Origin of the sequence: Kribbella sp. NPDC058693, assembly GCF_042715335.1 — a bacterium.
In the GTDB taxonomy this organism is placed as follows: domain Bacteria; phylum Actinomycetota; class Actinomycetes; order Propionibacteriales; family Kribbellaceae; genus Kribbella; species Kribbella jiaozuonensis.
On record NZ_JBHXSQ010000004.1, the window covers coordinates 252,411 to 307,720 of the forward strand.

At 68.0% G+C, this 55,310-nt stretch carries 57 protein-coding genes and 1 pseudogene (2 of these 58 cut by a window edge); 24 read left to right on the forward strand and 34 right to left on the reverse strand.

Annotated features, from left to right (window positions below; genetic code table 11):
* Positions 1-598: the 3' portion of a hypothetical protein gene (locus tag ACFWUU_RS27435; RefSeq protein WP_380179517.1), read on the forward strand. 149 nt of this gene lie to the left of the window's left edge; 598 of the gene's 747 nt are visible here — the last part of the coding sequence; its start codon lies beyond the left edge, outside the window; it ends in the stop codon at positions 596-598.
* A gap of 2 nt (positions 599-600) precedes the next feature.
* Here ACFWUU_RS27435 and ACFWUU_RS27440 read toward each other — a convergent pair whose 3' ends face one another.
* The 10 genes from ACFWUU_RS27440 to ACFWUU_RS27485 are packed head-to-tail and all read right to left on the reverse strand — an operon-like array spanning position 601 to position 10,586.
* Positions 601-942, reverse strand: a complete 342-nt coding sequence (locus ACFWUU_RS27440) for a YrdB family protein (protein WP_380179519.1) — start codon at positions 940-942, stop codon at positions 601-603.
* A gap of 1 nt (position 943) precedes the next feature.
* Positions 944-1,321 (reverse strand): DUF4913 domain-containing protein, encoded by a 378-nt coding sequence (locus ACFWUU_RS27445; protein ID WP_130443131.1) that lies wholly within the window; start codon positions 1,319-1,321, stop codon positions 944-946.
* Entirely contained in the window at positions 1,311-3,155 is a 1,845-nt protein-coding gene (locus ACFWUU_RS27450) for a type IV secretory system conjugative DNA transfer family protein (protein WP_380179521.1), read from the reverse strand. The genes ACFWUU_RS27445 and ACFWUU_RS27450 overlap by 11 nt, the downstream gene beginning before the upstream one ends.
* Positions 3,155-4,768, reverse strand: coding sequence for an ATP/GTP-binding protein (locus tag ACFWUU_RS27455; protein ID WP_233714850.1), 1,614 nt, complete (start codon positions 4,766-4,768; stop codon positions 3,155-3,157). The genes ACFWUU_RS27450 and ACFWUU_RS27455 overlap by 1 nt, the downstream gene beginning before the upstream one ends.
* A gap of 34 nt (positions 4,769-4,802) precedes the next feature.
* Complete coding sequence (locus tag ACFWUU_RS27460) at positions 4,803-6,311, reverse strand: SCO6880 family protein (RefSeq protein WP_170989832.1); 1,509 nt, start codon at positions 6,309-6,311, stop codon at positions 4,803-4,805.
* A complete protein-coding gene (locus tag ACFWUU_RS27465) occupies positions 6,298-7,890 on the reverse strand; it encodes a hypothetical protein (RefSeq protein ID WP_137255993.1) in 1,593 nt (530 codons plus the stop codon). Before ACFWUU_RS27465 ends, ACFWUU_RS27460 begins: the two co-directional genes overlap by 14 nt.
* Position 7,891: 1 nt before the next feature.
* Positions 7,892-8,791 carry a hypothetical protein gene (locus ACFWUU_RS27470; protein ID WP_137255992.1) on the reverse strand — a complete coding sequence of 300 codons (900 nt, stop codon included), beginning with the start codon at positions 8,789-8,791 and terminating at the stop codon, positions 7,892-7,894.
* On the reverse strand, positions 8,788-9,639 hold the full coding sequence (locus ACFWUU_RS27475) for a hypothetical protein (RefSeq protein ID WP_137255991.1): 852 nt from the start codon (positions 9,637-9,639) through the stop codon (positions 8,788-8,790). Before ACFWUU_RS27475 ends, ACFWUU_RS27470 begins: the two co-directional genes overlap by 4 nt.
* A gap of 38 nt (positions 9,640-9,677) precedes the next feature.
* Positions 9,678-9,953 carry a conjugal transfer protein TrbC gene (locus ACFWUU_RS27480; protein WP_134106534.1) on the reverse strand — a complete coding sequence of 92 codons (276 nt, stop codon included), beginning with the start codon at positions 9,951-9,953 and terminating at the stop codon, positions 9,678-9,680.
* Positions 9,954-9,968: 15 nt separating this feature from the next.
* The gene (locus tag ACFWUU_RS27485; protein WP_137255990.1) at positions 9,969-10,586 is read right to left on the reverse strand and encodes a DUF6668 family protein; all 618 of its coding nucleotides are present in this window, start codon (positions 10,584-10,586) and stop codon (positions 9,969-9,971) included.
* Positions 10,587-10,834: 248 nt separating this feature from the next.
* On the opposite strand from ACFWUU_RS27485, the gene ACFWUU_RS27490 reads away from it, so the two are divergent.
* Both ACFWUU_RS27490 and ACFWUU_RS27495 read left to right on the forward strand, forming a co-directional pair.
* Positions 10,835-12,262, forward strand: a complete 1,428-nt coding sequence (locus tag ACFWUU_RS27490; protein WP_380179524.1) for a hypothetical protein — start codon at positions 10,835-10,837, stop codon at positions 12,260-12,262.
* Entirely contained in the window at positions 12,259-12,522 is a 264-nt protein-coding gene (locus ACFWUU_RS27495) for a hypothetical protein (protein ID WP_380179526.1), read from the forward strand. The genes ACFWUU_RS27490 and ACFWUU_RS27495 overlap by 4 nt, the downstream gene beginning before the upstream one ends.
* 73 nt (positions 12,523-12,595) lie before the next feature.
* On the opposite strand, the gene rplI is transcribed toward ACFWUU_RS27495, so the two are convergent.
* From rplI to ACFWUU_RS27520, 5 genes are all read right to left on the reverse strand, one after another.
* Positions 12,596-13,042, reverse strand: coding sequence for a 50S ribosomal protein L9 (rplI, locus tag ACFWUU_RS27500; protein ID WP_137255987.1), 447 nt, complete (start codon positions 13,040-13,042; stop codon positions 12,596-12,598).
* Between the two features lie 14 nt (positions 13,043-13,056).
* Entirely contained in the window at positions 13,057-13,290 is a 234-nt protein-coding gene (gene rpsR / locus ACFWUU_RS27505) for a 30S ribosomal protein S18 (protein ID WP_012924539.1), read from the reverse strand.
* Positions 13,291-13,362: 72 nt separating this feature from the next.
* The gene (locus tag ACFWUU_RS27510) at positions 13,363-13,956 is read right to left on the reverse strand and encodes a single-stranded DNA-binding protein (protein WP_137255986.1); all 594 of its coding nucleotides are present in this window, start codon (positions 13,954-13,956) and stop codon (positions 13,363-13,365) included.
* A gap of 103 nt (positions 13,957-14,059) precedes the next feature.
* The gene (rpsF, locus tag ACFWUU_RS27515; RefSeq protein ID WP_130386399.1) at positions 14,060-14,350 is read right to left on the reverse strand and encodes a 30S ribosomal protein S6; all 291 of its coding nucleotides are present in this window, start codon (positions 14,348-14,350) and stop codon (positions 14,060-14,062) included.
* A 197-nt stretch (positions 14,351-14,547) separates the two neighbouring features.
* Entirely contained in the window at positions 14,548-15,666 is a 1,119-nt protein-coding gene (locus ACFWUU_RS27520; protein ID WP_380179528.1) for an MFS transporter, read from the reverse strand.
* A 94-nt stretch (positions 15,667-15,760) separates the two neighbouring features.
* Here ACFWUU_RS27520 and ACFWUU_RS27525 point away from each other — a divergent pair, with 94 nt between their 5' ends.
* Together ACFWUU_RS27525 and ACFWUU_RS27530 are read left to right on the forward strand one after the other, a co-directional pair.
* A complete protein-coding gene (locus tag ACFWUU_RS27525) occupies positions 15,761-16,261 on the forward strand; it encodes an Lrp/AsnC family transcriptional regulator (RefSeq protein WP_380179530.1) in 501 nt (166 codons plus the stop codon).
* 30 nt (positions 16,262-16,291) lie between these two features.
* Entirely contained in the window at positions 16,292-17,095 is an 804-nt protein-coding gene (locus tag ACFWUU_RS27530) for a deoxyribonuclease IV (RefSeq protein ID WP_137255983.1), read from the forward strand.
* Here ACFWUU_RS27530 and ACFWUU_RS27535 read toward each other — a convergent pair.
* Positions 17,088-17,588 (reverse strand): hypothetical protein, encoded by a 501-nt coding sequence (locus tag ACFWUU_RS27535; RefSeq protein ID WP_380179532.1) that lies wholly within the window; start codon positions 17,586-17,588, stop codon positions 17,088-17,090. The genes ACFWUU_RS27530 and ACFWUU_RS27535 overlap by 8 nt on opposite strands.
* 28 nt (positions 17,589-17,616) lie before the next feature.
* Between ACFWUU_RS27535 and ACFWUU_RS27540 the strand changes: the two genes are divergently transcribed.
* Complete coding sequence (locus ACFWUU_RS27540; RefSeq protein ID WP_380179534.1) at positions 17,617-18,150, forward strand: NUDIX domain-containing protein; 534 nt, start codon at positions 17,617-17,619, stop codon at positions 18,148-18,150.
* Here the strand turns inward: ACFWUU_RS27540 and ACFWUU_RS27545 are convergent.
* The 3 genes from ACFWUU_RS27545 to ACFWUU_RS27555 are packed head-to-tail and all read right to left on the reverse strand — an operon-like array spanning position 18,119 to position 20,641.
* The gene (locus ACFWUU_RS27545; protein ID WP_380179536.1) at positions 18,119-19,327 is read right to left on the reverse strand and encodes an MFS transporter; all 1,209 of its coding nucleotides are present in this window, start codon (positions 19,325-19,327) and stop codon (positions 18,119-18,121) included. The two genes, ACFWUU_RS27540 and ACFWUU_RS27545, sit on opposite strands and share 32 nt — an antisense overlap.
* Positions 19,328-19,358: 31 nt before the next feature.
* Positions 19,359-20,078 (reverse strand): SDR family NAD(P)-dependent oxidoreductase, encoded by a 720-nt coding sequence (locus ACFWUU_RS27550; RefSeq protein WP_380179538.1) that lies wholly within the window; start codon positions 20,076-20,078, stop codon positions 19,359-19,361.
* Positions 20,075-20,641, reverse strand: coding sequence for a TetR/AcrR family transcriptional regulator (locus tag ACFWUU_RS27555; protein ID WP_137255978.1), 567 nt, complete (start codon positions 20,639-20,641; stop codon positions 20,075-20,077). Before ACFWUU_RS27555 ends, ACFWUU_RS27550 begins: the two co-directional genes overlap by 4 nt.
* Before the next feature lie 119 nt (positions 20,642-20,760).
* Here ACFWUU_RS27555 and ACFWUU_RS27560 point away from each other — a divergent pair, with 119 nt between their 5' ends.
* The 5 genes from ACFWUU_RS27560 to ACFWUU_RS27580 are packed head-to-tail and all read left to right on the forward strand — an operon-like array spanning position 20,761 to position 25,025.
* Entirely contained in the window at positions 20,761-21,681 is a 921-nt protein-coding gene (locus ACFWUU_RS27560) for an SDR family NAD(P)-dependent oxidoreductase (protein ID WP_380179540.1), read from the forward strand.
* A 54-nt stretch (positions 21,682-21,735) separates the two neighbouring features.
* The gene (locus tag ACFWUU_RS27565; protein ID WP_380179542.1) at positions 21,736-22,866 is read left to right on the forward strand and encodes a lipid II:glycine glycyltransferase FemX; all 1,131 of its coding nucleotides are present in this window, start codon (positions 21,736-21,738) and stop codon (positions 22,864-22,866) included.
* A gap of 4 nt (positions 22,867-22,870) precedes the next feature.
* Complete coding sequence (locus tag ACFWUU_RS27570; protein WP_380179544.1) at positions 22,871-23,872, forward strand: alanine racemase; 1,002 nt, start codon at positions 22,871-22,873, stop codon at positions 23,870-23,872.
* A gap of 42 nt (positions 23,873-23,914) precedes the next feature.
* Positions 23,915-24,637, forward strand: a complete 723-nt coding sequence (locus tag ACFWUU_RS27575) for a methyltransferase domain-containing protein (RefSeq protein ID WP_380179546.1) — start codon at positions 23,915-23,917, stop codon at positions 24,635-24,637.
* A 10-nt stretch (positions 24,638-24,647) separates the two neighbouring features.
* Positions 24,648-25,025 carry a VOC family protein gene (locus ACFWUU_RS27580; RefSeq protein WP_380179548.1) on the forward strand — a complete coding sequence of 126 codons (378 nt, stop codon included), beginning with the start codon at positions 24,648-24,650 and terminating at the stop codon, positions 25,023-25,025.
* On the opposite strand, the gene ACFWUU_RS27585 is transcribed toward ACFWUU_RS27580, so the two are convergent.
* Positions 25,015-26,169, reverse strand: a complete 1,155-nt coding sequence (locus tag ACFWUU_RS27585; RefSeq protein ID WP_137255973.1) for an NAD-dependent epimerase/dehydratase family protein — start codon at positions 26,167-26,169, stop codon at positions 25,015-25,017. The two genes, ACFWUU_RS27580 and ACFWUU_RS27585, sit on opposite strands and share 11 nt — an antisense overlap.
* A 156-nt stretch (positions 26,170-26,325) precedes the next feature.
* Here ACFWUU_RS27585 and ACFWUU_RS27590 point away from each other — a divergent pair, with 156 nt between their 5' ends.
* A complete protein-coding gene (locus ACFWUU_RS27590) occupies positions 26,326-26,793 on the forward strand; it encodes a GtrA family protein (protein ID WP_380179550.1) in 468 nt (155 codons plus the stop codon).
* On the opposite strand, the gene ACFWUU_RS27595 is transcribed toward ACFWUU_RS27590, so the two are convergent.
* Complete coding sequence (locus tag ACFWUU_RS27595) at positions 26,699-28,897, reverse strand: glycosyltransferase (RefSeq protein WP_380179552.1); 2,199 nt, start codon at positions 28,895-28,897, stop codon at positions 26,699-26,701. The two genes, ACFWUU_RS27590 and ACFWUU_RS27595, sit on opposite strands and share 95 nt — an antisense overlap.
* A complete protein-coding gene (locus ACFWUU_RS27600) occupies positions 28,894-29,793 on the reverse strand; it encodes an NAD(P)-dependent oxidoreductase (RefSeq protein ID WP_137255971.1) in 900 nt (299 codons plus the stop codon). The genes ACFWUU_RS27595 and ACFWUU_RS27600 overlap by 4 nt, the downstream gene beginning before the upstream one ends.
* 259 nt (positions 29,794-30,052) lie before the next feature.
* On the opposite strand from ACFWUU_RS27600, the gene ACFWUU_RS27605 reads away from it, so the two are divergent.
* Positions 30,053-34,000 carry a GH92 family glycosyl hydrolase gene (locus ACFWUU_RS27605; RefSeq protein ID WP_380179554.1) on the forward strand — a complete coding sequence of 1,316 codons (3,948 nt, stop codon included), beginning with the start codon at positions 30,053-30,055 and terminating at the stop codon, positions 33,998-34,000.
* Between the two features lie 19 nt (positions 34,001-34,019).
* On the opposite strand, the gene ACFWUU_RS27610 is transcribed toward ACFWUU_RS27605, so the two are convergent.
* From ACFWUU_RS27610 to ACFWUU_RS27640, 7 genes and pseudogenes are all read right to left on the reverse strand, one after another.
* Positions 34,020-34,802, reverse strand: a complete 783-nt coding sequence (locus ACFWUU_RS27610; protein WP_380181807.1) for a hypothetical protein — start codon at positions 34,800-34,802, stop codon at positions 34,020-34,022.
* A complete protein-coding gene (locus ACFWUU_RS27615) occupies positions 34,799-34,999 on the reverse strand; it encodes a sigma factor-like helix-turn-helix DNA-binding protein (protein ID WP_380181766.1) in 201 nt (66 codons plus the stop codon). Before ACFWUU_RS27615 ends, ACFWUU_RS27610 begins: the two co-directional genes overlap by 4 nt.
* Positions 35,000-35,129: 130 nt before the next feature.
* Positions 35,130-35,255: pseudogene (locus tag ACFWUU_RS27620) on the reverse strand (sigma factor); the annotation flags it as partial.
* Between the two features lie 299 nt (positions 35,256-35,554).
* Positions 35,555-35,869, reverse strand: a complete 315-nt coding sequence (locus ACFWUU_RS27625; protein WP_137255967.1) for a hypothetical protein — start codon at positions 35,867-35,869, stop codon at positions 35,555-35,557.
* A gap of 56 nt (positions 35,870-35,925) precedes the next feature.
* Positions 35,926-37,119, reverse strand: a complete 1,194-nt coding sequence (locus ACFWUU_RS27630; RefSeq protein WP_380179556.1) for a mannosyltransferase family protein — start codon at positions 37,117-37,119, stop codon at positions 35,926-35,928.
* Positions 37,120-37,232: 113 nt separating this feature from the next.
* Positions 37,233-39,479, reverse strand: a complete 2,247-nt coding sequence (locus ACFWUU_RS27635; RefSeq protein ID WP_137255966.1) for a transglycosylase domain-containing protein — start codon at positions 39,477-39,479, stop codon at positions 37,233-37,235.
* A 190-nt stretch (positions 39,480-39,669) separates the two neighbouring features.
* The gene (locus ACFWUU_RS27640; protein ID WP_380179558.1) at positions 39,670-41,157 is read right to left on the reverse strand and encodes a short-chain fatty acid transporter; all 1,488 of its coding nucleotides are present in this window, start codon (positions 41,155-41,157) and stop codon (positions 39,670-39,672) included.
* A gap of 202 nt (positions 41,158-41,359) precedes the next feature.
* Between ACFWUU_RS27640 and ACFWUU_RS27645 the strand changes: the two genes are divergently transcribed.
* From ACFWUU_RS27645 to ACFWUU_RS27685, 9 genes are all read left to right on the forward strand, one after another.
* A complete protein-coding gene (locus tag ACFWUU_RS27645; protein WP_134106506.1) occupies positions 41,360-41,944 on the forward strand; it encodes a PadR family transcriptional regulator in 585 nt (194 codons plus the stop codon).
* Positions 41,941-43,020 carry an inositol-3-phosphate synthase gene (locus tag ACFWUU_RS27650; RefSeq protein WP_137255964.1) on the forward strand — a complete coding sequence of 360 codons (1,080 nt, stop codon included), beginning with the start codon at positions 41,941-41,943 and terminating at the stop codon, positions 43,018-43,020. The genes ACFWUU_RS27645 and ACFWUU_RS27650 overlap by 4 nt, the downstream gene beginning before the upstream one ends.
* A 70-nt stretch (positions 43,021-43,090) precedes the next feature.
* Entirely contained in the window at positions 43,091-43,633 is a 543-nt protein-coding gene (locus ACFWUU_RS27655) for a GNAT family N-acetyltransferase (protein WP_380179560.1), read from the forward strand.
* Positions 43,630-44,460, forward strand: a complete 831-nt coding sequence (locus ACFWUU_RS27660) for a DUF72 domain-containing protein (RefSeq protein WP_380179562.1) — start codon at positions 43,630-43,632, stop codon at positions 44,458-44,460. The genes ACFWUU_RS27655 and ACFWUU_RS27660 overlap by 4 nt, the downstream gene beginning before the upstream one ends.
* A gap of 86 nt (positions 44,461-44,546) precedes the next feature.
* On the forward strand, positions 44,547-44,732 hold the full coding sequence (locus ACFWUU_RS27665) for a hypothetical protein (protein WP_380179564.1): 186 nt from the start codon (positions 44,547-44,549) through the stop codon (positions 44,730-44,732).
* Entirely contained in the window at positions 44,729-45,895 is a 1,167-nt protein-coding gene (locus tag ACFWUU_RS27670; protein ID WP_380179566.1) for a hypothetical protein, read from the forward strand. Before ACFWUU_RS27665 ends, ACFWUU_RS27670 begins: the two co-directional genes overlap by 4 nt.
* 74 nt (positions 45,896-45,969) lie before the next feature.
* Positions 45,970-46,419 carry a hypothetical protein gene (locus tag ACFWUU_RS27675; protein ID WP_380179568.1) on the forward strand — a complete coding sequence of 150 codons (450 nt, stop codon included), beginning with the start codon at positions 45,970-45,972 and terminating at the stop codon, positions 46,417-46,419.
* 14 nt (positions 46,420-46,433) lie between these two features.
* Positions 46,434-47,432: a hypothetical protein gene (locus ACFWUU_RS27680; protein ID WP_380179570.1), complete on the forward strand. Its 999-nt coding sequence runs from the start codon at positions 46,434-46,436 to the stop codon at positions 47,430-47,432.
* A gap of 257 nt (positions 47,433-47,689) precedes the next feature.
* A complete protein-coding gene (locus ACFWUU_RS27685) occupies positions 47,690-48,877 on the forward strand; it encodes a M20 family metallopeptidase (RefSeq protein ID WP_380179572.1) in 1,188 nt (395 codons plus the stop codon).
* A gap of 50 nt (positions 48,878-48,927) precedes the next feature.
* Here ACFWUU_RS27685 and ACFWUU_RS27690 read toward each other — a convergent pair whose 3' ends face one another.
* Positions 48,928-50,358, reverse strand: a complete 1,431-nt coding sequence (locus ACFWUU_RS27690) for a pre-peptidase C-terminal domain-containing protein (RefSeq protein WP_380179574.1) — start codon at positions 50,356-50,358, stop codon at positions 48,928-48,930.
* Between the two features lie 102 nt (positions 50,359-50,460).
* Complete coding sequence (locus ACFWUU_RS27695; RefSeq protein WP_380179576.1) at positions 50,461-51,906, reverse strand: M12 family metallo-peptidase; 1,446 nt, start codon at positions 51,904-51,906, stop codon at positions 50,461-50,463.
* Positions 51,907-52,044: 138 nt separating this feature from the next.
* Between ACFWUU_RS27695 and ACFWUU_RS27700 the strand changes: the two genes are divergently transcribed.
* Positions 52,045-52,491, forward strand: a complete 447-nt coding sequence (locus tag ACFWUU_RS27700) for a YciI family protein (RefSeq protein ID WP_380179578.1) — start codon at positions 52,045-52,047, stop codon at positions 52,489-52,491.
* On the opposite strand, the gene ACFWUU_RS27705 is transcribed toward ACFWUU_RS27700, so the two are convergent.
* Genes ACFWUU_RS27705 through ACFWUU_RS27715 form a run of 3 tightly spaced genes read right to left on the reverse strand, consistent with a single transcriptional unit; the run spans position 52,473 to position 54,847 of the window.
* Positions 52,473-53,573 (reverse strand): zinc-dependent alcohol dehydrogenase family protein, encoded by a 1,101-nt coding sequence (locus tag ACFWUU_RS27705; RefSeq protein ID WP_380179580.1) that lies wholly within the window; start codon positions 53,571-53,573, stop codon positions 52,473-52,475. The genes ACFWUU_RS27700 and ACFWUU_RS27705 overlap by 19 nt on opposite strands.
* A complete protein-coding gene (locus tag ACFWUU_RS27710) occupies positions 53,570-53,986 on the reverse strand; it encodes an acyl-CoA thioesterase (protein ID WP_380179582.1) in 417 nt (138 codons plus the stop codon). The genes ACFWUU_RS27705 and ACFWUU_RS27710 overlap by 4 nt, the downstream gene beginning before the upstream one ends.
* Before the next feature lie 15 nt (positions 53,987-54,001).
* A complete protein-coding gene (locus tag ACFWUU_RS27715; protein WP_380179584.1) occupies positions 54,002-54,847 on the reverse strand; it encodes an SAM-dependent methyltransferase in 846 nt (281 codons plus the stop codon).
* A gap of 186 nt (positions 54,848-55,033) precedes the next feature.
* Here ACFWUU_RS27715 and ACFWUU_RS27720 point away from each other — a divergent pair, with 186 nt between their 5' ends.
* Positions 55,034-55,310: the 5' portion of a DUF4188 domain-containing protein gene (locus ACFWUU_RS27720; protein ID WP_137255951.1), read on the forward strand. It continues 203 nt past the right edge of the window; 277 of the gene's 480 nt are visible here — the first part of the coding sequence; its start codon is at positions 55,034-55,036; its stop codon lies off the right edge, out of view.

The following is a 55,310-nucleotide window of genomic DNA, read 5'->3' on the forward strand; positions in this document are numbered from 1 at the left end:
GGACGTGGAGCGGCACACGGAGGAGGTGGAGCAGGCCCGCCTGGACGAAGAGGACGAGGCCGCGCACGCCGAGCGTCTCGAGCTAGCAGCCAAGGACCAGCAGGAGCTGGACGAGCTCCGCGACCGGGAGCAGCTCCTCGACGCCACCGCGGAGACCACGCGGGCCTTCGAGCTCGCGTACGCCGACGAGGCTGCCCGCGACCGGTACCGCGCGTACGCCACGACCGAGACACAGCGGTCCATGGGCGACCTGGCCCACGGCCGGCACGAGCTTGACGAGGCGGCCGCCCATCCCGACGAGCTCGGCTCAGCCGGGCTGGCCGCGGAGGGCCGGCGCTACGAACGCGCCAGTGGTATCGAGGCCCGCCGCGCCGTGTCCGACGACCGGCTCGCCGACAGGTACGACGACTCCGCGCAGGAGCACCGCCGGGAGGCGCGCCAGACGCAGCCCGACGCTGTCGAGGCGGTCCGGAACCCGCCCAAGGAGACGCCTGAGGCTCAGCTCCCCCAGGCCCGCGTGCGTTCCCGCGGTCCGCGGAGCAGGCAGAAGAAGCAGCAGGAGCAACGCCGCGACACCGGCATCGACCTGGACATGTAGTCCTAGCTCGAAGGCTGCAGCTTCTGGACGTGGATGATCGCCAGGTTGGCCGCGACCACCACAACGAACACGACGGCGAGTAGCGGGTGCCCCAGACTCCACAGGGCGGCACCCGCGAGGCCGAACACCAGTACCTTCACGATCCACCGCATCACCGGCGTACCACGGGTGGCGGTGGGTGCCGCGAACAGTCCCCAGATCACCGCCGCCACCACCGGCAGCCCGATGGCGAGCAGCCATCGGGTGAGTGTCGTACTGTCGGTGTCCCAGCCCCACCAGGCAAAGATGCCTAGGGCAACCAACTCGACGAGGAACGCCAGCAGTAGGTTGCCCCACTTCCACATGTCAGATACCGCGGATGTTCGGCTGGCGCTGGTCGAAGAACAGGCCGGCCGGCGGCTCCTGCACCGGCAGCGGCGGGATCGGGTAGTCGGTGTGGACGTTGTTCCGGCAGGCCGCGAACGGGCCGTCCGGGTCGAGCAGCGCCATCATGTGCGGGTCCGCGTGGTCACGCCACCAGACCGACATCCCGGTCGCCGGGTCGAGCCGCAGGTGCTCCCACGCACGCCAGATCGAGTCGAGCCGGCTGAGTGCCTCCGCGTGCCGGTACCACTCGGGGCACCAGACGAACTGCTGCCCGAGCCGCCGGGTGTAGAGGTAGATCAGCCGGTCTTCGACGAACGCCGCGACGTGTGGATAGAAGAGCTCCTGTTCACCATCCACCTCGGTTGTCCCCTTCGTTCTGCTCCCAGACCGGCCGGTCCGGGCCGCGCTGCGGCGGGGGCGCCTGTCCGCCGGTGCCTGCGGACACCCACGGGTTGTTGCTCACCGGAACGTTCGCAGCCGCTCCCGGATCGTACTTCGCCAGCGACGCCTTCACCGCACCGGCGTCCGGCCGGGTGAACCACGGGACGGTCTTCACCAGCGTGGCCGGGATACCCGACGGGAACACGACCGCGCGACCGGGCGGCATCGAGGCGAGGTCGGAGACTTCCATGATGTTGTGCCGCTGGACCTGCGAACTCGTACCGCGCTTGCCCTCGTTGTACGACACCGAGTTCGAGTTGATGTCGTAGTCGCCGATCATCTTGCTCAGGTTCTCGAGGAAGGACGCGTCGGCCGCGCCGCCGCCGTACACCCGGATGTTGGCCGAGCCCCACAGCTTCTGCATGCCGTGGTCGCCCCAGCACTCCTGGCCCTGCGCCCACGACTGCAGGATCGTCATCAGCACGATGCCGCGGGAACCGAAGTGCGAGTACAGGTCGGGGAGGTTCTTCCACCGGCACACGTTCGCGGCCTCGTCCAGTACGCCGACGAGCGGGCTGGGCATGCGTCCCATCGGGCAGCCGCGGGCGAACTGCTCGGCCGCCTCGACGACCGCCACGGTCAGCGCGGTGACGAGCGGGCCCGCCGTACCGGCGCCTTCCTTGGAGAGGCTGTAGAGCGTGCCGCCCTTGCGGACGAACTCGTGCGGGTTGAACTGCGGGCGGTTGTCGTTCGGGCCCTGGGGCACGACCCAGCGGGTGACCTTGCGGTTGACCAGGAACTGCGCGCTCTGCTGCGCCGTACCGTAGACACCCGCGCGCTGCTTGTCCGGCGCGTTGATGACACCGGACAGCGCGTCCGCGGACAGCTGCAGACCCGGGGTGTTGCGCAGGATCCGCTCCGGCTCGTCGTTGCGCTGGTCGGCGAGCCAGCTGTAGACCTGCGTGATCGGGCGCTTCGCCACTGCCGCGGCGAGCAAGAGACCGGCCAGCAGGTCCGTACCGGCGGCGTCGAAGAACGCGTCGGTCTGGGCGCCGACCTGGCGCTGCGAGGCGACGAAATGCTCCGCCAGCTCGCGAGCCTTGGTCTCGTCGGTGATGTAGCTGAGCGGGTTCCACCACCAGGTGTTCGGCTCCTCGCAGACCTCCTGCGGGTCGAACACCCAGACCGGGCCCTTCTCCGAGCGCGGCCCACGGGTGGCGTCGACGATGTCGCGCTTGTTGGACGTGGCGATGACGCATCCGGGCGCGTCCAGGATCGCCGGCACCGCGCGGGACGTGGTCTTACCGGTTCGGGGACCCCAGATGTCGACGTGCATGTCTTCCCAGTTGCCGAAGACCTCGAGGTTGTCCCGGACGGTGCGGCCGATCAGGATGCCCGGACCGGCGTGCCCGGCGCCGAGCTGGTTCGCCTTCTCCTGCGCGCCTTCGCGGGTCAGCTTGTAGATCTCGGACCGCTTCGACATCAGCTGCGCCTGCCGGTCGACGCGGCCGACCGACTTCTCCCGGCTCCGGAAGTACCAGAAGCCGGTGCCGACCAGGCCGAACAGCACGACCAGTTCGATGATCAGTACGCCGGTGGCCGCGCCCGACCAGTCCCGGTGTCCCTTCATCAGATCGACGATCGCGTCGAACGGGTTGCCCACCGGCGGCGAGCCGTTGATCGCCGAGGCGATCTTCAGCGCACCCCAGAGCGAGAACACGACCAGCGCGAACACGCCGACGGCGGCGAAGATCAGGATCGACTCGGGCGACAGCCCGCCCGGTCCGGTGCTTTTCCTGCCCTGGGCCATTACTCCTCAACTCCCGTTCGGGCGACCACTCGCGTGGTGGGGTCGGGCGGCGGCAGCATCGCCGGATCGTCCAGGCTGTACTCGCCGACGACCGCCTCGCTGCCGTCCGGTGCGACCTCCACCTTCAGCGGCTTGCCGTCCTCGCCGGTCCTCCACAGCTTGTTGGTGTCGTTGATCTCGCGCTCGACCGTGGTCAGGCCGACGTGCACCGGGATACCCGGGCGGCCACCGACCTTGACCAGGAAGTTGCCTCGACCAGGAGGTGCGGCCTCCTGACCGGTCGCCGGGTCCCACGCGGGCGGGTCCTGCCAGCCGATGAGCATGTTCTGCTCTTCCTGCGACATCGGCACGACCTCGGTCAGGTTGTCCATCTCGGCCCGCGGCAGACCACCGCAGATGACCATGCCGGAACGTTCGACGAAACCCTTCGCCTTCATCCGGTCCTCGGGCAGCTCCAGTGCCAGCAGGTCGGACATGGTGTGCGAGATCATCGCCATCCCGACACCGCGCTGCCGGTTCAGACGGGTCAGTGCGTCGACCCGGTCGACCAGGCCGCGCCCGGCCCGCAGTACTCGCCAGAGCTCGTCGAGGATGACGAAGTAGTGCCGCCGCGGCTCCAGGCCGGCATCCGCCAGCGCCTGCGAGACCGCGACCGCGCCGAACCCGTACGACCAGCAGGCCAGCAGTACGGCGGCCTGCAGGCTGGTCTCGGAGTCGTCGATGTTCGACACGTCGAACACGACCGGCCGGTCCAGCTGCATCGGGTTGTCGGTCTGCTCGGAGAAGATCTCACCGAGCCGGCCGCCGCCGACCAGACCGATCAGCGAGGCCTCGAGACCTTCGGTGATCTGCCGGTAGCGATCCAGGCTGCCGCGGTCCAGGGCCACGTTGCGGACCCGGTCCGGGGCGTCCTGCACGACCTGGAGCAGGTCGCGGAGCACCGGCGTACCTTGGAAGCGCTCGTCGAGGACCTTGAGCGCCTCGTCGAGGATCGTCTCCTCGCGGTCGTTCGGCGGCTGCGAGCGCATGATCGAGATCAGCGCCGAGACCATCGTCTGCCGGCGGCCGTGCGCGTCGGCCTGGATCGCCTCGCGGGCCTTGCCGGTCAGCCGGAGCGCGGCCTCGCGGGACTCGCCCGGGTCGAGCACGTTCAGGTGCCCGCGGCCGCGGCCGAGCTGGATGACCTGGCCGCCGAGCGCCTCGATCAGGTCCTTGTAGTCGGGCTTGAGGTCGCCCAGCACGAGCGGCATCACGCCGTACCCGGCCAGGCCGAGCGCCATCCGCCGGGTGATCGTCGACTTGCCCAGACCCGGCTTGCCGAGCACGAACATCGACGGGTTCGAGATCAGCTTGGCCCGCATGAACCAGCTGATCGGGTCGCAGCACATGGTCGCGCCGGAGAGGATGTTCCGCCCGATCGGCACACCGACCATCGGGCTGCCGGTGCCGGCCGCGAACGGCCACATGCCGCAGACCTGCACCGTCGTCCCGCGCCACTCGGGCGCTGCCTGCAGGTACGTCGAGTAGCCGCCGCCGGGGCCGGGCCAACCGCGCGGCATCGGCCGCTTGCCCCGCTTGCTCGGATCGACCGGCTTCTTCTGCTTCTGACTCACTGTGACTCCCCAGAGGCCACCGAGCTTTGTCCAATCATAGAGACTCCCGCAGACCGGCCGGGACCGCCAGGTGATTCTGCAGTACGACGCCCAGCGGCAACGCGGCCACGAACGCGGAGTCCTGCGAGCCGTACGCCGGCCGCAGCAGCACACGCGCGGTAGCGCCGAGGTTGTCGATGGCGGCGATCATGTCCGGGATCTGCTCGACCGTCATCACGGTGCCGGTGACGATCATGCCGAAGTTGACCAGACCCGCACCGCGCGCTTCCTCCTGCGCGGACCGGTCGGCGGCGCGTGCCTCGGCCAGGCTGCGCGCCGACGGGCGGCTCGACGTACTGGCGCGGAAGGACGCGTTGCGCTTGTCGGCCTCGACCATGCGGGCCGACGTACCGGCGTCCAGCGGGCGGTAGAGCAGGGTGACGCGCTTGCGGTCGATGTCGGCGTGCGGCGCGACCAGCTGCGACAGCACCGACGAGAACACCTCACCACGCGGCGCCTGCGACATCTGCCAGGTCACCGACCAGGCCGAGTCGTGCCGGTACTTGTCCCAGAACGACTGCGCGCCGGACGGGCCGACGTCGGTCCACTGCAGCTCGGGCGGCATGCCCTGGCCGCGAGCCTCGTCGATGAGGATGGCGGACGCCGGGTCGTACGCGATCCGGATCGCCTCGCACAGCTCCTGCGCGTTGACCGGCCGGGCCGCGCCCGCACCGGTCGCGTTCAGGCTCTGGGTCAGTGCGGGCAGCCGGGCGGCGAGCTCGCGGCCCATGTCGTCTTCCTTGCGCCGCTTGCCGCTGCGGTCGGTGCCCTTGAAGGTCAGGGCGACCCGGGCCGAGACGAGCGCCGAGCCCTCCGGGTAGGTCTGCACGACCTCGGTCAGCATCGCGCGGGCGATGGCCGGCGTACCGTCCATCATGTTGTTGCCGACCTCACGGCGCAGCCGGATGCCGGTGTCGGGCGCGCTCTCGACGGTGACCGAGGCGGCGACGATACCCGGCTCGTGGCCGAGCGACGCCAGCCACTGACCCCAGTGCGCGACCCACACGTCCACCTGGTCCTCGTCGACCAGCGACGCGCCGTCCGGCTCCGCGTTGATGACGACCGTGAAGTGCCGGGTGCTCGGGTAGTACAGCAGGGCGAACGGGCGCCCGTACGAGTCCTGGTACTCGCTCAGCTGCGAGGAGGCGGCCAGGCCGGGGAGCTGGAACTTGCCCCACGCCGTACGGCCGAGAGGACCGGATCGGTAGATGTTGTGCTTTGCCATCTTTGCTCGCTGCCATCCAATTCGGGTCGAGATCCGTTGCAGCGTGGACTGCCCATGCTTGTCCTTGGTCATCAGCAGCAGCAGTACGACGCCGACGACCAGCAGCGTGATCATCGCTGCGGGCAGACCGCCGGACATCGTCGCGATGACGACCATCAGCAGGCCACCCATCAGGATGGCCGTGCCGAGCATGCCCAAGCCGCCGATACCCGCCGAGGCGGGCTGGCGCCAGTTGCCGTAGGTGCGAGGTGCGCGTCGTACGTTCTCAGCCGCTGCCACTTGGGCCTTCCGGTGTCGGTGTGTCGTCGCCTCCGCCGCTGCCACTCGGGCCTGGCGGTGGAGGTGGAGGCTGGTTACCTCCGCCGCTTTGCTGTGGTTGGCCGCCGCCCCGGTTCGGGTCGCCGGTGCCGCTGCTGCCGCTCGGGCCGCTGCTCTGGGACGAGGACTGCGCTGCCGCGTCGCCCTGGTCGGTGGTCTCGGCCGCCAGCGTCTTGCCGGTGTCCGAGATGCCCTTGGCGATCGCGACACCCACGATGACCGGAGCAGCCACAGCCGCTACCGGCGCGGCGGCCGCAGCTCCGGCACCTGCACCTGCACCTGCGCCCGCACCAGCCCCGGCTCCAGCACCGGCGCCCGCTCCGGCCGCTGCACCTTCGCCACCGGCCGCGGCACCCTCGCCGGCACCGCTCGCGGCACCTTCACCGCCGCCACTCGGTGCCTGCTGCTGCGCTCTGCCGACGTTCTGGGCGCCGGTCGGGCCGTCGCCTCCACCGCCGCCCCCGCCGTCGTCGGCACCCTGGCTGGTCTGCTTGTTCGCCATGTCGCCCAGCTTGTCCATGCCGGGCATCATCCGGGCCGCGATCATGCCGGCGCCGGCCGCGCCCGCGGTCGCGGAGACCATCGGCACGATGAACCGCATCAGGGCCGGCAGCGCGAACAGCGCGAGCACCAGCATCGTGAGGCCGGTGACCACGTTCATCACCAGGCTGCCGACGTCGTTCGCGTTGGTGCCGTCGAAGTGCAGTGGGGCGCCGTTGTTCGAGACCAGGCGGATCGCTGTCGCATAGACGATCGCCGCCACCGGTTTGTAGAGGATGAAGGCGAGCAACCACGCGATTATTCGTTTGAACCAACTTCGGCCCATCTCGGTGTTCGTCGCGGCGGCCGAGATCGGCAGTACGCCGAGGAGCAGGATCAGCATCGCGCTGCGGACGACCATCAGCACGATCTGGATCACGCCGGCGATCACACACAAGATGCCGACGGCAATCATGATCCCGATCAGCAACGGCGAACCGGCCAGCGCAGCGACGGCCGCGAAGCCCAGCACCACGGACATGCTGGTGCCGAACGCCTTCGCGTCGCCGGAGCCTATCTTGTCGCAGTTCTTCACCCAGAAGTCGCCGCTGGTACTCAGCGCGGAGCTGACGATGCACTGGGAGAACTTGTCGCCGGCCGTGATCAGCGCCTGCGCGACGGCGATCGAGAAGGCCGCGGCGACGGCGAGGGTGATCAGCGAACGCAGCAGATCGCGCGCGGTCTCGCCGCGCTGCGTCCAGGCCATCTGGATGGCGCCGACGATCAGCCCGATCGCCGCGATGAACAGCGTGATGAACTGCGTGTGCGACCAGATCCAGCTGACCGAGTTGTTGGCCGGCTGACCGGGAGCGCCCTCCACCGACGGCGTCGGCACGTAGATCCAGAACGTCGCGATCGTGGACATCAACGTCCCGACCGCACCGGAGATTGCGTCGAGGATGGGCTGGAACACGAACTTCATCACCGCTTCCATGGCGGGGGCAAGGACCGCCGAGACGGCTTCTTTCAGCAGATCCGTGGCCCAGTTGAGCGGAATCATGTCAAGACGTCCTCGGGGAGACGAACCGAAGAATGGCGGGCAGCGCGACGACTGCGAGGATCATCATCGTGACGCCCATGACGATCTTGAGGGTCTGCGGCGTACCGTCCGGCGCGCCTTCCACGCTCGGCGTCGACATCAGGTAGATCGCGGTGGCGTAGATCAGCGCGGCGACCGGTTTGTAGATGATGAAGCCGGCCAGCCAGGCGAGTGACCGCTTGAACCACATCATCCCCATCTCGGTGTTGGTCGCCGCCGCGGTCAACGGGAGCACACCGACCAGCAGCACGAGCATGCCGTAGCGGATGATCATCAGCGCGAGCTGGATGATGGAGGTGATCACCATCAGGATGCCGACGAAGATCACCAGCAGCCAGCCGAACGCCTCGCCGGGACTCTTCAGCGGATCGGTCATCGTGTCCGCGATCGCCTTGGCGAAGCTGTGGTCGTTGGTCTTCAGCGCCTGATCGATGATCCAGCTCGAGAACCCGTCCGCGGCCGCGATCAGCGTGCCGGCGAACGCGGTCGCGGAAGCGGTCACCACGACCAGCGTGATCAGCGACCGGAGGATCTCCTTGGCCGGCTCACCGCGGTGCGAGATCGCCATCTGGATCGCGCCGACGATGACCGCGATCGTGGCGATGAACACCATGATGAAGTTCGTGTGCTGCTGCACCCACAGGGCCGGGGTGTTCTCGGCGATGTCCGGGGTCTTGATGTAGACCCAGAGCAGGCCGACCGCCTTCATGACGGCCTCGACCGCCTTCACGACGACGTCGGCGATGGCCTGGAAGATGAAGTCGAAGAACTTGCCGAAGGCCCATTGGATCGCGGTCTGCAGGCCTTCCCTGATGCAGTCGTCCCAGTCCCAGGGCCACTTCGAGCATCCGAGGGCGATCATGACGCACCACTGAACCTAACGTAGCCGTTGAGACTGGACAGGATGTCCGGCTCGACCGAGCCGTTGAACGTGCCGTCGTCCTGCAGCACCGCGTACCAGTCGCCGTGCGACCACTGCATGGTGATCGGCAGCGCGCCGTACGCCTTGTTGTTCAGGTTCGCGACGACCTGGACGATCGCCTGAGTGGTGGTGTAGTAGAGCACCTTGAAGCCGGAGAACTGGACGTCGCCGGCCTCGGTCGGCGGGGTCTGGAGTTCGTTCCTGGCCGCGGCGATCGCAGCGGTCCGGCCCGGACCGGCGAGCACCCGGGTCTTCAGCGCGGCGACGCTGACCTGCGGATTCTGGACCTGGCCCAGCAGGACCATGGCGGCGAACACCGCACCGGTCGGCGAATGCGCGAAGCAGGACCGTACGCCGTTCGTGCCGGTGGACGCCGGGCCGGCCGCTGCCTGGATCGGCACCAGCATCTCGCCCTCGAACTGCCACGTCACCGCAACCGGCGCGGCCAGCCGCGGGATCGCCTGCTCCGGGTTGCTGTCGTGGCAGCCACCGGTGTGACTGTTCGGTGGCGGCGGCGCCGTCTGCGTAGCGGTCGGCTGCTCGGTCGGCGTGGCGGGCGGACCGGTCGACTCCGTGGGCTGTTCAGTAGGAGCGATGGTGCTCGGTGTCTGGCTGGGGTTGGCGGCCGGAGTGTCCGAGCCGTTACTGGCAACAGCCCAGACCACCAGGCAAATGAGCACCGCTCCGATGACGATCGCCGACGCGACGAAGCCACGCTCCTCGAGGAAGCTGGTCTTTTCGCCGTCGGAATCGCCATCGGAGTCCGGATCCTTGCTGAACAGTCCCACCTGCGATCAGCCTCCGAGCAGGTCGCCGCTGACCGCGATCACTTCAGGGCGTCGACGAGTGCCGTCGCCGCACCGATCACGATGCAGGCCGCCAGGACCCAACCGAGGCGGGCGGCGTGCTCGCCACCTTCACCGCGGCGCTGACCGACGGCCATCATGCCGCCGGCGATCAGGATGCCGAGCGTGCAGACGGAGTACGCGATCCACTTGACCCAGCCGAGCACCTTGTCCAGGCCGGGCTGTACGCCGGGAGGCGCGTCGAGCGGGAGGGTCATGGTGTTGAGCTCCATGACCACGTGGTGTACCAACATCATGGTTGTGAATACCTTTCAGTACGGGGCGGGGTAGTCCGCTGGGTTTGACGCGCGAAGAGCGTAGATGGATTCAAGGACTTCGAAGACCTCGTCCGGGGTGTTGTCAGGCGTGGGAGCCTCCCCTCTGCGCCACTCCTCGATCCAGGGGATGTCCCAGACTCTCGGAACACCTCCGCCGACGATGTCGGCGAAGTCGTCGAGCACGCGGGGCAGTCGGCCCGGAGCGTCCGCGATCAGCACCAGGCCGAGCACGGCAACTCCCTGGACGACACCCGAGGCCCACTCGATCGCGGCTCGTTGCGCGGCACGCAGCCCGGACCCGTGGGTCCGCGCGACCAGGATCACCGGGGTCGGCACCGGCGGCGGCGGGATCGGCCAACGGTGGTTGGCCGCCCGGGTGCCCGGCAGCAGCAGAGACATCGTGGACTCGCCGGCGCCGCCGTGCACGCCGACCCACCACAACGTGTCCGCGACCGGGATCGCGAACTTGGGCAGGCGCTGATCCTCCGCGGGCGCCGGCACCCCGTGCTGCGGGGCGGACGGCCCCCGAGGGGTGATGTCCGGCTGAGTCTGGGCCGGCGACGGCTGCTGCGGACCCGGAGACTGCTCTCGTGTCCACGGGTTCTGCGTCATGGCCCCTCCTCTCGCGGTGCGTCACAGGCTGTCGCCCACAGTATTCTCTCGCTTTCCGGGTGTACGTTCGTGACCCATCCACAGGCGAGGATGTTTCTACCCCCTTGTCGGGGTCAGTCGAGCCGGCGGGCTCGTGTGGTTTCTGCCTGCCCGGAATCCCTGGCATGCCTCGTGCGGGGGACATGCTAGAACGAGGACGTCGTAGTCGGATGAGCGAGGGAGATCTGTGGCGGGAATGAGAGGTCATCGTGGCTGACAAGATCCCGTCCTGGCCGAAAGTAACGATCCGGCTTTACGACGACCACAACGCCGAGGTGAAGATCGCCGGGCGCAGCCACCCGGTCAATCATCACGACCCGCGGCAGGCCGCGATCCAGCTCGTCAGCGAGCGGGCCGCACAGCTCGGCCGTGCGGTGAAGGCGACCGCGGTGGAGTCCGACGGTGCCTCCTGGCCGCTGATCATCCACCCCGACGGACAGGTCGAGGCGATCGAGGCCGACTCCGGTCGCGGCCGCAACGGCGGGCAGAAGCCGATCTGGCCGATCATCGTGGCGATGGTGGTGGGCTGCGTCCTGGTCATCGGCACGATCGTGTTCGTGGCGGTGATCAAACCCAACCTGCACAAGAAGCCGACCGTCACCGCGTCACCGCTGCTGCCGTCCCTGCCCGGTCCGTCGGTCCGTTCGGACGAGTTCTCGCCGGGCAACGTGCCGCCTGGCTTCACCACGCACGCCGGCTGGACGGTCAACATCGCCGCGGGCACGTCGCCCGCGATCAAACCCGACGGCACCGAGGTCGCGATCCTGACGACGGACGACAAGATCGCCGTCTTCGATGCCAACGGCAAGGTGTTGTGGCAGGACCAGGTGCCGAAGGACGCGGAGAGCCCTGTCTACACGACGATCGACGGCAAGCTGGTGGTCGCGATCGCAACGCAGGACACCTTGTTCTACTGGGCCGGCGGCGGTGCCGAGGCGAAGAAGGTCGGGCTCCCCGACGGCGCCAAGGTGCAGTTCTTCGGCAAGTCGCCGCTGATCACGCTGAGCGGCACCGGCGGAGCGATGGTGATGTCGGGCGGCGAGCTCAAGGCCGTACCGAACCAGCCGCGCCTGTCGACGATCCTGCTCGCCGAAGGCGATCGCGCGCTGATCTCGCAGTTCAAGGGGCCGTTCTTCTGGAGCGCGCCGGACAAGCCGTTGCAGACGATCGTCCCGCAGAAGCCGGGTGGCGCGATCGCCGACAAGCCCCAGCAGGTGCTGGCTGCCAGCCCGGACTACGCGCTGGCGATCTGGCCGACCAAGGATCCCGAGAAGGTGATCCCGACCGTGCACTCGACCGCGAGCGGCAAGGTCGTCGCGGTCTGCCAGCCTTCGTCGTCATCCGACGTCCAGTCCTGGGACTGGGTGCCGGATCCGAACCGCAAGATGGCGGCCTGGGGTGAGTGCCTGATCAACCTGGCCAAGCCGCGGATCGTCATGCTGCAGGACTTCCACCCGCTGTCGATCACCGGCACGCTGATCTACGGCACGATGGGCAGCAAGATGTACGCCGTCACCCCGGGCCGGCCGCAGCACCCGCTGGACCCGGCGCCGACCCGCCCGTGGGGCATCGCCGGTAACCACGCGATCGTCGTCTTCGACTCGGTCCTCTACGCGCTGAACCCGGCCCCACGATGAGTCGGTTACTGCGTCGGTCCGTGCTGACGCTGATGGCGGTCGGCGTACTGCTGCTGCCGTCCGCCCAAGTGTTTGCCGATGACAACGAACCGGCGCCGACCGAGTGGCCGACGGTGGCGCTGCCCGACGACAACGACGGCGAGGCGGCGCAGCCCGCGCCGGCCGAGTGGCCCGCGGTGGCCAAGCCGGACGACACGAGCGACAGCTCGTCGGAGCCCGGCCCGGTCGAGTGGCCGACCGTCCAGGACCTACCCGGCTGAAACACAGCCGTCTACTGAAACAGAAGGCCCGCGCTCCCTTCCGGGAACGCGGGCCTTCGTGGTGGTGCTGTGGTCAGTTAGCGGCAACCTCGAGGCGGACCGTGGCGGCCACCTCCGGGTGCAGCTGAACCGCGACCTGGTGCTTGCCGGTGGTCTTGATCGGCGACGCGATCGCGATCGCGCGCTTCTCGACCAGCGGGCCGCCGGCGGACTTGATCGCCGTGGCGATGTCTGCCGGGGTGACCGAACCGAACAGGCGGCCGGTGTCGCCGGCCTTGACGGCCAGGGTCACGTTGAGCTGCTCGAGCTGGTTCTTGACCTCGCTCGCGTGCTCCTTGCCCTGGATCGCCCGGGCGTCACGCGCCCGCTTGATCGTCTGGATCTGCTTCTCGGCGCCGCGGGTCCAGCCGATGGCCAGGCCGCGCGGAACCAGGTAGTTACGGCCGTAGCCGTCCTTCACCTCGACGATGTCGCCGGGAGCCCCGAGGCCCTCGACCTCCTGAGACAGGATGAGCTTCATGGTCCGCGCCTCCCTCAGCGAGCGGTGCTCGTGTACGGCAGCAGGGCCACCTCACGAGCGTTCTTGATAGCGGTCGCGACATCGCGCTGGTGCTGCACGCAGTTCCCGGTCACCCGGCGGGCGCGGATCTTGCCGCGGTCCGAGATGAACTTGCGCAGCAGCGCGGTGTCCTTGTAATCGACGTACGTCGCCTTGTCCTTGCAGAAGCCGCAGACCTTCTTCTTCGGCTTCCGAATGATCTTGGCCATTGTGGTGCTCTCTTCCTATTTCCAGAGCCCGGCACGAGTGCCGGAATGGTCCCTAACGGGTTTGCGGGCCGATCAGAACGGGGGCTCCTCCATCGAGCCGCCGCCCTGGCTGGCCCAGGGGTCGTTCTGCGGGGCGGACTGACCGCCACCGCCTTGCGGGGTTGCCCAGGGGTCGTTCTGCTGGCCACCCTGACCGCCGCCGTAGCCGCCGCCCTGGTTGCCACCTCCCTGGTTGCCGCCGCCACCGAACTGCTGGCCGCCACCACCGCCACCACCGAAACCGCCGCCACCGCCGTCGGAACGCGAGGTCTTGGAGATCTTCAGCGTCGCGTAGCGCATGCTCGCGCCGATCTCTTCGACATCACACTCGAAGACGGTGCGCTTGTTCCCGTCGCGGTCGTCGTAGCTGCGCGCCTTGAGGCGGCCGGTGACGACGACCCGGGAACCCCGGGTCAGGGACTCGGCAACATTCTCGGCAACCTGACGCCACACCGCGCACGAGATGAAGAGGGTTTCCCCGTCCTTCCACTCGTTCGATTGCCGGTCCAGCGTCCGCGGAGTGCACGCGACGGTGAAATTGGCTACCGCAGCGCCCGAGGGCGTGAAGCGCAGTTCCGGATCACCCGTGAGGTTACCGATCAGGGTGATAGGTGGTTCGCCTGCCATTGCCGTTCCTCCTGCTATCGGGTGTGGCTGTGTCTACAGCTATGTCTACAGCTATTGGTACCGGCCCGTGCCGACAGTACCGAGGCTGCTGACGACCCTAGGCTCAGTGCTGGTCCGGCCGGATGACCTTGGTGCGCAGGATCGACTCGTTCAGCGTGAGCTGACGGTCGAGCTCCTTCACCACCGCCGGCTCGGCGGTCAGGTCGACGACGGCATAGATGCCTTCGGACTTCTTCTTCACGTCATAGGCAAGCTTGCGACGACCCCAGATGTCGAGCTTCTCGACCGTGCCACCTTCCTTGCGGACGATGTTCAGGTACTGGTCGATGGACGGCTCCACGGTGCGCTCATCGAGCTCCGGGTCGAGGATCACCATGACTTCATAACGACGCATGCGCGAACTCCACCTCCTTCGGACTTGGCGGCCACGGTCTCTCCGTGGCAGGAGGGCGATGCGATTGTGCTCACCGCCGGCAATTGCCGCCGACGCCAAGCAATGAGCCCGGTCGAGGACCGGGCCACATCCAAAAGAATACCAGCGTCCGGATGGCCTATTGACCATATCCACAGGCCTGTTGTGATGACTCTGAGTCACCGCGGTACGACGATGCGCTCACCGCGACGGAGCACCAGCACGAGCAACGGTACGGCGAGAATCACCGAGATCATCGCCAGCACGGGGAACCCGCCGAGCGTGAACAGCCACGGCGACGCCGCGGTGGCGAGCGCGGAAACGGTCCAGATCGACGACTCCACGCGGCTCTCCAGCTCGGCCGAACCCAACTGGGCGCTGCCGCCGAGGTAGCAGAGGTTCCACGCGTAGCCGAGCAGGAACAACGCCGGTGTGAAAACCAGTCCGGTCCGAGTGACGAGTACTGCGGCCGCCAGCAACCCGACCAGTCCGGCCAGGCTGACTACGCGAGGCCCGAAGCGGTCGATGCACCAACCGGTCAGCGGGGACAAGGCGAACATCCCCAGGGTGTGGATAGACAGCATGACTCCCAGCAGCCCGAGTCCGTCGTGGTGCAGGTGGGTGTGGACGGGGACTGCTGTCATCACGGACACCATCACCACCTGGCCGACCACCATGACGCCAGCCGCCAGTAGTACTGAGTGACCGCCGGCCACTCGACGGACCTGAGGCGCGTCGGTCGACCTGGTACGCCGGATGTACGTCGACGCGACCAGTGCCGAGAAGACTGCAGCGAGGGCAAGGAGGAACGGACCTGCGATCGCCGGGAGACCGAAGCCCGATGCGAACGACTGGGACGGCGCCATCAGGAACGGTCCGCCCGCGGCACCGATCGTGCTGGCCCAGATGACTGTGCTCATGGCCTGGGAGCGTCGATCAGGTGGTGCGGCGTCGGCGGCGGCGTAGCGGGACAGGAGACTCGCTGCGTTCCCGACGCCCAGCAGGAACATGCCTACGAAGAGCAGCGCGACCGGTCCGCCGACGGCCGCGAGGACGGTCGACGCTCCCCCGGCGACGCCCACGCCGTACCCGGTGCGGAGGGCCTGGGCTCGTCCGAGTCTGGCTGTCCAGCGGCCGACTGCCATGGCGCCGGCGGCTGTGCCGAGGACACCAGCGGTGTTGGGGAGGCCGGCCAGGGCCGGACCGAGGTCGTCGGCGATCAGGATGGCGCTGACCGCACTGGCAGCGACCATGGCGGCGTTCATCAGGGCGGCAGCAACAACGACCGGGATCAGCATGCCTACAACGGTAGAAAGGCCGCGCGCCGCGCTGAATGCTCGAAGAAAGGCGTCTGCCCTTGTGGAGGACCGACATCGAAGGTGTTCTGGGGAGATGACCTTTCAGGAGCGCGAACTCGACTCCACCGACTGGCAGATCCTGGCCGCACTGCAGTCCGACGGCCGCCTGTCCTTCAACCAGCTCGGCAAGCGGGTCAACCTCTCCCCACCTGCCGTCGCGGATCGGGTACGCCGCCTGGAAGAGGCCGGCGTGATCAAGGGCTACCGCGCCGAGGTCGACCCGGGCCGGGCCGGACAGCCGTTGTCGGCGTTCGTCCAGATGCGCTGCACGACCGGTCGGTGTCTGCTGAAGACCACCCGCGCCGAGGACTTCCCCGAAGTACTGGAGGTCCACAAGCTCAGCGGCAACTCCTGCTCGATGCTGCGCGTCCGCGTCACCTCTATGCAGCACCTCGAGGGGCTCTTCGAACGCCTCGGCGAACACGGCGAGATGAACACCCACATCGTCCTGTCCACGGAGTTCGAAGGCCGCCCGGTCCAGCCGCCGAGCGACGCCGGGCGGACCGTGACCCGGTCGGCAGGATGGGGTTCCTGAACTGTCCGTGGAGAGTTCTAGGGTGGGGTCATGACTGTGAAGCTCGGTGCACATGTGGAGCAGGAAGACCCGTTGGCGGAGGCTGCCGATCGGGGTGCCGACCTGGTGCAGTTCTTCCTGGGGAACCCGCAGGACTACAAGGCGCCGAAGCTCGCGTACGCCGATGGCGAGGAGGCGCTGAAGACCCGCGCCGCCGCCGCAGGCGTGGACCTGTACGTGCACGCGCCGTACCGGTTGAACGTCGCGAACACGAACAACCGGATCCGGATCCCGAGCCGGAAGCTGTTGCAGCAGACGCTGGACAAGGCGGCCGAGATCGACGTCAAGGGCGTGATCGTGCACGGCGGGCACGTCGGCGACGAGGACGACCCGGAGGCCGGGTTCGACAACTGGCGCAAGTGCATCGAGCGGGCCGAGCTGCCGGTGCCGCTGCTGATCGAGAACACGGCCGGCGGGGAGAACGCGATGGCCCGGCAGCTGGACCGGATCGCGCGGCTCTGGGAGGCGGTGCAGGCCTCGGGCAACGACCGGCTGGAGAACGTCGGGTTCTGCCTGGACACCTGCCACTTCCACGCGGCCGGTGAGGAGCTGCCGACGATCGTCGAGAAGGTGAAGGCGATCACCGGGCGGATCGACCTGGTGCACGCGAACGGATCACGCGACGAGTTCGGCTCGGGCGCGGACCGGCACAGCAACTTCGAGGAGGGTCATATCGACCCGGCCGACATCGTCGCGGTCGTGCAGGCAGCCGGCGCGCCGGTCGTCGTCGAGACCCCGAACGCGAACAACGGGCAGAAGGCCGACCTGGACTACCTGCGGGCACACCTCAAGTAGTGGGCGTCTTCGTCCGGTCCAGGCCGTACATCCAGTAGGTCAGGGCCCACGGGAGCAGCAGCGCCAGCGCGGCGGTGTTGCTCGACGGGATGAGAAGGCCGCAGATCACGGCAACGACCATGACCAGGGTGCTCAGCTGGAACAGGTCGAAGGGGCCGAGCAGGCGGGTCCGCAGGGTGAGCTTGCCGCGGGCGCAGGCGACGTACGCCGCGATCAGCGCGACCAGGCACAGGACGGCGACGACTGCGCCGAGCCAGGAGAGCGCGCTGTAGGTCTTGTAGGTCTGGAGCACCCCGGAGAGCAGGAACACACCGGTCAACACAGTCAGCCAGGAACAGGACCACAGGAAGCGGATGATCGTCCGCTGCTGCTTCTCCTCAGGACTCTCCTCGACCTTCGCCTCTGCCTCAGCCTCCGCATCGGCCTCAGCTGCCGCGGCAGGCTCGGTGTCGGGGCCCGGGGTGGACTCGGGCTCGGGGTCGGGGTGCGCCATGCGTGCGACGGTAGCGCAGAATGAGGCTATGCAGGCCTGGGCAGAGGAGTTCCCCGAACTGTTCGCACCCGGTTACTGGGAGTGGGGCGACCTCGATGTCCGGTTCACCGTCGACGAACCGCCCGACGAACTGATCAGCAACGTCCACGTCGTCTGCCGGACCACCGGCGGAATCGTTGTCTGCGGCAACGACATCGGCTGGCGGTTCCTGCCCGGCGGCACCCGCGAGCCCGACGAGACGATCGAGCAGCTCGTCGAGCGCGAGTTGCTCGAGGAAGCCGGCGCGCGGTTGACCGGCCCGCTGACCTGGCTCGGCGCCCACCGCGCCGACCACCGCCGGCCCGCGCCGTACCGTCCGCATCTGCCGCATCCGGTGTCGTACTGGGCGAACTTCGTCGCCGACGTCGTCATTGAGCAGGAGCCGACGAACCCCGAGGACGGCGAGCAGGTCACCGAGGTGCTGGTGCTGCCGCCGGACGAGGCCGCCGACTACCTCGACGGCCAGCCCGGCGGCGTGATGGGCCCGATCGTCAGGCTGGCTCAGGCACGACAGCTGGTTTAGCCGAGCGCCACGGCAGCAGTAGGGCGCTCAGCGTGCAACTGATCCCCGCGACCCACAGCGCGCCCCGCATCCCGATCGCCGTCGCGAGCACACCGCCCAGCGCGATGAACACCGGCTGCACGCAGCGCGAGCTGATCGACCACGACCCCACCACGCGCGACATGAACCCGTCCTCGGTCTGCTCCATCCGGTACGTCGCGAACGACGGGTTGAACGCACCCGCGCCAACGAGCAGGGCCGTCTCCGCCACGGTCAGCACCACGAACCCGCCCATCCCGTGCGGCGCCAGCGGGAACAGCAGCAGCCACGGCGCCCGCAGTACGCCGAAGACCAGCAGCATCCAGTGCAGCCCGTACCGCCGGGTCAGCCTCGGCGCCATCCGCGCGCCGATCACCCCGCCGATGCAGGAGACGCCCAGCATCACCCCGTAGCTCCACGCCGCCAGCCCGAGGTCCCGCAGCATGAAGACAGCCAGCAACGGCGCCGTCATCATCACCGGTCCGCCGAAGAGCTGCGAGTTCCAGAACAAGGCTCGCAGTCCGCGATGCTGCAGGATGTATCGCCAGCCGGCGGTGATGTCCACCTTGCCCTCGCGCTTGACCGGCTCCGGCTCGGGCTGCTGGATCCGCCGGATCCCGATCGCGGAACCGAGGAACGACACCGCGTCGACCGCGAGCGTGATGGTCGCCCCGACCAGGCTGACGAGCCCGCCGCCGATCACCGGGCCGACACTCAACGAGAGCCAGTTCGTCTGCTCGAACCGGCTGTTCGCCTCGGCCCGGCCGGCCGCCGGGACCAACGCCTTCAGATGCGCGCCACTGGCAGCCTGGAACGCGATCGTCCCGGCCGCCTGCAACACCCCCGCGACACACAGCTGCGCAAACGTCAGTACGCCGAACGCCGCCGCGACCGGCACCGAGACAAGCGCCGCGAACCGCGCCAGGTCCGCCGCGATCATCACCGGCCGCTTCCGCCGCTGCTCGATGAAATCCCCCATCGGCAAGGCGATCGCGGCACCTGCCAACGCCGACAACGCCGCGAGCATCGAGACCTGGAGCGTGCTCGAGTCCAGCACGATGACCGCGACCAACGGCAGCGCGCCGAGGCCCACCGCCGATCCGAATGCGCTGACCGTGAACGCAACCCATAACCGACGGAAGTCCCGACCCAAAGACATCCCGCGATCGTAGAAGCAGCCGCCGACAGAATCAGCGCAGGTTCAGGCCGCCGTCGAGCAGGATGACTTCACCGGTCAGGTAGCCGTTGTGGATAACTGCGGAGATCAGGTCCGCTACGTCCGCGGGCTGCGCTGCGCGACGCATCGGGCTCGCGGTTTTCCACAGCTCCTGTGCATCGGTCCACGACTCGGTAAGCGGTGTGTCGACGAGACCAGGCGCGACTGCATTGACGCGAACATCTGGTCCCAGCGCCGCCGCCAGCAGCTTGGTCACATGATTCAGCGCAGCCTTCGAGGCGGCGTACGCGATCGAGCTGCCCTTCGGACGGACGCCGGCGTGGCTGGTCACGTTGACGATCGATCCGCCGGATTCGCGCAGCGCCGGGAGGGCCGCCGTACACAACAACCACGGCGCGATCAGGTTGACGTCGAGCAGTCGTCGCCAGTCGTCTGCAGTGAGGCCGTCGAGTGATGCGTGCGGGACGGGCCAGCTGATGCCGGCGTTGTTCACGAGTACGTCGAGACGCCCGTGCTCACTCACGACTTCCGGCACCAACGCTTGCGCAGCTGCATCGTCGGACAGGTCAGCCTGGTGGTACGAGCCACCCAGCTCGGCAGCCAGCGCCTTACCGGCCTGGTAGCTGGATCGCGAGTGCACCGCGACGGTCATCCCGTCCGCAGCCAGCCGCCGTACCGTGGCCGCGCCGATGCCGGACGCCGACCCGGTGACCAGCGCCACCTTGCGGGTCACGCGCCGTACCGCATGCCGTCGATGAGCAGGTTGAGGAGCCGATCCGCCTGCTCGCGGCGGTCGGCCGCGGCCAGCCCCACTCCACTGAGGCTGATCAGTACGTCGTCAGCGGTGATATCGGAGCGCAGATCGCCGGCGGCGGCACCGGCCTCGAGGATCGGCGTGATCGCGCCGACGAGCAGGTCGCGGCTCTGCGCGTACGGATCCGCTCCGGACGCGATCACCGCTCGCAAGGCATCGGCCATCCCCATCTTGCGAGACATGTAGTCGATGAAGCGATCCATCCACGCCCGCAGCGCTTCGGCGGGCGGGAGCTTCGCGAGCAGCTCCGACGCGGCATCGCAGACCGCGGCGAGCTCACTGCGGTACGCCGCCTCGATCAACGCCTCCCGGGTCGGGAAGTGCCGGTACAAGGTGCCGATGCCGACGCCGGCGTCCTTCGCGATGCCCTCGAGCGTCGCCTCCAGCCCGCATTTCGAGAACGAACGCGCCGCGGCGTCGAGGATCTGACCGCGATTGCGCAGGGCGTCCGCACGCAGCGGGCGCTCACCGGTAGCACTCATGTCCCCTCCCCTCGGGCGTCAAACTTAGCGGACCTTGATAACCGGAGGCACCTCCGCTTAACTGGAGTTACCGGAGGCTCCTCCGGTTAAGCCTAGCTCGCAGAACAGGACTGGCACTGATGAGCAGATTCACCACTCCCTTCGGATATGAGTCGACCGCGGCCGAGGTGATCTCCGGCGTCGACCTCAGCGGCCGCCGCGCGGTCGTCACCGGTGGCGCGTCCGGGATCGGCGTCGAGACCGTCCGTGCCCTCGCCGGAGCGGGCGCCGAGGTGACGCTCGCCGTACGGAACACCGCGGCCGGCGAACGCGTCGCCGCGGAGATCATCGAGAGCACCGGCAACAACCATGTGTTCGTCGCTCCGATCGAGCTCGCCGACCCGGCGTCGGTAGGCGCCTTCGTCGACAGCTGGACCGGCCCGCTGCACATCCTGGTCAACAACGCCGGCGTGATGGCCGAGCCGTTGAACCGCACGCCGCAAGGCTGGGAGCACCAGTTCGCTACCAACCACCTCGGCCACTTCGGCCTCTCCCTCGGCCTGCACGACGCACTCGTCGCGGCCGGCGATGCCCGGGTCGTCTCGGTCAGCTCGAGCGCGCACCTGCAGTCGGATGTGCACCTGGACGACCTCCACTTCGAGCACCGTACGTACGAGCCGTGGGCGGCGTACGGGCAGTCGAAGACCGCCAACATCCTGTTCGCAGTCGAGGCCGCCAAGCGCTGGGCCGCCGACGGGATCGTCACCAACGCGCTGATGCCCGGCGGGATCCGGACCGCTCTCCAGCGGCACGTCCCGGAGGAGATGCAGGCGGGGTGGGCGCAGTACCGCTGGAAGACGGTGGAGCAGGGTGCGGCGACGTCCGTCCTGCTGGCCGCCTCCCCTCTCATCCAGGGCGTGACAGGCAGGTACTTCGAGGACAACCAGGAGGCGCTCCCCAACGTCGCGGGCGAGCGGGACGGGGTCGCGCCGTACGCACTGGATCCGGAGTCGGCCACTCGGTTGTGGGACGTCTCCGAGAAGCTGCTCACACAGGTTTGATCAGAAACCGGCTCAGCTGGGGTTGCAGCAGCTGGGCCGGTACTCTGACCCCCCGTGAGTGACTTCAGCATTCGGACCATCTCGGCCGACGAGCATGCCGCGTACATCGCGGCGCAGCCGGCGGCGAGCTTTCTGCAGACCCCGGGGTGGGCGGCGGTGAAGAGTGAGTGGAAGGCGGAGTCACTCGGTTGGTTCGACCCGGCCAACCCGGCGGAGCTCGTCGGCGTCGGGCTGGTGCTCTACCGGCAGATGCCGAAGGTGAAGCGGTACCTCGCCTATCTGCCCGAAGGCCCGGTGATCGACTGGGACGCGATCGACCTCGGCAGCTACCTGCGTCCGCTGGCCGCGCACCTGCAGGAGCGCGGCGCGTTCGGCATCCGGATGGGTCCGCCGATCGCGACCCGGCGCTGGACCGCGAAGACGATCAAGGACGCCATCGCCGGCGGTCAGCAGCCGAAGCTCGGCGACGTCCGCCCGGACGTGATCGAGCCGTCCGGCGCGACCGTCACCGAGCAGCTGCGCAAACTGGGCTGGAAGGCGCCGCGGGTCGCGGAGGGTTTCGCGGCCGGGCAACCGCAGTACGTCTTCCAGGTGCCGCTGGGCGGCCGCAGCCAGGACGACCTGCTGAAGGGTATGAACCAGCTGTGGCGGCGCAACATCAAGAAGGCGGACAAGGCCGGCGTCGAGGTGACGCAGGGCGGCCCGGAGGACATCAAGGCGTTCCACGGGCTGTACGTCGAGACCGCGCAGCGCGACCACTTCACCCCGCGGCCGCTGCCGTACTTCGAGAAGATGTACGCCGCGATGGCGAACCAGCCGTCCGGCTGCTGTGACTTCCGGATCTACAACGCCCATCACGAGGGCGACCTGGTCGCATCGACGATCTGGGTCCGGGTCGGCGGACATTCCTGGTACTCCTACGGTGCCAGCTCGACCGCCAAGCGAGACGTGCGTGGATCGAACGCGGTCCAGTGGCGCATGATGACGGACGCGCTCGCGGCGGGCGCGTCCGTGTACGACCTACGGGGCATCACCGACACCTTGGACCCGAACGACCCGCACGTCGGGTTGATCCAGTTCAAGACCGGGACCGGCGGCGAGGCCGTCGAGTACGTCGGTGAGTGGGATCTGCCGTTGAACAAGGCGCTCTACACCGCATTCGACCTCTACATGAGACGGCGTTGACACCATGCCCCTAGTCCTGCACGTCGATTCCGATCGATGGCGTGAACACCTGCGTTCCACGTGGAACCCCGACATCGTTCCGGTCGCCAAGGGCAACGGGTACGGGTTCGGGAACCACCGGCTGCTGGCCGAGGCCCGTGCGCTCGGCGCGCGGACGGTCGCGGTCGGGACGTACTTCGAGGTCCCGTCGGACCCGCGCGAGGACGTCGTCGTACTGTCGCCGTGGCGGCCGTTCCTCGAGGTGCCGCAGAGCAGGAACGTGATCCACACCGTCAGCCGGCTGGCCGACCTGGTCTCGATCCCGGCCGGTAGCCGGGTGCTGATCGAGGTGATGACCTCGATGCGCCGCCACGGCATCGGGGCCCGCGAGCTGCGGCACACGATGCTGCTGAACGCGCTCGACCGGATCCGCTTCGAGGGCTGGTCGCTGCACTTCCCGATGGGCGCCGGCGGTACGTCGGCCAACCTGCGGGAGGCCCAGCAGCTGGCGAAGGCGGCGCTCGACGTACGCAAGGGCACGCTGTGGGTGTCGCACGTGCCGGCGCAGAAGCTGGCCGACATCGGTCCGGACGTGAAGCTCCGGATGGGCACCGGGCTGTGGCTCGGTGACCGGGGCGCGCTGACGGTCCGGGCGACGGTTCTCGACGTACATTCGGTCCGCCGCGGTGAGCGGGTCGGGTACCGGCAGCGCCGGGTCAGCGGCGACGGTCACATCCTGATCGTCTCCGGCGGTACGGCGCACGGCGTCGGGCTGGAGGCGCCGACCGCGGCGGCGAGCGTCCGGCAGCGCGCGATCGCGATGGCGAAGGGCAGCCTGGACGCGGCCGGGATGGCGTTGTCGCCGTTCAGCATCGAGGGCAAGCAGCGCTGGTTCGCCGAGCCGCCGCACATGCAGGCCAGCATGCTGTTCCTGCCGTCGTCGGTAGCACCGCCGGCGGTCGGCGACGAGGTCGACCTCGACGTCCGCTACACCACGACCACGTTCGACAAGGTGTCGATGGACTGACACTGTTGACTTCAGGTGGACCTGAAGTTGCAGCGTAAGGTCATGAGCTTTCTGGAGCGGATCGAGGAACGGCCCGGTGCGGCCGAGCTGCGCGCGGCGTCGTACCGGCTGCTGGGGCTGAAGCGGGGCGGGACCTGTGTCGATGTCGCCTGCGGCGCGGGGCATGCGGTGGCGGAGCTGACCCGGAAGGGCCTGAAGGTGACCGGGATCGACGCCGATCCGGACGCGGTCGAGGCCGCGCGGGACCGGGTGCCCGGGGCAATGTTTCACGTGGCACATTCGGACGACCTGCCGCTGGAGACCGGGTCGATGGACGGGTACCGCGCGATGCGGCTGTTCCACCTGCTCGAGGACCCGGCCCCGACCATCGCCGAGGCCCATCGGGTTCTGCGTCCCGGGGGCCGGATCGTGGTCGGCGGGCAGGACTACGGCTTCGTGATGATCACCAGCTCCGACCAGGACCTGACCGACGTCATCCGCCTCGGCCTCGAGTCGCACACGGTGTCGCCGCGCGCGGTCCGAGACCTCCGCGACGCCCTCCTCGACGCCAAGTTCCACGACGTCGAGGTCGCCGTACACACGGAGGTCATCACCGACCACAAACAGATGGCGCCACAACTGAAAGCAGCCGCCACCGCCGCCGTCGACCAGTCCCTGATCACCAAGCAAGACGCCGACACCTGGCTCACCGAACAATCCACCCGCTCCCGCCGAGACCGCTTCTTGGCCGCGATCCCCACGCTGCTTGTCGGTGCCCGCCGCTAGCGTGCCGGGTATGAACGAGACGATTCCGTTGAAGGGCGTCGTGCTGGACGCGCCGGATCCCCGGGAGCTGGCTCGGTTCTACTGCCGGTTGCTGGGCTGGCAGCTAGGCACCGATGAGGAGGGCTGGGCCGTCGCGATCGGCCCTGACGGCTCGACGCAGTTGTCGTTCCAGGGCGAGCCGGAGTACCGGACCCCGACCTGGCCGAGCTCCGCCGATCAGCAGCAGATGCAGGTGCATCTCGACTTCCTGGTGAGCGACCTGGAGTCGGCGCATGAGCGTGCCGTGGCCGCCGGGGCGCGGCTGATGGAGTTTCAGCCGCAGCCCGACGTGCGGGTGTACGCCGATCCGGTCGGCCACATCTTCTGCTTCTTCGTAGCTACTGCTTGAGGTGGCCCTGCCAGCGGACTGTTGGGAGCAGGGCGGCTGGGTCGACGCGGTCTTTGTTGGCGGAGACGATGTCGAACATGGACTCGATCAGGGTTTCCGAGAGCAGGTGGGGCTGGAGGCCGAGGCCGACCAGGCCGGTGTGCTTCACGTTGTAGTAGTGCTCGGCCTGCTCGACGCGCGGGTTCTCCAGGTGCTCGACCTGGACCGGGCCGGGGAAGCACTCGGCGACCAGATCGGCGAGCTGCGAGACCGAGTAGCTCTCGGTCATCTGGTTGAAGACCCGGAACTCGCCGGCGTCGGCCGGGTTCTCCACCGCGAGCCGGATGCACTCGACGGTGTCCCGGATGTCGAGGAAGCCTCGCGTCTGACCGCCTGACCCGTAGACGGTCAGCGGCTCACCGAGCACCGCCTGGATGCAGAACCGATTGAGCACGGTGCCGAACACGGCGTCGTAGTCGAACCGGGTCGCCAGCCGCGCGTCCTGCACGGTCTGGTCGGTCTGCTGCCCGTACACCACGCCCTGGTTGAGGTCGGTGACGCGCATCCCCCAGATCCGGCAGCCGAACTCGAGGTTGTGCGAGTCGTGCACCTTGGACAGGTGGTAGAACGAGCCGGGCTTCTTCGGGTAGAGCATCCGGTCCTTGCGCCCGTTGTGCTCGACCTCCAGCCAGCCTTCCTCGATGTCGATGTTCGGCGTGCCGTACTCGCCCATCGTGCCGAGCTTGACCAGGTGGATGTCCGGGTTGGTCTCGGCGATCGCGTACATCAGGTTCAGCGTGCCGACCACGTTGTTGTGCTGCGTGTACACAGCGTGTTCGCGGTCGATCATCGAGTACGGCGCGGCCCGCTGCTCGGCGAAGTGCACGATCGCGTCCGGCTCGAACTCGGTCAGCACCCGGTAGACGAACTCGGCGTCGAGCAGATCACCGACGTACGTCGGCATCCGCTTGCCGGAGACCTCTTCCCAGGCTGCCGCCCGGGTCTCGAGGTCCTCGATCGGGACCAGGCTCTGGACGCCCAGCTCGCGGTCGTACCCGCGGCGGGCCATGTTGTCGAGAACGGCCGTGTCGTGGCCGCGGTCGGAGAGGTGCAGTGCCGTCGGCCACCCCAGGTAGCCGTCACCGCCCAGGACGAGTACGCGCACGGCTCGGCCGCCTTCCGTCGGGGAACGTCGTCACAGTCCTTCCTATCCCGAGTACCCGCTCCAGTAACGTGACGGGGGTCATCTATTCGCTGGCAATCGGCTGAGAATTCCCGCCGGAGTGCTCTCGGGCGCTGCGCGGGTGCAGAATAGGCCCCGATGCGCGCTATCACCAAGACCGGACTCTCCCGCGGCCGTTTGTTGCTGTGGGCGAGATACTCGGCATCCTCCGTGGTCGCAACCGTGGTCAGCCAGTTGGCGTTCGCTCTGTGTTACTGGTTCGGTACTGCGGCGATCGTCGCGACCGTCGTCGCCTGGTTCGCCGGCGCCGTCCCGAACTACGTGCTGAACCGCCGCTACACCTGGGGCCGCAGCGGGCAGAAGTTGCCGTACACAATCATCGTGATCGGCTCCGCGGTCACCGCCGCGGTGGTCACCTCGGTCACCGACCATCTGGTCCAGCCGATCGAATCACACGCCTGGAAGACGCTGCTGGTCTCCGGCTCCTACCTCGCGACGTACGCGATCCTGTTCATCGTGAAGTTCGTGCTGTTCGACCGGCTGGTGTTCGCCAAGCCTGCGCCCGCCGCCGAGAGCGTCGAAGCACGTACTCCCGTAACCACGTAGTCGTCATCACCCGCCCGTAGTTGGCGCCGTACACGAGGCCCGGGCCCTTCTTGCTGCTCCCGTCGCCCCGCCGGCGCATCGTCATCGGCAGCTCGACCACGCGGGCGCCGATGGCCAGCGCACCGAGCAGCAACTCCGACGACTGGTACTGCGGTTCGCGCAGCGTCACAGCCGTCGCCAACTCGGCCCGCATCGCGCGGAACCCGAACGATGTGTCGGTCAGCTTGCGCCGGGTCAGAATCGACGCGAGTACGGCGAACACCCGTACGCCGACCCAGCGCAGCCGGCTGTCCGCGTCCTCCGCTCCGAGCCGGCGCGAACCGGTGACGAAGTCGGCCCGGTCGGTCAGGATCGGCTCCAGCAGTACCTCGAGCTCGCTGTTGTCGTACTGACCGTCCGCATCGGTCGTGACGACGTACTCCGCTCCGCCTTCGGCTGCGAGGTTGTACCCGAGCCGTAGCGCGGCGCCCTGACCACGGTTGCTCGGGGCAACACACACGAAAGCCCCATGCTCACGGGCGATCTCGGCGGTGTTGTCGGTGGAGCCGTCCACCACGACGAGTACGTCGACGGGCAGGCCGGCGCAGGTACGCGGCATGTTGGTGAGCACCTGGCCGATCCCGCCGGCCTCGTTGTACGCCGCGATGACCACGACGACCGGTGCGAATTCCTGCTTGCCGAAGTCCTTTACTGCAAGGGAATCGACGGTGTCCGGGTAGTCCGCCATCGCCGGGCGGGCCTGGTCCTTGCCGAGGATCGCACGCAGTCCGATGGCGCCTGCGAGCGGGAAGAAGATCAGTCCGGGCAGCTGGTAACGCCAGGAGAACTCAAACGCCGCTGACCCGAGCAAGAGGATCACACCAGCTGCCACCGGCAGCAGTGCGGCTGAGCGGAGACCTGATGTCTTCGCTCGTCCCAGGCCGGCTACTGCAGCCAGGGCGATCAGCGCATAGAGGGCTAGGAGCGTGCCGGACGTGTAGCCGCCGTGCAGTTGGTACGCGCGCAGAATGACCGCAGGTACGTGGCTGACGTGTGGCTCCGACCCGCCCCATTTCACCGCTGCCTTCGCGGTGTTGGGGTCACTGAGGTTCGGATAGGTCAGCTGGAACTGCCAGCGGTTCAGCGGTACATCGTTCGGCGAGCTGGTCCGTGTCGGCGCGAAACCCTTCGCGAAGTCCTTCAGCGCGGCCCACGTCACGTCGAGCGGCTGATGCCTGATGACCAGATGCGCGAACTCGGTGGCCAGCTGGCGCTTCGTCGTACCGGGTGGAAGGGGTCCGGGCCAGTTCGGGTCGCCGTAATGGTTGTGGGCGTATTTGTCCACGCCGAGGCGCTCCCCCAGCGGCTCCTTGGGGCAGAAGAGCCGCGTGCCCTCATTGAGCGGGAGCTTGGCGCAGTTGGCGACCGTTGCGGTCCGCCCGTACAGGATCTGGTTCTCGGCGCCGGTGAAACCCCAGCGGCCGGTGTCGGCGCGGTAGTAGCCGACGTACGCGGCGAAGACGATGGCGAATCCGGCTATAGCTGCCGCAGTACGGCGTACGACGTCCATGCGGCGCTTGCGCCAGCCGTTGCCGACCACGACCAGGTAGAGCACCACTGCGATCAGCAGGACCATGCCGATCGCGCGGACCGTGAAGGCGGCGCCGATGAGTACGCCGACGACGGCGGCGCGCTTCCAGCCGGGCACACGGCCGAGGAGCAGCCAGAGGATCGCTACCAGGATCACGTCGAACGTGGTCTCGGCCATGATGTTCTGCTCGATCTGCACCTGGTAGGCGTCGAGCAGGATGGGTGCGGCGGCCACCGCCGCCAGCCAGCGGTAGACGGTGAGCCTGCGGGCCAGTGCGTAGATCGCTACGCCCAGGAGCAGTCCGACGAGGTGCTGCACGATCACTACGAAGGTCAGCCCGCCGATCCAGACCAGCGGGCCGAGCACGAAGTCGTAGCCGATGGGGTTGAGCTGGTCAGGGCTCAGCTTCCCCATGTTGGTCAGGTACTGCACGGAGTCGGTGTAGACGATCGCCGGCCGGTAGGCGATGACCGCGAGCACCCGCAGTACGACACCGAAGAACAGGAAGATGGCCAGTAGCCAGTGCTTCCTCACTGCAGTTTGAAGTATTCCCACGTCCGCGCCAGGCCCTCTTCCAGCGTGACCGTCGGCTTGTAGCCAAGGTCGTTGGCGATGTCTACAACTACCGCGGGCATCTCGCCCGCCGGCGCGTCGATGTGTTCCGCGGGCACCGGGCGGCCGGTGACCTCGCGGACGGTCTCGATCATCTCCAGCACCGACACCGACCGTCCGGAGCCGATGATCGCGCGCCCGTCGTACCTGCTCTCCAGCGCGAGCAGTACGCCGCTCACCACGTCGTCGATGAACACCAGGTCCCGCCGCTGCTGCCCGTCGCCGTACACCTTCACGCCGGTCCCACTGAGCGCAGCACGCATCATCCGCGGCACGAAGCTGTCCTTGTGCGACATGCCGGGCCCGTAGACGTTCGTGAACCGCAGCGCGGCGGTCGACATCCCGTAGCTGCCGGAGTACGCCGACAGCAGCATCTCCCCCGCGGCCTTGGTCGCGCCGTACGGCGTGAGCGGCCGCAGCGGGAGGTCCGCGGTGATGGTCGACGTACCCACGTCGCCGACCACTGCGTTCGTCGACGCGAGTACGAACCGATCCACACCACTGCCCCGGGCCAGCTCGAGCAGGACCTGAGTGATGGTGACGTTCTGCGCGAAGGTCTGCATCGGAGCGTCGACCGAGCGCAGCACCGAGGTCAGCGCGGCCAGGTGCACCACAGCGGTCGGTCTGGTCTCGAAGGCCGCGATACAGGTCTCCTGCTCGGCCAGATCACCCGTTACCACCTGCACGCCCGCGTCCCAGGACGCATCCGGCGGCTCACGGTCCACAGCGGTCACCGCGACCCCACGCTCCCGCAGGGCGGCGACCACAGCCCGCCCGATGAACCCGGCCGCCCCGGTGACCAGCACACGTTCGTCCATGGGCCTCAACCTACCGCTCACAGACCAACTGCAGGACACGGGCGAACGGTGTGCGACGAACCCTTGACCACGGGTGATCATGATGGGCAGGATCACCCCGGGCGCGGGCTGACAACCTTGTCATCGGGGCCGCGTACTCATACCGGTGGGCGGGGGCGTCCCGTCGTGCCGGCCGGCTGTGCAAGGAGCGTGTATGGATCTCCGCCGCCCACTGGGGCTCGTCGCGTCTCTAGGGCTCGTTGTGACAATGTCTACTTCCATGACGTCAGCTGCCGTCCCTCCGACCGCCGTGGCTGATCAGCCTGTGGTGAGCGGGTCCTCGTTCTTCACCTCCTTCGAGCCGGGCCAGCCGCAGCCGGGGTACACCGACGCCGTCGAGACCGGACCGGACGGGAAGCCCCGTACCGACGGAGTGCGCGGCCCGACGCCGACGGGAATCGGCGGCAGTGAGATGGACAAGGTCACCAACGTGACCGCGAACGGCGAGAACACCGGTGGCGGTGAGATCGCCACGAACGCGGCCGACGGTGACAAGTTCACCAAGTGGCTGGTGTTCGAGCCGACCGGCTGGCTGGTCTACGAGACCTCGGCCCCGGTGGTGATCCGCAAGTACGCGCTGACCTCGGCGAACGACGCCGACGGCCGCGACCCGCAGAACTGGACGGTCTCCGGCTCGAACGATGGGACCACCTGGACCACGCTGGACACGCAGACCGGTCAGAGCTTCGAGAACAGGTTCCAGACGAAGGAGTACAGCTTCTCGAACGAGACGGCGTACAAGTTCTTCAAGCTTGACGTCACGCTCAACCACGGCGAGGACATCGTCCAGCTCGCCGACTGGTACCTCTCCAACGGCGCACCGCTGCCGCCACCCGGACCAGTGGCCGAGTCGCAGCTGGACTCCGGCCCGACCAGTGCCTACAACGCCCGCGCCCGCGTCGGCTTCACCGGAGTCAAGTCCTTCCGGTACGCCGGACACCAGGAGAGCACCGGCCGCGGCTACACGTGGAACAAGATCTCCGACGTCGACCTGAAGGTCGGCAAGGACACCCGCCTGTCGTACAAGATCTTCCCGGAGCACGTCGAAGGTGACCTCAGCTACCCGAGCACGTACGCCGCGCTCGACCTCGCGTTCGACGACGGCACGTACCTGAGCGACCTCAAGGCCAAGGATCACCACGGTTTCGCGCTCAGCCCGCGCGGTCAGGGCGACTCGAAGGCGCTCTACACGAACCAGTGGAACAACGTCGAGGCCGACCTCGGCAAGGTGGCCGCGGGTAAGACGATCAAGCGGATCCTGGTCGGGTACGACAAGCCGTCCGGCCCGGCCGACTTCCGCGGCTGGCTCGACGACATCCGGATCGCCGCCGCGATCAACCCGGACCGCGCGGCGCAGAAGACCGCGGCCAAGCACCCGTCGGATCTCGCGCTGACCACCCGCGGCACGAACGCGACCGGCGGTTTCTCGCGGGGCAACAACTTCCCGGCGACCGCCGTACCGCACGGCTTCAACTTCTGGACGCCGGTGACGAACGCCGGCTCGACGTCCTGGCTGTACGACTATGCCAAGGGCAACAACGAGGACAACAAGCCGACCATGCAGGCGTTGTCGATCAGCCACGAGCCCAGCCCGTGGATGGGTGACCGGCAGACCTTCCAGGTGATGCCGTCGACCGCCGACACCCCGACCGCGGACCGCAAGGCGCGGGCGTGGGCGTTCAGTCACGACAACGAGGTTGCGCGGCCGTACTACTACGGCGTCACGTTCGACAACGGCAACGCGGCCGAGATCGCGCCGACCGACCACGCGGCGATGCTGCGGTTCAGCTTCCCGGCCGGCAAGGCGTCGCTGATCTTCGACAACGTCAACAACAGCGGCGGGCTGACCCTCGACCCGGCGACCGGCGTGGTCACCGGGTACACCGACATCAAGAGCGGCCTGTCCACCGGCGCCGGCCGGCTGTTCGTGTACGGCGTCGTCGACCAGAAGGTCCTTGCCTCCGGCAAGCTTGCGAACGGCGGCGGTGCGGACGTCGGCGGGTACTTCATGTTCGACGCCAAGACCACCCAGGTGCAGTTGCGGATCGCGACCTCGCTGATCGGCACCGCCCAGGCCCGGAAGAACCTCGAGCTCGAGCTGCCGGCCGGATCGAAGTTCAACAAGGTCAAGGACGCCGCGCAGGCTGCCTGGGATGCCAAGTTGAGCACGATCGAGGTCGAGGGTGCGACGGCCGACCAGCTGACCTCGCTCTACTCGAACCTGTACCGGTTGTTCCTCTACCCGAACAACGGCTCCGAGAACACCGGCACCGCATCGAAGCCGGTCATCACGTACGCGTCGCCGACGTCGCCGAAGGTGGGTACCGACACTCCGACGACGACCGGCTCGAAGATCGTCGCCGGGCAGACGTACGTGAACAACGGCTTCTGGGACACGTACCGGACGGTGTGGCCGGCGTACTCGCTGTTCGCGCCCGAGGCCGCGGATCTCGTCAACGGATTCGTCCAGCAGTACAAGGACGGCGGCTGGATCTCCCGCTGGTCGTCACCGGGCTACGCGAACCTGATGGTCGGTACGTCGTCCGACGTCGCCTTCGCGGACGCGTACCTGAAGGGCGTCAAGGGGATCGACGTCCAGGCGGCGTACGACGCTGCCGTCAAGAACGCGTCCGTCGTACCGCCGTCGCAGAACGTCGGCCGCAAGGGCATGGACCTGTCCACGTTCAACGGCTACACGGCCAACACCACCGGTGAAGGCTTCAGCTGGTCGATGGACGGCTACATCAACGACTTCGGCATCGCGAACCTGTCGAAGGCCCTGTACGACAAGGCGAAGAAGAACGACCCGCGCAAGCAGGAGTACCTGGACAACTACAAGTACTTCCTGAACCGGGCCCGCAACTACGTCACGCTGTTCGACCCGACCGTCGGCTTCTTCCAGGGCAAGGGACCGGACGGTGTCTGGGGCAACTCGCCCAGCACGTTCGACCCGCAGGACTGGGGCCACGACTACACCGAGACGAACGCGTGGAACATGGCGTTCTCGACGCCGCAGGACGGGGCCGGCCTGGCCGCGATCTACGGCGGCCGCGACGGGCTGGCGAAGAAGCTGGACGAGTTCTTCAGCACACCCGAGGACGCGCTGCACACCGGCGGGTACGGCGGCACGATCCACGAGATGCTCGAGGCCCGCGACGTACGGATGGGTCAGTACGGGCACAGCAATCAGCCGTCGCACCACATCGCCTACATGTACGACGTGGCGGGACAGCCGTGGAAGACGCAGGAGAAGGTGCGCGAGGTGCTGTCGCGGTTGTACACCGGCTCGGAGATCGGGCAGGGGTACCCGGGTGACGAGGACAACGGCGAGATGTCGTCGTGGTACCTGTTCAGCGCGCTCGGCTTCTACCCGTTGCAGGTCGGCTCGCCGACGTACGCGATCGGTTCGCCGTTGTTCACCAAGGCGACGGTCCGGCTGACCAGCGGGAAGAAGCTGGTGATCAGCGCGCCGAAGAACTCGTCGAAGAACATCTACGTCAAGAGCGTTCGCGTGAACGGGAAGGCGTGGACGTCGACCGCGTTGCCGCACGACCTGATCGCGAACGGCGGCAAGATCGAGTTCGAGATGACCGACCAGCCGACCAAGTGGGGCACCGGCCGGAACGACGCACCGCCGTCGATCACCAAGCCCGGCGAGGACCCGACGACCTGGCGCGACTCGACGTCCGACACCGGTGCGGTGATCGGTGCGGGTGGCGCTGATGTCTCCGCGTTGATCGACAACGACTCGAAGACGCAGGTCACGCTGACCGGCGCTCAGCCCACCGTCACGGTCGCCCTGCCGCAGGGCCGTCCGGTCGGCATGTACACGCTGACCAGCGGCGCGACCGGCACGGCGCCGTCCGCCTGGACGCTGGAGGGTTCGAACGACGGTACGACGTGGTCCACGGTGGATCGCCGTACTGGCGAGACGTTCGCGTGGGCGTCGTACACGAGGTCCTTCAGCATCGCGTCCCCGAAGGCGTACACGCAGTACCGCCTGGTGCTGACCCCGGCAGCGGGCGCAGAAGGCATCACGCTCGCCGAGGTCGAGCTCCTCGGGACGCTGAAGGGCGTCGAGACCGGCACGCACCCGACCGACAAACGCGTCGCCGAGACGAAGCCGAGCCCGACCCCGTCCCAGTCCATCGACCGCAACTGGGGCTGATCCCGGTCGCCGGCTCCCGTCACTTCTTGTAGTGACAGGAGCCGGCGAACCTCAGCAGGGTCTTCTCGTCCCAGGCCAGGTTGTAGGCGTCGTTGGCGACCGCGACAAGCCGTGTGGTCCGGCCCATCCGGACGTGGACCTCACGGCGTCCGTCCCGGGGGCTGCCGAGGCTGATGACTGCCTCGTTCATCCCCGCGCGGACCTTCGGCAGCTTGGTCCAGGGCTCGGTGTACTTGTCCGCGGTCAGGCCTTCGCCGTTGTCCGTCATGTCGACCTGCCGGACGATCAGGGTGTAGCTGACGTCGTGGTACTGCTTCGGGTTGGCCAGCTTCGGGTCGTAGAGCTCCTGCTGCTCCCACCCGCCGCCCTGCGCCGCGGTGGCCCTTAGCCGGGCCGCCCAGCCCTGCGGGATCAGGTCGCAGGTGATCACGCCGGGGAACGGCGTGGTGTTCGCCACCAGCGCGACGGGGGTGACCGGGATCGGTGGTGCGGGGCGGTGGTCGTTCCGGTCCCCGCCGGGGATGTAGCCAGGGCCGGGGCGGGTCGAGGGCGCAGCCGGAGTCGGGGCCGGGGTGGTCCGGGCAGCCGGTGCCGGTGTCCCGTTGGACGTCGTGCCGGAGGGCAGGACCGACCAGCCGACTCCGATCACGAGAGCTGTCGCGACCGCGCCGGTGGCGATGCCGGTGATGCGGCGGCGGCGCAGGGCGCGCTGCCCGCGGGTCAGGTCGGCGGACAGGTCGGTGTCGGTGACGGTGGGCTCGGGGCCTGCGGCCTCGTCGAGCAGTTCCTTCAGGTCGGTCATCGCAGGCTCTCCATGGTTTCGAGGGAATCGTGCAGGAGATCGCGCATCGTCGAGAGCGCCCGCGACGTCTGGGACTTCACGGTGCCTTCCGAGCAGCCCATCAGCTCGGCGGTGGTGTGGACATCGAAGTCGCGGAAGTACCGCAGTACGACGACGGCGTGCTGGCGGCGCGGGAGCTTCGCCAGGGCACCGAGCACAGTCAGCCGCTCGGCCGGGTCCTGGCCGGTCGGCGTCGCGGCGTCGTACAGCTGCTCGGTGGCCGACCCGGCGGCGCCACATCCGCCGGCGTTCGTCGAGGAAGGCGTTCACCAGGATCCGGTCGGCGTACCGCGCCGCGCCGTCCTCCTTGCGGACCTTCGACCAGTGCACGTAGAGCCTGGTCAGCGCGACCTGGACGAGGTCCTCGGCCCAGTGCGTGTCCCCCGCGGTGAGCAGCCGGGCCGTACGCAGCATCCGGCCCCGATGCGCGGTCACGTACTCGAGGTACTCCGCGTCGCGATCGCTCACGATCGGCCCTCCCTTGTCGGTGATCTCACCCTGGAACTACTGGGTGAGCCCGCGCGGAGGTTGCATCATGACGCGAGGGCGACGGCAGCTGCCATCGCCCTCGGTGTGGACTGCCCGGCGGAGCCTGCCCCTGAAAGGTTCCGCCGGAGATTCGGTTGTGACGAAGTGTGATGAGGGGTGGCGGTCCCCGCCCGGACTGCCACCCCTTCATCCCTAACGACGCTCGAACTCTCCCGAGGGTTGCCTCACCGCAAAACAGTCCACATGTCGGACATCGTCAGGAACCAGACCGCGTTCACGGCCACGATCCCGGCCGTGGCGACGACCGCGAATCCCCAGCCGAGCCCGGCCCGGAGCGCCAGCACCGGCAGCGCCAGCGCAGTCGCCACACCCCCGAGCTGTACTGCGAACAGCGCGCCCCCGGTCTCCGCCGCGCAGCTCACCGCTGTCGGCGGGCAGAGCGGGGCACCGAACTGCCGCATCGTCGCGTACGCGACACCTGCCACCACACCGACGAAGGCCGCCTGCACCGTGACCCTGCCGATCGTCCGGCCATCCATAGGTTCACGCTAAGGACGCTAAGGACGCTGCGGCCGGATTGCCTGAGCAGAACTACTCAGCCGGACCAGCGGCCGGTGAAGAAGCCGGCCGCCCAGATGGCAGCTAGCGGTATCGCCACGGCCAGGTAGAGCCGACCGATCCACGGTCTCCGCCGGGCGAGGACGGCGAGGCCGATCCACAGCGGCCACATGAGCAGGGTCGCGCGGGTGAGCGAGTAGATCCAGAACGACGTACAGAATGCGCCGACTGTTGCGGCGACCCAGGCGGCCTCGCCCCAGGACCGGCGCCAGAACAGCCAGACCAGGAGCAGCAGAAGGACGAACAGGGCGACCAGCTCGGCGCGGAACATCCACGTCCAGTCGCTGCGGTCGGGCGAGAAGTGGCCCTTGCTGGCGGCCTGGAACGTGTGCTCGAGCGAGATCCACGGCCAGGTGAACTCACGCGCCCAGCCCTTCTCCTGCGCCTGCTGCCAGGCGAACCACGAGCCATGGATCTGCTTCAGGTACGCCATGAAGCCCAGCACCGGTACGGCGGGCAACGCCAGCCACGGGAGCGACAACCAGTCCCGCTTCTTCGAGGTGACGAACTCGACGAGCAACGCGAAGATCAGGAAGATCCCGGACACCCGCACTGTCGATGCCAGCGCGACGAACACGGCGGCCCGCGCCCAGCGCCCCTGCCGCGCGGCCAGCCAGGCGGGGAAGGCCAACGCGCAGAACAGCGCCTCGGTGTACCCGGCGGCGAGGAAGACGCCGACCGGAGCGCCGTACCAGATCATTGCCGCGTTCGGGCCGATGCCCTTGAGCTCCGGGAACTCGTACTGCGCCAGCCGCGCCAGGTAGATGCCCGCGAACGCGCTGGCCACCGCGGACACGACGATGCCCGCGGCGACGTACCCGATGCCGGTGTAGCTGACCAGCCGGACCAGCAACGGGAAACCGGGGAAGAACGCGGCCAGTGGCGCTCCGGACGGCTCACCGTGGTTGTAGCCGAACTCGGCGACCGCCTTCAGGTGCCAGACGTCCCACTGCAGCCAGGCGTGCCAGACGTTCGGGTAGTCGTTGCCCCGGTTGAACAGCAGTGGTGCCGAGACCGACAGCACGAACAGCGCCACCCGGCTGACCAGCCACCACCCGAGCACCTCACGGCCCTGGGCCGTCGGCATCCACCGCTGCCAGCCGACCACGTCGGCCCGGGCCCGCCGAGCCCGCCCCGGCTTGGGGTCACCGTCGGCCGTGCGCTCAAACACGCCCGCACCACCGCATGCCAAAGTCCGCCCGAGTCACGCCACCATCGTGCCTTATCTCCGGACCTGGCAACCAAACGACGACGGCACCCCGGGTGGGGTGCCGTCGTCTTGAGCTATTGACCGCCGCCGGGTTTCTGCGGGGTCTTCGTCGGTTCGCTCGTCGTCCCGCCGGTCGGCAACGACGGCCAGCCCGGTGTGTTCGTCGGCTTGGTCGGCTTCGTCTTCGTCGGCGTGTTCGTCGGGGTGTTCGGCGGCGGCGTCGACGGAGGCGGCGTGTTCGGCGGCGGAGTACTGGGCGGTGGCGTGTTCGTGGGTGTGTTCGTCGGCGTACTCGGCGGCGGCGTGTACGTCGGCGTGGTGGTGTCCTTGACCTGGTCCGCGTCCGGCGCGACGAAGTCGGCCGACGGCACGCCGTCCAGGGCTGCCTTCATGAACGCGAGCCAGGTCTTCAGCGGCCAGTTGCCACCGAAGAACGCCGGGTCGTCGCTGTAGGGGTCGAGGTCGGACTCGCCGTCCTTGCCGGCCCGGTACAGCACCGAGGTCGACAGCTGCGGCGTGTAGGCGCTCCACCACGAGGTCAGCGTCGCCGAGCCGTCCTTACAGCCGCCGCACTTCTTGTTCTCGGCCCGGTCCTCCACCGCGACACCACCCGCGGTGCCGGTCTTGCCGGCAACCGGACGGTCCAGGTCCTTGGCGCCCGTTCCGGTGCCGTCCTTGACGACCTGCTGCAGAACGTAGTTCACCATGTTGGCGACCTCCGGCGGGAACGCCTGCTTCTGCTGCTTCAGCACGCTCGCGTCCGACCACAGCACCTTGCCGTCAGGACCACGAACTTCCTTGATCACGTGCAGCGGCGTGTACTTGCCTTCGGCAGCGAACGTCGCGTACGCGTTCGCCATGTCGACCGGCGAGGCGTACGCGTCCGGGCCGAGCACCGTGGACGGGTTGCCCTTGTCGTCCTCGAGGGTCTTCGAGGCCGGGATGCCGGCCGCCTCGGCCGCGGCTGTGACCTTCTCCGGCCCGTTGTCCATCTTGTTGTCGACCAGGTCGTAGAAGGCGGTGTTGACCGACTCCTCGGTCGCCTTCAGCAACGTGACGTCGCCGTAGTCGGTGCTGAGTTCGTTGCCGAACTTCTGGCCCTGGATCGTGATCGGGCTGTCGCCCTGGAAGATGTCGTAGATCGACTTCCCGTCCTGGAGCGCCGCGGCCAGCGCGAACGGCTTGAACGACGAACCCGGCCGGGCCTTGGTCGTCGCCCAGTTCAGCTGACTCTTGAGGTAGTCGGGCCCGGCGTACATCGCCAGCAGTTGACCGGTGCCGGGCTGAACCGAGGCCATCCCGATGTGCAGGCCGTTGCTCTTCTTCGGCTTCTCTTCCTTCGCGGCGAGCAGGATCTTGTTCTGCTGCGTGTAGTTGAAGGTGGTCGTGACCTTCAAGCCGCCGCCGGTGATCGCGTCCTCGTCGAAACCGAGCTTCCCCAGCTCCTTGCGGGCCATGTCCAGGAGGAAGCCGTTCGGGCCACCGTAGCGGCTGCTCTTCGGCCTCATGTCGAGCTTCGGCAGCGCGTTGGCGTACTGCCTCTCCTGGGCCGTGCTGATCGTGCCCATCTGCTGCATGCCGTCGAGGACGTAGTGATACCGGTCGATGATCCGCTTCTTGGTCCGCGGGTCGGGATCGGTGACGTCGAACAGCGTCGGGTTGTTCAGAACGGTGGCAAGAAGCGCTGACTCCGGGACAGTCAGTGTGTTCGGGTCGGGCTTCCTGAAGTAGGCGTCGCCCGCGGCGGAGATGCCGTACGCGCCCTCGCCGAAGTAGACCGTGTTCAGGTAGCCCTCGAGCGTCTTGCTCTTGTCCTGCTGCCGGCCCAGCTTGGTCGCGATGAACAGTTCCTTGAGCTTGCGTCCGACCGTCCGCTCCTGGGTCAGGTACATGACCTTGACGTACTGCTGCGTGATGGTCGAACCACCCTGCAGTTGCTCACCGCGGGCGATGTTCACCGCGGCCCGGACCATGCCGGACGGCGAGATGCCGGGGTTGGTCCAGAAGGTCCGGTCCTCGGCCGCGATCACCGAGTCCTGGACGCGTTTCGGGATCTGCGACATCGGCACCGAATGCCGGTTCTGCTCGTAGAACGTGCCTAGGGGATTCCGCTGGTCGGCGTACGTCACCGTGGTCGTGTTGGTGGCGAACTCCTTGTTTGGGTCCGGGATCTTCGTCGTCTGGTACACGATGAAGAAGGTCGCGACCGAGCCGATGATTCCGAGGAAGATCAGCGCGGCCAGCCAGCCGAGAACGCGGACCGCCCAGTGCCTCTTCTGCCGACGGCGGGCCGGGGCGGCCTTCCTACGAGCTTCACTCACGCTGCAATCCTCGACGATCTGGCTGGAGTCATTGCCCCACAGACTACGGTGGGTGTGGTAACGCGCCCGAATCCGCTCCGGATGCTAGCAACCACGGGGCGTCCAAGTGAAAACGGTCCACCGGGACTCTTCCGCTGACGCCTTACAACGTTGCAAGGTTGGCATCCAGGGAGGCGCTGTGATGCGACTCTCATGAGGTGACGTGGGGTGCCAGCAGCATCACGGCGATCAGTGCGGCCGGGAAGCAGGCCAGGAACATCGTGAACGTGTAGCCCATGATGTCGCGCGCCTTCAGGCCGAGGATGGCGAGCGTCGGCAACATCCAGAACGGCTGCAGCAGGTTGGCGCTCGCCTCGCCGAGGTCGTACACGACGACCATCCAGCCGGCGTCGACCTTCAGCTCGTTCGCGGCCTGCAATACGTACGGCGCCTCGATCACCCACTTGCTGCCACCGCTCGGTACGAAGATGCCGAGGACGCAGGAGTAGATAGCAACCAACGGCGGGAACAGGAACTGGTTGCTCGCATGCACCAACCACCCGGCCAGCCGCCCGGAGATCCCCGTGTACGCGATCATGCCGAAAATCCCGCCGTACAAGGGGAACTGGAGCAGTACGCCGGCCGCCGCCGGTGCACCATCGCGGACGGCGCGAGCCATCCGCCACGGCCGCCACTGCAGCAGCAGCGCGAGCAGGAACAGGATCAGGTTGATCGTGTTCAGGTCGAGCGCGTTGAAGAAGCTCTTCCCGCTGAAGTAGCGGACCAGGTAAACCACACCGAGCAACACGATCAGCAGGCTGAACAGCGGCGAATGCTCCAGCCAGTCACCAGGCCGACGTGTCTCCAGACGCTGACCGTTGTACGGCGATCCGCGGCCGACGAGCGGTTTGAGTTCGATGCCGAGATGCTCCGCGGTCCGCGAGTTGCCTTCGCCCGGCGCGATGAACCACGCCATCCCGACGCCGACGACGTACACGATCAGCGTCGCGACGATCGCCTGCCAGGTGAAGATCGTGTCGCTGAGCGGGATCAGCCCGCTCGCGTGCCCACTGGCCTTGATGACTTCCTGCACCGGCGGCGGACTGCTGCTCGCGCTCGCCACCTGTAGCGCGGCCGAGCCGGACAGCCCCTGCGCCCACACGGTGCCGAGACCGAGGAACGCCATCGCCCCGAGCGCGCGGTAGTCCGCCTTCGGCACGTTCCGCGCCACCTCGCGCGCCAGGATCGCCGCGAAGATCAGACTGAACGCCCAGTTCAGGTACGACGCCAGCATCGCGACCGCGGCGACGAACGCGACCGCGGTCCGCGGGTTCTTCGGGATCCGCGCGAGCCGGGTGATCAATCGCGCGACCGGTCCGCTGGTCGCGACGGCGTACCCACCGATGATGATCATCACCATCTGCAGGGTGAAGGTGATCAGCGACCAGAACCCGATGCCCCAGGCATCGACCAGTCCGTAGCCCTTGGTCGCGGCCGGGTCGTCCGGGCGCTTCAGCAGCGGCTCGCCGGTGACGAGCCCGAACAGCAGCACCACGAACGTTCCGACCAGGACGAAACCGAACGCGTCCGGCAGCCACTTCTCGGTGAACGCCGTGAACCGCAGCGCCAGCCGCGCGAGCGCACCGTCGGCTTCAGCTTCGACCTCGGACCTGGCGTGCTTCCCATGGCTGTCGGCCATGACCCTCCGCTCTGAGACGGCGACTCTGCGTGTCATTCGATTAACGCGGATCGGCCTCTGACGTAACAGGTTTCCCGCGAGAGGTGACAAAGGCCGCGTTTGTCAAGAGTTGTCCACAGGGTGCAGGTCTGCTTACAGTGGCGGAGCGATGTATCGAACCGATACATCAGGTCATGACAAACTAGACCGAGGGAGGTGGCTCATGGGAAACCGCAGTGGGGTCCTGGAGCTCGCCGTACTCGGTCTGCTGCACGAAGCGCCGATGCACGGTTACGAGCTCCGCAAGCGCGTCAACGCCCAGTTCGGCTGGGGACGCGTGCTGTCGTTCGGTTCGTTGTACCCGTGTCTGAAGGCGATGCTCCGCAACGGCCTGATCACGGCCGACCCCGGGACACCGGAGTCGGGCCGCAGGCCGAAGATCGTCTACACGATCACCGCCGACGGCAAGGACTACTTCGCACACGCGATGCACGAGGCCGGTCCGTCGGCCTGGGAGGACGACACGTTCGGCGTCCGCTTCTCGTTCTTCGGCCGGACCGATCCGGCCACCCGGTTGCGCATCCTCGAGGGCCGCAGGGCCCGGATGGAGGAGCGGCTGGCCAACTTCCGGGCGGCGATGAGCCGGACGGCGGAGCGGGTCGATACCTACACCCTCGAGCTGCAACGGCACGGCCTGGAGTCGGCCGAGCGCGAGGTCCGCTGGCTGAACGAGCTGATCGACGGCGAGCGGCGGCAACAGCGGCCCCCTGAACAGCACCAACCGCCTACCCAAGGAGATTCCAGATGACCTCGATCCGCGTAGCGATCGTCGGTGTCGGCAACTGCGCCAGCTCGCTCGTCCAGGGCGTGCACTACTACCGTGACGCGAAGCCCGAGGAGCGCGTCCCCGGTCTGATGCACGTCCAGTTCGGCGACTACCACGTCCGCGACGTGGAGTTCGTCGCCGCCTTCGACGTCGACGGCAAGAAGGTCGGCCTGGACCTCGCCGACGCGATCGGCGCCAGCGAGAACAACACGATCAAGATCTGCGACGTACCGCCGACCGGCGTCACCGTCCAGCGCGGTCACACCCTCGACGGCCTCGGCAAGTACTACCGCGAGACCATCACCGAGTCCGACGCCGACCCGGTCGACGTGGTCGCGGCGCTGCGCGAGGCCAAGGTCGACGTACTCGTCTGCTACCTGCCGGTCGGTTCGGAGCAGGCCGCGAAGTTCTACGCCCAGTGCGCGATCGACGCGAAGGTCGCGTTCGTCAACGCGCTGCCCGTGTTCATCGCCGGCACCAAGGAGTGGGCGGACAAGTTCACCGCGGCCGGTGTGCCGATCGTCGGCGACGACATCAAGTCGCAGATCGGCGCGACCATCACGCACCGCGTGCTGACCAAGCTGTTCGAGGACCGCGGTGTCACCGTGGACCGGACGTACCAGCTGAACGTCGGCGGCAACATGGACTTCAAGAACATGCTCGAGCGCGAGCGGCTGGAGTCCAAGAAGATCAGCAAGACCCAGTCCGTCACCTCGCAGCTGCGCGACGAGATCGACCCGCGCAACGTGCACATCGGCCCGTCCGATTACGTGGCCTGGCTGGACGACCGCAAGTGGGCCTTCATCCGGCTCGAGGGCCGCAACTTCGGCGACGTACCGCTGTCGCTGGAGTACAAGCTCGAGGTCTGGGACTCGCCGAACTCGGCCGGCATCATCATCGACGCGATCCGCGCGGTGAAGATCGCCAAGGACCGCGGCATCGGCGGCCCGATCCTGTCGGCTTCGTCGTACTTCATGAAGTCGCCGCCGGAGCAGTACGCCGACGACGTCTGCCGCGACCTGGTCGAGAAGTTCATCCGCGGCGAGGTCGACCGCTGACCTCGTTGCTCTGACCGCCGCCCGGCAACCCTCTGGAAGGGTGCCGGGCGGCGTGCCATCATGGCGCCGGATGACCGAGATCCGCGACTACCGCGACGCCGACGCCGCTAGTTGGCTCCAGTGCCGCCTGCTCAGCTTCTTCGGCACCGAGTACTACGACGACGTCGTGGTCGACCGTCCGGTGTTCTCGAACCCGGCGCACCGCGTCGTCGCCGTCGAGAACGATGCTGTGGTCGGCCTCATGGATGTCGAGGTCTTCCCGGACCGCGCAACGATCGACGTCCTCGCAGTACATCCCGATCACCAACGACGCGGGTTGGCCACGCAACTGCTCGATGCGGTGCTTCCTCGGCTGCGAGGCGGCGTACTGGATGCGTGGACGCGCGGGGATGCGTCGGCGAACTCCTGGTACCAGCGGTCAGGGTTCACGGAGAACTTCCGGTATCTCCATGTCTACAAGTCGTGGCAGGACGCCGCCGACGGCTTCGAGACGCCGGAGGGTTTGGGCCAGCCGGTGACCGCGTTCATGCATGCGCCGATCGAGCTCGAGGGTTCTCTGCGCTCGCGTTTCGCTCGTGTCCACGTGTGTCGGCAGTATGTGCGGTCGCTATGAGGCTGCATGTCGGTTGTGCGCAGTGGACGCATCCTGACTGGCCGCAACCTTCTCGCGAGAAGCTGCGGTCGTATGCCTCCTGGGTCAATGCGGTCGAGAGCAATACGACGTTCTACGCGACACCTTCTCCGTCGACAGTCGCATCGTGGGCCGCGCAGACCCCGTCGGACTTCCGTTTCGTCGTGAAGCTTCCGCAGGTGATCACGCACGAGCGCCGGCTCACGAACGTCGACGCCGAGCTACGTGCGTTCCTCGCCGCGATCGAGCCGCTCGGCCCGCGCAACCACGCTGTCTGGATCCAGCTGCCGGCCGCGTTCTCCCCCACCGACCTCGGTGCTCTCGCCGCGTTCCTGCACCAGGCGCCCCGCGACTACCGGTACGCCGTGGAGGTCCGCCACCGCTCGTTCTTCGATGAACCGGATGCCGCCGGCAACCTCGAGCGGGTGCTCGCGCGCGTTGACGCCGAGTGGATCCCGTTCGACACCGGGACGCTCTTCTCCCGCCGGCCGACCAGCTTCGCCGAGCGGGACGCCTGGATGAAGAAGCCGCGCGTGGCCCGTCGTACCCGCGCCCTCACCGCGTTCCCGATCGTCCGCTACATCGGTCGCGACTCCGTGGCCGAGACCGTCGACGGGTGGGGATATCTCGTCGACCTGGTCGTCCACTGGCTCTCCGAGGGCCGCTCGCCGACGATCTTCCTGCACACCCCGGACAACGCCGAGGCGCTCAACCTCGCCCGCCACTTCTACGCGACCGTCGCCGCTGCCGTCCCCGCGCTCGCGCCGCTCCCGGAGCCGGTCGCGACTGAACCCCCGACGCTCTTCTAGTTATCCACAGCTCCGAAACTCGCCGCTGATTTCACGGCCGATCTCCGTATGTTCTCCGCCGACTTCACACCTCGGGAGGACATCTCATGGAGCACCCATCCGGTACGACGCTCGGCCCAACCACCACCGTTGCCGAGCGACAAGCGCGGGCCGACTGGCTCATCACCGAGTTTGGCCGGCTCGCAGCGCAGGCCGAGGACCCGCGTGACAAGGCCCGCTTCCGCCGGACGGCCGACTCCCTCGTCCGCCTAGCGATCGCGTTCCGCTCATGACCATCGGCTCACTCGACGAACTGCTGGCCGCGAGTGGGGAGACTGCGCGCGTTCTCGCCTCCGCCGACCAGTCCGCGTGGAACGGGCAGGTCGTCGAGTCCACCGGCGCCATCCTCGGCCTTGCCCACTGGGACGGCACTCTCTACCTCGACGACGAGACGATTCTCGATCCGCTGCGCCAGATGTATGAACATGCTGGTGAGAAGCAACCAACAGCGACCCTCATCCAGTACCGCGAATCCCTGGCCACGCTCCTCCACGAGCAAGCCCATTTCCTCGGCCCGTCCGGATCGACCCCGGAAGCCGCGCGCGAGGCTTTCACCGAACCCGGCAGCCGCGAACTGGAGGAAGGCGTCACCGAAGCCTGGGCGCAGGATCACCTGGACGACTACATCCACCGACTCGACGTCGACAAAGTTGCCCCCGGCATCGAGTCTGTCGAGGCCGGCGGGTACTACGCCGCGTTCGTGCCCGCCGTCCGCAAGCTCACCAGCGACCTGGAGTCCCGCAACAACCTCCGTGCTGGCGAGGTCCTCGATCTCCTCAACCGCCATACCGCGGCCGACCAACTCCCCTTGCTGGTCACGCTCGTCTACAACTCCACCCGCCTCCCCGACCTGGAGCCAACTGGCGCCGACACCCGCTCCCGCCTCGAGTCGATCCTCCGCACAGGCCTCAACCACCTGGACGCCTACGAACTAACCGCCCCCGGCTTCGCCGCCGCCAAGTCCCTCTCCACCGCCAACGAACTCCTCGACCGCCTCCACCAAGAAGTCCAATCCGCCGAATCCGCCTACACCTTCAGCCCCATCCAGCCCGCCATCGGCCCAGCCCACGCCATCGCCCCACCCGATGCCATCGCCTCACCTCACGCCGCGGCTCCGCCGCACGCCAACGCCTGCACCCTCCCGGCGCCAGTCCCCACTCCCCACGCCCCGTCACCCCACGCCGCCGCGCCCCACGGCGGCGGACCCCACGTCCCCGCCCCCGACGTGGCCTCGGCCCACGTCCCGCCGTCCCGCACCGGGCCTTCGGTCCACCACGCCGCGCTATCCGGGCTCATGCCTGCGGCAACGATCACCTCACAGACCGACACCCATTCGTCCGCCGCTCGCACCAACTACCCAGCCGGCTTGAGAGGAGTCCTGACCCGCACCGCCTGAGAGGTTCGCTGCGAGGGTTCGCCTGAGAGGGCACGACCGGCGCGGTTCGCCCGGCAGACCGGGATACTGAGCCCATGGATTACGCAGCGTACGACGAACTGGAGCAGCGGCTTGTCGATGCGGTGATGGCCAAGGAGATCGACCAGGAGAGCATGCGACTCGAGCTCGAGCGGCTGCACAGCCTCGTCCCGACGGTCGAGCCCGCGGCGGACCGGGAGCGTGCCGAGCGGAGCTTCGCCTCGCTGCAGTCCGCGCTCAACTACAAGGTCCCACCGATGTCGGACGAGCTGGCAGCCGCGGTCCAGATCCAGTCGCGGGCTCTCCTCAGCGACGCCACGTCGACAGAACGCGTCGAACTCCTCGAGACCGCGATCGCGGAGATCGGCCGGATCGCCGCGACGGTGTCAGGAGCCGAAGCAAGCCGCATCCGCCACCTCAGCGAACCACTCGCGATGGACCTCGAAGCCATCCGCAACACCAGCGACCCCAACCACCACGGAGGTACTCCAGGAAGCACTGACTAACAAGGACTGCGCAGATGGTCTCCAGCTTCGATGAACTGATGCAGGTGCAGGCCGCCATCACCGTGGCTGTCCTGCAGGCGCACCACTCGTCCTGGAACAAGCAGTACGTAGTGCTCCCGCACGACACCCAGGAAGTATCCGGCGTGTCGTGGGACGGCTCGATCAAGTACCACCCACTCGATGTCGTCGAACCGCTGCAGGAGATGTTCGATCGCGCGGGTCAGCAGCACGACAGCGAGACGCTGGACAGGTACCGCGAAGCTCTGCGCACCGTCTTCCACGAGAACATCCACCTGCTGGCCGGCCCGGGTACGTCGCTGGCTTTCCCGCTCGATGCGTATGAGGGCAAAGCTCACAGAACCTTCGAGGAGGCCGTCACCGAGCGCGCGACGCAGAACGAACTCAACAACTTCATCACCAGGCTCGGTCTCGAGCAGATCGCTCCCCGTATCAGTGGGGCACAGGCGGGGGCCTACGGGGCTTACGTTCCTGCGGTCGACTCGTTCAGTGCGGCTGTCGGCGCGGATGTCGGGCTGGACGCCGACGAGGTCATCCGCCGGATGGCCGTGGTGAACTCGGCGCAGAAGTTCCCGGTCGCCGCGGAGCTCCTGTACTCGAAGCATTTGAGCGAGCTCGTTCCGGAGACTGCGAAGGCGGACGCCATCAGGCGGATCGCCGAGGCGATGCATGCGCCGCTCGCCGCCGTCCACGACTACAACTCGAAAGACCCCTCCGACGTTGCCATATCCGCTCTGGCGGGACGGAGCGCGTTCCGGCAGGCGAGCGCGGAGGTCGAGAAGATCGCCGCCGAGTGGTCCGGAAACCAGGACCTGCGCCGAACACTCGACGCCGGCCTCGGCGCCACAACCCCACTCCACAAGCCACGCGACAACCGCGCCGCAGCAGGCCCGCACACCAACGGCGAAGACTCGCCTCACCCCCCAAGCTGGAACGCCAAACCCACCGACCGCCGCCCCCCAACGCCCGGCCCATCCAGATCGCCAGGCGACTGACGCCACGTGCCCGGCAGATGAACAGCGGCAGTTGACCGATGGCTGGGCGGTGGGGTGAGCACCGGCTGCGCGGCCCCTGGGCTGGCGGCGGCTGGCCCCTGGCTGGCGGCGGCAGGTGACCGACGGCTGGGCGATTGGGGTGAGCACCGGCTGCGCGGCCCCTGGTTGGCGGTGGCTCGCGGCGGCTGCGGGTGGGTGGGCTCGCGGTGGGTACGGTGGCGGGGGTCGGGTTTGTTGGGTGGTGAGTGGAGGCGTTGGTGGAGTTTGTTGGTGAGGGTGCGGGGATTGCGGCTGGTTTGGTGGAGTTGCGGCGGGGTTTGCATCGGGTGCCTGAGGTGGGGTTGCAGCTGCCGGGGACTCAGGCGTTGGTGCTGGACGCCATCGGTGGGTTGCCGTTGGAGGTGACGGTCGGCAAGGAGCTGACCTCTGTGGTGGCGGTACTGCGGGGTGGTGCGCCGGGGCCGACGGTGTTGTTGCGCGGGGACATGGACGCGTTGCCGGTGGTCGAGGAGACCGGGCTGGAGTACGCGGCGGAGAACGGGAACATGCATGCCTGCGGCCACGACCTCCACACCGCAGGCCTGGTCGGAGCGGCCCAGTTGCTCAGCGCTCATCGCGAGGAGCTGCGGGGCAACGTGATCTTCATGTTCCAGCCGGGCGAGGAAGGCCTCGGTGGAGCGGGCTACATGCTGCGGGAAGGACTGCTGCAGGCGACAGGCGACAAGCCGATCGCGGCGTACGCGCTGCACGTCTGGGCGCAGGCCGGGAAGGGCGTCTTCCAGATGCGGCCGGGCACGATGATGGCCAGCTCGAACCAACTGCATATCACGGTGCGCGGCAAGGGCGGCCACGGATCGATGCCCGACCGGACGGTCGACCCGGTGCCGGTGGTGGCGGAGTTGGTGCTCGCGTTGCAGACCTACGCAACCCGCCGGGTCAACGTGTTCGATCCCGTGGTCATCACCGTGACGCAACTCGAGGCCGGCGTCGCGATCAACGTCATCCCGAACACCGCCCGCCTCGGCGCGACCGTACGGACGTTGTCCGACGCAACACTCGCCCAGCTGACCCGTGAACTACCCGCGCTGGCCGAGCGGATCGCGGCCGCGCACGGCTGCACGGTCGACGCGCGACTCAATCCGCAGTACCCGGTCACGCTGAACGATGCCGCTCGCACCACCGAGACGTCCCAGGTCCTCACCGACCTGTTCGGCGCCGACCGAGTCCAGGACTTGGCGAACCCGTTGATGGGAGCCGAGGATTTCTCGATGGTGCTGAAGGAGGTGCCCGGCACGTTCGTGATGGTCGGCGCGCGGCCGGACGACGTCTCCGCGGAAGAGGCGCCGTCGAACCATTCGAGCATCGTGCGGTTCGACGACGCCGTTCTCGCGGATCAGGCGGCGGCGCTGGCGCAGCTCGCCGTACATCATCTGGTGCCGGCGTAAGCCCTGGCCTGGGGCTGGTCAGTCCGCCAGAGGCCGACCAGCCCCAGGGTTCAGGAGGGCGAAACGTTCAGGGTGTAGGCACCGCGGCTGCCGTACGTCGAGTAGCCGGTGTTCAGCGGGTCGCCGTAGCCGACGTTGTCGATCCGCAGGTAATACGTACCCGGCTGGAGGGCGCCGCTAACACTCGCGCCGAGGCCCGTCGGCGTACCGGCGTCGCTCTGTCCTGAGGCCGGATCGTTCGACGCGACGACCGCGCCTGAGCCGTCGAGCAGGTCCAGCTTGATGTCGAGGTTGCCCCCGGTCGGAGCCGGGCTCGCCGACGCCGTGTAGTTGCCCGCGGCACTCACGTCGACGCGGTACACGTCGGTGTCGTCCTCGGCCGCGATGATCCCGGACACCGGCGTACCGACGGTCAGTGCAGCGGCGTCGCCAGTCGTGCCGCCGGCCTCGTCGGCGCGGAGAGCCAGACCGTGCGTGCCGACGACCGCGTAGTCGTCTTCCTTGTTGTTCGCGTCGGCGTACTCGCCCTTGCTCCACTGGCTGATACCGCGGTAGTAGCCAACGCCCATGATCGGCGCCCACGCGCCATGACCCTGGTAGTAGCCGACCGTCGACGTGCCGTCATGTGAAAGCCCGACGTTGTGACCGGCCTCGTGCGACGCCGCCTCGGCGAGGTTCTTCGCGCCGGTACCGACGCCCTTCGTGAACACCAGCGCCGGCTGGTAGTAGTCGTGCTGGCTCGTGCTGTCGTACACCCCGACGTACGCGACGCCGCCACACCCGCAGCCCGACTGGTACCAGGTGTCCGGGTCGATCAGCACACGCGTGCCGTACTGCTCGTCCGACGCACCGGACCGGTCGATCGCCGACTGCGGTGGCTCCTGCGTCGTCACGTCCAGGTCGAAGGTCGAGTAGTCCTCGGCGACCCGAGCCCACACCTCGTGGACCACGTCCTGCTCGGCGGTGCTGTAGTTCGCCGGGTCACCATCGGTGTCGTACGCCGACACATTCACCGGGTCGATGCCCTTCGACGCGTTCCACGCCGTACCGGTGATGGCGTGGCCGTCGAAGTCCAGGTAGAGCACACGGTTGGAGCCAGGCTTGCTGTGCAGCTCGAACGCCGGACCGGTCGCACCCGCGACGGCGGTGCTCGCCCAGCGGGGCGACGCCTCGGGAGCCTTCTGCGCACTGGTCAGACCAGGCTCGCGGAAGAACAGTTTGCTGTCGGCATCGAGCCACGCGGTCTTGTCGGTGGCAAGGATCTGCCGCAACTTGTCCACAGGCATCCGGTTGTGGTCGGCAACATCGGCGAGTCTCGACTGGACCTTGCCGAGCGCGGCGCCACCCACCAAGGGTCGCGACAACAGCTGATCGACAGGCGTCTGCTGCGCATCGGCCTGGGTGCCGGCGGCGATGGCCAGACCTCCAAGTACGACGGCACCGGCGCACGCGAGCGCGCCGGTACGGCGGAATCTACTCACTCGGAATCCTCCTCACAGGATTCCCCCCGGTTTTGGGCGGTTCCCCCCAGAACCCGGGGCCGTCGATCTCGGTGGGATCGACGGCCCCGGGTGGTTCGGGTGTCAGCCCGCGGTAACGCGGACCGAGTAGGCGCCGCGACTGCCGTACGTCGAGTAGCCGGTGTTCAGCGGGCTGCCGTACCCGGTGTTCTCGATCCGCAGGTAGTAGCGACCCGCGGTGACCTGGCGGCTGATACTCGCGCCCAGACCGGTCGGCGTGGCCGCGTTGGACTGCCCGGACGCCGGGTCAGCGGTTGCGACGACCGCGCCGGACGAGTTGAGCAGCTGGAGCTTGATGTCGAGGTCCGCGCCCGAGGCGGCCGCAGCAGCAGCGAAGGTGAACGTGCCGGCCGCGAGGTCGATCCGGAAGGTGTCGACGTCCGAGTCGTTCGCGTAGATGCCCTTCACGCTGGTCCCGAGCGTCAGAGCAGTGGCGTCCGAGGTGCCGTTGCCGTGGTCGTCGGCCCGCAGCGCCAGCCCGTTCTGGCCGATCACCGCGAAGTCGTCTTCCTTGTTGTTGGCGCCGGTGTACTCGCCCTTGCTCCACTGGCTGATCGCCTTGGAGTAGCCGACGCCCATGATCGGCGCCCAGGCGCCGTGCCCCGCGTAGTACCCGACGGACGCCGTGCCGTCGTGCGAGAGCCCGACGTTGTGGCCGGCTTCGTGCGCCGCGGCCTCGGCGATGTTCTTCGCACCGGTGCCGACGCCCTTCGTGAACACGAGCGCCGGCTGGTAGGACGAGTGCTGGCTCGTGCTGTCGTACACCCCGACGTACGCGACGCCGCCGCACCCGCAGCCGGACTGGTACCAGGTGGTCGGGTCGATCAGCACGCGCGTGCCGTACTGCTGGTCGGAGGAGCCGGTCCGGTCGATCGCCGCAGCAGTCGGCTGCTGCGTGGTCACGTCCACGTCGAACGGCGCGTAGTCGTCGGCGACCCGGGCCCAGACATCGCGTACGACGTCCTGCTCGGCGGTGCTCCAGTTGTTCGGATTCCCGTCGGTGTCGTACGGCGTGACGTTGACCGTGGCCGGCTTGCCGCCGGTGTTCCACGCCGTACCGGTGATCGTCTGGCCGTCGAAGTCCAGGTAGATGACCCGGTTCGAGCCCGGCTTGCTGTGTAGCTCGAAGGCCGGTCCGGTCGCGGCGGTGACCGCTGCACGAGCCCAGCGCGGGGACGGGGCCGCGGCGGACTTCCGCTCGGCCGCGGTCGCGACGGGCTCGCGGTAGAACAGCTTGCCGCCGTGGTCGAGCCAGGCGGTCTTGTCGGTGGCGAGAATTCGCTCGAGCTGAGTCGCGGGGACTCCATTGCGCGAGGCAACCTCGGTGAGCCGGGACTGGACCCGGCCGAGCGCGGCCTTGCCCTGGAGTTCCTGGCCGAGCAACTGGTCGATGGGGAGTGGAGCGGGCTGCTGGGCGTCGGCCTGGTTGCTGACGACGACTGCGACGGCTCCGAAGACAACTGCACCGGCTACGGCGAGGGCGCCGATCCGGCGGGGGCGGGTGTGCATGCTTGGGGTCCTCCTCAGGGACTCCGGGGCGGCCTCACATCTCGTGCGTGGGCACGCACTGTGCGTAGCCTGCCCGAAGGTCCCCTTCCCGGTCTAGATTCGTCTCGGTATTTAACGCCGACTTGGGAGGGGCCTCAGATGCGCTACATGATGATCTTCAAGGCGAGCGAGGAGTCCGAAGCGGGTGGGCTGCCGAGCGAGGAGAGCCTGACCGCGATGGGTCTGGTGATGGCGGAGATGGCCGAGAAGGGCATCCTGCTCGCTGGGGACGGACTGCTGCCGAGTTCGATGGGTTTCCGGCTCGGGTTCGACGACGAGAAGCAGCGCCGGGTGATCGACGGCCCGTTCGCCGAGACCAAGGAGCTGATCGCCGGGTTCTGCCTGATCGAGGTGGCGTCCCGCGAGGAGGCGATCGAGTGGGGCTGGCGCTGTGTGGCGGCCGACGGCCGCACCGACGGCGAGCTGGAGATCCGCCCTGTCCCGACCGCGGAATTCTTCGGTGACAACTACACCAGCGAAGCGCGCGACCGCAACGAAGAGACGTTCCAGAAGGCCGCCGAGAACCTTCAGAACAGCAACACCTGACGGATCGACGTACCTGCGGCCAGGTCGTCGAAGGCCTGGTTCAGATCGTCGAGCCCGACGGTCGCGGTCAGCAGCCGGTCGACCGGGAGCCGGCCGGCTTGGTACAGGGCGACGTACCGCGGGATGTCGCGTGACGGCACCGACGAGCCGAGGTACGAGCCCTTCACCGTGCGCTCCTCCGCGACCAGGCTGACCGCGGGCACGCTGAACGACTGCGACGGGTGCGGCAGCCCGACCGTGACGGTGGTCCCGCCGCGGCGGGTGGCGGCGTACGCCTGCTCGAGCACCTTCGCGCTGCCGACCGTCTCGAAGGCGTAGTCCGCGCCGCCCGCTGTCGCTTCGCGCACCTGATCCACCGCATCGCGGGCGTCGACAGCAACTGTCGCGCCGAGTTGCAGCGCCAACTCCAACTTCGCGGGTACGACGTCCACCGCGACGATCGGATGTGCTCCGACCAGGACGGCGCCGAGCAACGCTGACAGTCCGACACCGCCGAGGCCGAAGACGACTGCGCTGCGGCCGGCGCGGACCTGCGCTGTGTTCACTACCGCGCCTACGCCGGTCATGACGGCGCAACCGAAGAGCGCGGCGATCTCAGGCGGGAGGGTCGGTTCGATCTTCACGGCCGAATGCGCCGAGATCACCGCATGATCCGCAAAGCCGGAGACACCCAGATGATGGTGTACGTCGGTCAGGCGGCGGGCGCCGCTCAGCAGGGTGCCTGCGGTGTTTGCGGCAGCCCCGGGTTCGCAGAGGGCGGCTCGGCCCTCCGCGCACGGTCCGCAAGCGCCGCATGCGGGGACGAAGGCGCACGCCACGACGTCGCCAGGCGCGAAACCGGCAGCCGCCGACTCGAGCACGACGCCGGTGGCTTCGTGGCCGAGGAGCATCGGCATGACGCGGGGACGGGAGCCGTCGATGACCGAGAGGTCCGAGTGGCACAGGCCGGCTGCGCGGATCCGGACCAGCAACTCCCCCGGTCCGGGCGGTGCCAGCTCCACCTCTTCGATCCGCAGCGGACGCGACGCGGCGTACGGCGCCGGCAGGCCCATCTCCCGCAGTACGGCGCCGCGCACGATCATCCCGTGATCCCTTCGAGAGCCTCGCGGATGTGGTCCGGGACCGGCACCGGGCGGCGATCCGCGCGCGTGACGAAGACGTGTACGAACCGCCCGGTCGCGGCCGGTTCGTCCGATCCCTCGCGGAACAGGGCGATCTCGTACCGCACGCTGGAGTTGCCGAGCTGACCGCACCGCAACGCCGCATCCACGACGCCCGGGAACTCGAGCGGTTGCTTGAACGTGCACTGCGAGTCCACGCACAGCCCGATCACGTCACCGCCGTGAATGTCGAGACCGCCGAACCGGATCAGAAAGTCGTTGATCACGGTGTCGAAGAAGCTGTAGTACTCGACGTTGTTGACGTGGCCGTAGACGTCGTTGTCCTTCCACCGCAGCGTGATCGCGAGGTGGTGCGGATACGCGCTGCGGTCCATGCGGACAGCCTAGGACTACGGCTTGCGGCCGACTCCGACCCAGAGGCTGCACATGATGTCGGTGAACTCGCCCTTGTCGACCAGGCGCTGGGTCTCGTCGTCCGGGTACCACCGGAACGGCGACACGACGCCGGGCTCGATCAGCTGGGTGCCCTCGAAGAAGCGGGTGACCTCTTCCTTCGAGCGGACCTGCGCGTCACCGCCGTCGGCCTTGTAGACCACCATCGCCCGCTCCCACAGCTCAGGCGCGAAGTCCGGGGTGCAGTGCGAGAAGATCAGCAGCGATCCGGGCGCGAGCGGCTCGACGAGCTGGCGGACCAGGTCGTACGGCTTCAGCGCGTCGGGCAGGTAGTGGAAGACACCGACGATGCTGAGCGCGACCGGCTTGTCGAAGTCGATCAGCTCCTTGACCTCGTCGGACGCCAGGATCGCCTGCGGGTCGGTGACGTCGGCCTCGAGGTACGCCGTCCTGCCCTCCGGCTTGCTGACCAGCAGCGCGCGGGAGTGCGCGAGCACGATCGGGTCGTTGTCCGCGTACACCACGTGCGCCGCGGGAGTGATCTCCTGGACGACCTCGTGCAGGTTCGGGCTGGTCGGGATACCGGTACCGACGTCGAGGAACTGGGTGATGCCCTGCTCGGCGGCGAACTTGGCCGCGCGGTGCATCCACATCCGGTTCGAGAGGGCGGCGGTGCGGAAGCCCGGGAACGCCTGGAGCAAGTGCTCGGCGGCCTGCCGGTCGATCGCGAAGTTGTCCTTCCCGCCCAGGAAGTAGTCGTACACCCGAGCGCCGTGCGGCCGGTCGAGCTTCAGCTGCTCGTACATCCGCGGGTCGACGTCGGCATCCTGCGATTCAGCCATGAAATTCCCATCCGCGCAGCGCTCAGAACTGAAGAGCCATCGTAACCGGTGCACGACGGACCGTGACACCCGGCAGAACGACACTATCGCTCCGGAGTGCTCTTGCCATCAGCTCCGGCGCGTCCGCCGATGGCCTTTACAGAGGATTGAATTGAGACTGTCTTCCAAAGGGTGAGGGGTGGCGGCATGGGTGACGTGATCGAGGGGCGGCAGACGGCGGCGTACGACGGGGAGGTGGTCGTCTTCCTGATCGGGATGCGGGTCAATTCGGTGTTCAAGGTGCGCGAGTGGCTGCCGGTGGCGAAGGCGATGGGGCCGATGCTGACCGAGTTGATGAAGGACAAGGAAAGCGGCCTGCTCGGGTTCCGGACGCTGCCGACGTGGCGCGGAATCACGCTGATCCAGTACTGGGAGTCGGTCGAGAAACTCCAGGCATTCGCCGGCGACACGAACCGGACGCACC

What these genes read in the sequence shown, in the direction of transcription:
- ACFWUU_RS27520 (WP_380179528.1), bottom strand. Translation starts at nt 15,666, where the DNA reads ATGCTGATCCCGGTCGTTGTTGCTGCCGCCCTGATGAACGCCGCCATG.
- ACFWUU_RS27695 (WP_380179576.1), bottom strand. Translation starts at nt 51,906, where the DNA reads ATGCACACCCGCCCCCGCCGGATCGGCGCCCTCGCCGTAGCCGGTGCA.
- ACFWUU_RS27580 (WP_380179548.1), top strand. Translation starts at nt 24,648, where the DNA reads ATGAACGAGACGATTCCGTTGAAGGGCGTCGTGCTGGACGCGCCGGAT.
- ACFWUU_RS27545 (WP_380179536.1), bottom strand. Translation starts at nt 19,327, where the DNA reads ATGTCTTTGGGTCGGGACTTCCGTCGGTTATGGGTTGCGTTCACGGTC.
- ACFWUU_RS27465 (WP_137255993.1), bottom strand. Translation starts at nt 7,890, where the DNA reads ATGATTCCGCTCAACTGGGCCACGGATCTGCTGAAAGAAGCCGTCTCG.
- ACFWUU_RS27440 (WP_380179519.1), bottom strand. Translation starts at nt 942, where the DNA reads ATGTGGAAGTGGGGCAACCTACTGCTGGCGTTCCTCGTCGAGTTGGTT.
- rpsR (WP_012924539.1), bottom strand. Translation starts at nt 13,290, where the DNA reads ATGGCCAAGATCATTCGGAAGCCGAAGAAGAAGGTCTGCGGCTTCTGC.
- ACFWUU_RS27655 (WP_380179560.1), top strand. Translation starts at nt 43,091, where the DNA reads ATGACCGAGATCCGCGACTACCGCGACGCCGACGCCGCTAGTTGGCTC.
- ACFWUU_RS27570 (WP_380179544.1), top strand. Translation starts at nt 22,871, where the DNA reads ATGCCCCTAGTCCTGCACGTCGATTCCGATCGATGGCGTGAACACCTG.
- ACFWUU_RS27600 (WP_137255971.1), bottom strand. Translation starts at nt 29,793, where the DNA reads ATGGACGAACGTGTGCTGGTCACCGGGGCGGCCGGGTTCATCGGGCGG.
- ACFWUU_RS27705 (WP_380179580.1), bottom strand. Translation starts at nt 53,573, where the DNA reads ATGATCGTGCGCGGCGCCGTACTGCGGGAGATGGGCCTGCCGGCGCCG.
- ACFWUU_RS27450 (WP_380179521.1), bottom strand. Translation starts at nt 3,155, where the DNA reads ATGGCCCAGGGCAGGAAAAGCACCGGACCGGGCGGGCTGTCGCCCGAG.
- ACFWUU_RS27625 (WP_137255967.1), bottom strand. Translation starts at nt 35,869, where the DNA reads ATGGATGGCCGGACGATCGGCAGGGTCACGGTGCAGGCGGCCTTCGTC.
- ACFWUU_RS27610 (WP_380181807.1), bottom strand. Translation starts at nt 34,802, where the DNA reads ATGACCGACCTGAAGGAACTGCTCGACGAGGCCGCAGGCCCCGAGCCC.
- rpsF (WP_130386399.1), bottom strand. Translation starts at nt 14,350, where the DNA reads ATGCGTCGTTATGAAGTCATGGTGATCCTCGACCCGGAGCTCGATGAG.
- ACFWUU_RS27495 (WP_380179526.1), top strand. Translation starts at nt 12,259, where the DNA reads ATGAGTCGGTTACTGCGTCGGTCCGTGCTGACGCTGATGGCGGTCGGC.
- ACFWUU_RS27485 (WP_137255990.1), bottom strand. Translation starts at nt 10,586, where the DNA reads ATGACGCAGAACCCGTGGACACGAGAGCAGTCTCCGGGTCCGCAGCAG.
- ACFWUU_RS27530 (WP_137255983.1), top strand. Translation starts at nt 16,292, where the DNA reads ATGACTGTGAAGCTCGGTGCACATGTGGAGCAGGAAGACCCGTTGGCG.
- ACFWUU_RS27660 (WP_380179562.1), top strand. Translation starts at nt 43,630, where the DNA reads ATGAGGCTGCATGTCGGTTGTGCGCAGTGGACGCATCCTGACTGGCCG.
- ACFWUU_RS27510 (WP_137255986.1), bottom strand. Translation starts at nt 13,956, where the DNA reads ATGGCAGGCGAACCACCTATCACCCTGATCGGTAACCTCACGGGTGAT.
- ACFWUU_RS27710 (WP_380179582.1), bottom strand. Translation starts at nt 53,986, where the DNA reads ATGGACCGCAGCGCGTATCCGCACCACCTCGCGATCACGCTGCGGTGG.
- ACFWUU_RS27675 (WP_380179568.1), top strand. Translation starts at nt 45,970, where the DNA reads ATGGATTACGCAGCGTACGACGAACTGGAGCAGCGGCTTGTCGATGCG.
- ACFWUU_RS27640 (WP_380179558.1), bottom strand. Translation starts at nt 41,157, where the DNA reads ATGGCCGACAGCCATGGGAAGCACGCCAGGTCCGAGGTCGAAGCTGAA.
- ACFWUU_RS27560 (WP_380179540.1), top strand. Translation starts at nt 20,761, where the DNA reads ATGAGCAGATTCACCACTCCCTTCGGATATGAGTCGACCGCGGCCGAG.
- ACFWUU_RS27470 (WP_137255992.1), bottom strand. Translation starts at nt 8,791, where the DNA reads ATGATCGCCCTCGGATGCTCGAAGTGGCCCTGGGACTGGGACGACTGC.
- ACFWUU_RS27480 (WP_134106534.1), bottom strand. Translation starts at nt 9,953, where the DNA reads ATGATGTTGGTACACCACGTGGTCATGGAGCTCAACACCATGACCCTC.
- ACFWUU_RS27700 (WP_380179578.1), top strand. Translation starts at nt 52,045, where the DNA reads ATGCGCTACATGATGATCTTCAAGGCGAGCGAGGAGTCCGAAGCGGGT.
- rplI (WP_137255987.1), bottom strand. Translation starts at nt 13,042, where the DNA reads ATGAAGCTCATCCTGTCTCAGGAGGTCGAGGGCCTCGGGGCTCCCGGC.
- ACFWUU_RS27650 (WP_137255964.1), top strand. Translation starts at nt 41,941, where the DNA reads ATGACCTCGATCCGCGTAGCGATCGTCGGTGTCGGCAACTGCGCCAGC.
- ACFWUU_RS27540 (WP_380179534.1), top strand. Translation starts at nt 17,617, where the DNA reads ATGCAGGCCTGGGCAGAGGAGTTCCCCGAACTGTTCGCACCCGGTTAC.
- ACFWUU_RS27645 (WP_134106506.1), top strand. Translation starts at nt 41,360, where the DNA reads ATGGGAAACCGCAGTGGGGTCCTGGAGCTCGCCGTACTCGGTCTGCTG.
- ACFWUU_RS27590 (WP_380179550.1), top strand. Translation starts at nt 26,326, where the DNA reads ATGCGCGCTATCACCAAGACCGGACTCTCCCGCGGCCGTTTGTTGCTG.
- ACFWUU_RS27715 (WP_380179584.1), bottom strand. Translation starts at nt 54,847, where the DNA reads ATGGCTGAATCGCAGGATGCCGACGTCGACCCGCGGATGTACGAGCAG.
- ACFWUU_RS27605 (WP_380179554.1), top strand. Translation starts at nt 30,053, where the DNA reads ATGACGTCAGCTGCCGTCCCTCCGACCGCCGTGGCTGATCAGCCTGTG.
- ACFWUU_RS27665 (WP_380179564.1), top strand. Translation starts at nt 44,547, where the DNA reads ATGGAGCACCCATCCGGTACGACGCTCGGCCCAACCACCACCGTTGCC.
- ACFWUU_RS27555 (WP_137255978.1), bottom strand. Translation starts at nt 20,641, where the DNA reads ATGAGTGCTACCGGTGAGCGCCCGCTGCGTGCGGACGCCCTGCGCAAT.
- ACFWUU_RS27535 (WP_380179532.1), bottom strand. Translation starts at nt 17,588, where the DNA reads ATGGCGCACCCCGACCCCGAGCCCGAGTCCACCCCGGGCCCCGACACC.
- ACFWUU_RS27525 (WP_380179530.1), top strand. Translation starts at nt 15,761, where the DNA reads ATGACCTTTCAGGAGCGCGAACTCGACTCCACCGACTGGCAGATCCTG.
- ACFWUU_RS27575 (WP_380179546.1), top strand. Translation starts at nt 23,915, where the DNA reads ATGAGCTTTCTGGAGCGGATCGAGGAACGGCCCGGTGCGGCCGAGCTG.
- ACFWUU_RS27680 (WP_380179570.1), top strand. Translation starts at nt 46,434, where the DNA reads ATGGTCTCCAGCTTCGATGAACTGATGCAGGTGCAGGCCGCCATCACC.
- ACFWUU_RS27670 (WP_380179566.1), top strand. Translation starts at nt 44,729, where the DNA reads ATGACCATCGGCTCACTCGACGAACTGCTGGCCGCGAGTGGGGAGACT.